Here is a 56121-nt window from a genome sequence, read left to right on the forward strand (position 1 = left end):
CCGAGCTCGAACTTGAGCGTCAGGACGCGGCGTACGGCCGCGTCGATCTCGGTCTCGTCCAGCGTGCCGTTGCCGACGGCTTCGAGGGCGCCCTCGAAGAACCCCTCGGTCGCCATCACCATGTCGTTGCCCGCGCGGACCGCCGCCGCGGCGGCCTGCGCGTAGTCGGCGTACACCTTCTGCTCCCACACCATGCGGCCGACGTTGTCCCAGTCGGTCACCAGCGTGCCGGTGTAGCCCCACTCCTCGCGCAGCACCTCGTTGAGCAGCCAGTCGTTCACCGTGATCGGCACGCCGTCCATGGACTGGTAGCCGAGCATGAACGTCCGGCAGCCCTCCCGGGCGACCCGCTCGAACGGCGGCAGGAACCAGGACCGCAGCTTGCGCCGCGAGATGTCCGCCTCGCTGGCGTCGCGGCCGCCCTGCGTCTCGGAGTACCCCGCGAAGTGCTTGGCCGAGGCCAGGATCGCGGTCGGGTCGGCCAGGCCGTCGCCCTGGTAGCCGCGCACCATCGCCGACGCCAGCTCCCCGATCAGGTGGGGGTCCTCGCCGAACGTCTCGCTGACCCTGCCCCACCGCAGGTCCCGGGTGATGCAGAGCACCGGGGAGAACGTCCAGTGCACGCCGGTCGCGGCCACCTCCACCGCCGTGGCCCGCGCGATCCGTTCCACCAGCCCGGCGTCCCAGGTGGCGGCCATGCCGAGCTGGGTGGGGTAGATCGTGGCGCCCTCCCAGAAGGAGTGGCCGTGGATGCAGTCCTCCGCGACCAGCAGGGGGATGCCCAGCCGTGACCGGTCGGTCAGCTCCGCGGCCTCCAGGACCCGCTCCGGCGAGGTGTGCAGGATCGACCCCACGTGCAGGTCCTCGACGAAGTGCCGCACCCCTTCCTTGGCGTTCAGCTGGAGCATCTGGCCGACCTTCTCGGGCAGCGTCATGCGCCCGAGCAGATCGGCGACCCGCTCAGCCACGGGGAGCGCGGGGTCGAGATAGGGCAGGGAGGGGGCCACGGGGGGTCCTTTCGCGACACGGTTCCCTCTCACCATAGAGTTAATACCGACCACCTGGTAAGTATCTCCGGCGGTCGAATCTCCGGGGGCCGATCCTCCGGAGGGCTCAACGGGAGACCGACGCACCGAAAGGGCCGGCCTGGGCGAGGCCGGCGGACCGGGAGAGTGGCGAGTGACGGCCGAAGCGCGGCGCGGCTACGCGAAGGGCCGTGCGAAGCGGCGCGAGATCCTCGACCAGGCCATGTCCCTGTTCGGTGAGGCGGGCTACCGGGGCGCGTCGCTACGGGTGATCGCAACCCGCTGCGGCATCTCCCACACCGGTCTGCTGCACCACTTCCCGACCAAGGAGGCGCTGCTGCTCGCCGTGCTGGAGCACCGCGACGACGTGGACGACGAATGGCTCTCGCTCGGCGGCACCACGGGCGTCGGACGGCTGCGGCGGTTCGCGGAGCTCGCGGAGCTCAACTCCTCGCGGCGCGGGATCGTCGAGCTGTTCTCGGTGGTCTCCGCCGAGGCGACGGCGGCCGACCACCCCGCCCACGCCTACTTCGTACGCCGCTACGAGAACTCCGTGGCGGGAGCGCAGCTCGCCTACGAACAGGCGCGCCTGGAAGGGGCGCTGCGGACCGGTGTGGCCCCCGCCGCCGCGGGCCGGCAGCTGATCGCCCTGATGGACGGGCTCCAGGTGCAGTGGCTGCTCAGCGACTGCGCCACGGACATGGCCGGCGTGCTGCGCGCCCATGTCGAGGCGCAGCTCACCGTGGAGTTCTGAGGCCGGGCGGAGGGGTCCGTGAACTCCGCCGTCTCAGATAGTAGGAAGTCCGAGTATCTGTAGAGACAGATGGCCCGAGCTGTCCTAGCTTTGTAGGAGCCGAACGAATCGCTGATCCAGCGACCGGCGTGCGTGAGTGTGCCCCGAGCAGGCAACCCCTGCGGCATCCGCTCCCCGCCCCTTCCGGCGCCTCGAAATCCCCCGATCTCGATATCCGTTGCGCGAAATCCCGATCTCGAAATCCACGCGATCTCAAGGAGTCGATCCCCCATGGCCGAGACCACCGTCCGTCGCGTCCGCCACACCTCCCGCTCCGAGTCGGAGCGCAAGAACGCCGCCGCGGCCCTGCAGCGGGCCCTCGACCGCCGGGACAACGGCGGTTCGACGGGCCACTGAGGCCGCGCTCCCGCCCCATGGCGCCCGCCCGCGTTGTCCGCATCGTGGACGTCGAATGTCATGGGGTGGGACGGAAGCTAGGGTGCCTGTATGTCTCGCAGCATCGATCTCGCAGTGATCCCCGGCGACGGTATCGGCCAGGAGGTCGTCACCCAGGGCCTCAAGGTTCTCAACGCTGTTCTCCCGCAGGATGTGAAGCTGGAGACCAAGGAGTACGACCTCGGCGCCCAGCGATGGCACCGCACCGGTGAGACCCTCCCCGACGCGGAGCTTGAGGCCCTCAAGGGCCACGACGCCATCCTGCTCGGCGCCATCGGCGACCCGTCCGTGCCGTCGGGCGTGCTGGAGCGGGGGCTGCTGCTGAAGCTGCGCTTCGCCTTCGACCACTTCATCAACCTGCGGCCGTCGAAGCTCTTCCCGAACACCGCGACGCCGCTGGCCGGCCGCCCCGAGATCGACTTCGTCGTCGTCCGCGAGGGCACCGAGGGCCCCTACACGGGCAACGGCGGTTCCCTGCGCACGGGCACCGAGCACGAGGTCGCCACCGAGGTCAGCGTCAACACCGCCTACGGCGTCGAGCGTGTCGTGCGGGACGCCTTCGCGCGTGCCGCCGCCCGCCCGCGCAAGAAGCTGACGCTGGTCCACAAGAACAACGTCCTCGTGCACGCCGGCCACCTGTGGAAGAACACCTTCGACAAGGTCGCGGCCGAGTTCCCCGAGGTCACCACCGACTACCTGCACGTCGACGCCGCGACGATCTTCTTCGTCACCCAGCCGGAGCGCTTCGACGTCATCGTCACCGACAACCTCTTCGGCGACATCCTCACCGACCTGGCCGCCGCCGTGACCGGCGGCATCGGCCTGGCCGCGTCCGGCAACATCAACCCGACGGGCGCCTTCCCGTCCATGTTCGAGCCGGTGCACGGCACCGCGCCCGACATCGCGGGCCAGGGCAAGGCCGACCCGACGGCCACGATCCTCTCCGTCGCCCTCCTGCTGCGCCACCTCGGCTACGAGGCCGAGGCCGCGCGCATCGAGGAGGCCGTCTCCGCCGACCTCGCGGAGCGCGACGGGCAGAGCGCACGTACCACCGACGAGATCGGCGACGCGCTCGCGGTACGCGTAGCGAGCTGACCCGACGTCTCCACTTCGAAGCCGCCGGGTCGCAACCGCACCCGGCGGCTTCATCTCGCGGTCCCCGGGTGCCACCATCGACCTCAGGACCGCGTTCGCGTGTCGCGTCAGCGTCCCCGTGAACGACACCGCAATCGCATCATTTCGTGCAGAGCCGCCCCCGGGAGATAATCGAACGCGGGACCGCGGCTCGCGGTAGAGCTCGGACGTCCTACAACCCGCCCGGACCCCGGGCGGGAGCGGGCGTGAGCGCGGTCCATCACACACAAGACCGGTGAAGGACACGCACTCATGACGACGCCCACGATCGAGCTCAAGCCCTCCTCGAACCCGCTGTCCGACGCGGAGCGCGAGGCGATCCTGGCCAGCCCCGGCTTCGGCCGCTACTTCACCGATCACATGGTGACCATCCGCTGGACCGAGGGCCGCGGCTGGCACGACGCCCAGCTCGTGCCGTACGGGCCGCTGTCCATGGACCCGGCCAACATGACGCTGCACTACGCGCAGGAGATCTTCGAGGGGCTCAAGGCCTACCGGCAGCCCGACGGCACGGTCGCCACCTTCCGCCCCGAGGCCAACGCCGCCCGCTTCCAGCGCTCCGCCGCCCGGCTCGCGATGCCGGAGCTGCCCGTCGAGACCTTCATCGAGGCCTGTGACGCCCTGGTCCAGCAGGACCAGGCCTGGGTCCCGGCGCACGGCGGCGAGGAGTCCCTCTACCTGCGCCCCTTCATGATCGCCGCCGAGGTGGGCCTCGGTGTCCGGCCGGCCAACGAGTACCTCTTCCTCGTCATCGCCTCGCCCGCCGGCGCCTACTTCCCCGGCGGTGTGAAGCCGGTCTCGATCTGGCTCTCCCAGGACCGGGTGCGCGCCGTCCCCGGCGGCATGGGCGACGCCAAGACCGGCGGCAACTACGCCGCCTCCCTCCTCGCCCAGGCCGAGGCCGCCGCCCGCGGCTGCGACCAGGTCGCCTACCTCGACGCCGTCGAGCACAAGTGGGTCGAGGAGCTCGGCGGGATGAACCTCTACTTCGTCTACGGGCAGGAGGACGGCAGCAGGAAGATCGTCACGCCGACCCTCACCGGCTCGCTGCTCGCCGGGGTCACCCGTGACTCCCTCCTCACCGTCGCCCGCGACCTCGGCTACGCCTCCGAGGAGGGCCGCGTCTCCATCGACCAGTGGCGCGCCGACACCGAGAACGGCACCCTCACCGAGGTCTTCGCCTGCGGCACCGCCGCCGTCATCACGCCCGTCGGCACCGTGAAGTCCGCGGCCGGCGAGTGGACCCAGGGCGACGGCACCCCGGGCGAGGTCACCCTCAAGCTGCGCGAGCGCCTGCTGGACATCCAGCGCGGCGTCGTCGAGGACACCCACGGCTGGATGCACGAGCTCGGCTAGCCACCCCGCCGTACCCACTGAGGCCGCGCCCCGACCAGGGGCGCGGCCTTCGTCGTCCCCGCGTCGCCGCCCCGTGTGTTTTGAGCGTCGCTCAAAACCTGGTTAGAGTGCTGCTCCAACGCTCAACGCTCCAAGGCTCCAGTGCTCCAGTGCTCCAAGGCTCCACCGCTCCGACCAGGAGGTCCGTGACGTGCGACTGACCCCGACCGAACGCGACCGGCTGCTGCTCTTCGGCGCGGCCGAGCTGGCCCGGGCCCGGCGCGCCCGTGGCCTGCGGCTCAACGTCCCCGAGGCGACCGCCCTGATCGCGGACACCGTCTGCGAGGCGGCCAGGGACGGACGCAGGCTGGCCGAGGCGATCGAGGCGGCCCGTGCCGTGCTGGGGCCGGACGACGTGCTGCCGGGCGTGGCCGACGTGGTCACCGAGGTCCAGGTGGAGGCCGTCTTCGACGACGGCTCCCGGCTCGCGGTCGTCAGCGGCCCCCTCGACGGCGGCGGCCTCGGCGACGACGCCCCCGGCGCGCTCCTCCCCGGACCCGCGACGCCGGAACCGGAACCCGCCGTGCGGCTCACCGTCCGTAACACCGCGACGGTCCCGGTCAGCGTGACCTCCCACTTCCACTTCTTCGAGGCCAACCCCCGGCTCGACTTCGACCGCGCGGCGGCGTACGGGATGCGGCTCGGCGTGCCGGCCGGCTCCTCGGTCCGCTTCGGCCCGGGGGAGACCGCCGAGGCGGCGCTCGTCCCCCTCGGCGGCGACCGGGTCGCGATCGGCTTCGCCGGGCTCGTCGACGGACCGCTGGACGCGCCGGGCGCGAAGGAGGAGGCGCTGCGCAGAGCGGCGGCCTGCGGCTACCTCGGAGCGGGGGAGGAGCGCTGATGGACCCGTACGAGTACGCCTCCGTGCACGGCCCGCGCGCCGGGGACCGGGTCAGGCTCGGTGACTCCGGGCTGACCGTCCGCGTGGAGTCCGACTCCCAGCGGCAGGGCGACGAATTCCTCGCCGGCTTCGGCAAGACGGCCCGCGACGGGCTGCACCTCAAGGCCGCCGCCGTCCGGGAGACCTGCGACGTCGTCATCAGCAACGTGCTGGTCATCGACGCGGTGCTGGGCATCCGGAAGGTCTCGATCGGCATCCGGGAGGGCCGGATCGCCGCGATCGGACGGGCCGGCAACCCGGACACCCTCGACGGGGTCGACGTGGTCGTCGGCACCGGCACCACCATCGTCTCCGGCGAGGGCATGATCGCGACGGCCGGAGCCGTCGACCCCCATGTCCACCTGCTCTCCCCGCGCATCATGGAGGCATCCCTGGCCTCCGGGGTCACCACGATCATCGGCCAGGAGTTCGGCCCGGTCTGGGGCGTCGGCGTCAACTCCCCGTGGGCCCTGCGCCACGCCTTCGGCGCCTTCGACGCCTGGCCCGTCAACATAGGCTTCCTGGCCCGCGGTTCGTCCTCCCACGAGGCACCGCTGGTGGAGGCCCTCGCCGAGGGCGGGGCCTGCGGCTTCAAGGTCCACGAGGACATGGGCGCCCACACCCGCGCCCTGGACACCGCCCTGCGGGTCGCCGAGGACCACGACGTCCAGGTGGCCCTGCACAGCGACGGACTGAACGAGTGCCTCTCCGTCGAGGACACCCTGAGCGTGCTCGAAGGCCGTACGATCCACGCCTTCCACATCGAGGGCTGCGGCGGCGGACACGTCCCCAACGTGCTGAAGATGGCCGGGGTCCCGAACGTCATCGGGTCCTCCACCAACCCGACGCTCCCCTTCGGCCGCGACGCGGTCGCCGAGCACTACGGGATGATCGTCTCCGTCCACGACCTCAAGACCGACCTCCCCGGCGACGCCGCCATGGCCCGCGACCGGATCAGGGCGGGCACCATGGGGGCCGAGGACGTCCTGCACGACCTGGGCGCCATCGGCATCACCTCGTCCGACGCGCAGGGCATGGGCCGCGCCGGGGAGACCGTACGCCGCACCTTCGCCATGGCCGCGAAGATGAAGGCCGAGCTCGGCCCCCTGGAGGGCGACGGGCCCGGCGACGACAACGCCCGGGTGCTGCGCTACATCGCCAAGCTCACGGTCAACCCCGCCATCGCCCACGGCATCGCGCACGAGGTCGGCTCCATCGGGCCGGGGAAGCTCGCCGACATCGTCCTGTGGCGCCCGGAGTTCTTCGGCGCGAAGCCCCAGCTGGTCCTGAAGTCCGGCTTCCCCGCGTACGGCGTCACCGGCGACCCCAACGCGGCCACGGACACCTGTGAACCCCTCGTCCTGGGGCCGCAGTTCGGCGCTTACGGTGCGACGGCCGCCGATCTCTCGGTCGCCTTCGTCGCGGAGGCCGCCACCCAGCTGGGCACCGACCTCATGCCCACCCGCCGCCGCCGGGTCGCGGTCCGGGGCACCCGCTCCATCGGACCGGCGGACCTGCTCCTCAACTCCCGTACGGGGACCGTCGGCGTCGACGGCGGGACCGGCCTCGTCACCCTCGACGGCGAGCCCCTGCGCTCCCCGGCCGCCGAGTCCGTTTCCCTCAACCGCCTCTACTTCCTCTAGGACCCGCCATGACCTTCCGCATGCCGCCCGAGTGGGCCCCCCACGAGCGCACCTGGATGGCCTGGCCGGGCCCCAACCCCACCTTCGCCACCCCGGCCGAACTCCACGAGGCACGCCGGGCCTGGGCCGCCGTCGCCCGCGCCGTACGCCGCTTCGAGCCCGTCACCGTGATCACCGGCCCCGGCCAGGAGGACAGCGCCCGGGAGCTCCTCGGACCGGACGTCGAGACCGCCGTACGCCCGCTCGACGACGCCTGGATGCGGGACATCGGCCCCACCTTCGTCACCGACGGCCGGCAACTCGCCGCAGTGGACTGGACGTTCAACGGCTGGGGCGCCCAGGGCTGGGCCCGCTGGGAGCACGACCGGCACATCGCGCGGGGCGTCGCCGAGCTGGCCGGGGTGCCCGTGCACAGCTCGCCCCTGGTCAACGAGGGCGGCGCGATCCATGTGGACGGCGAGGGCACCGTGCTGCTCACCGAGACCGTCCAGCTGGGCAAGGAGCGCAACCCGGGCTGGACCAGGGAGGCCGTCGAGGGCGAGATCCACGCCCGCCTCGGCACCGAGAAGGCGATCTGGCTGCCGCGCGGTCTGTCCGGCGACTACGGGACGTACGGCACCCTCGGCCACGTCGACATCGTCGCCGCGTTCGCCCGCCCCGGCGTCGTCGTCGCCCACGTCCAGCCCGACCCTGCCCACCCGGACCACGGGATCACCCGGGAGACCGTCCGGATCCTGCGCGCCGCCACCGACGCGCGGGGCCGCCCGCTGGAGGTCTTGGAGGTCCCGGCCCCCACCGTGCTCACCGACCCCGACGGCGCCTGGGCCGACTACTCCTACATCAACCACTACCTCTGCAACGACGGCGTGGTCCTCTGCGCCTTCGACGACCCCAGGGACGACGAGGCGGCGGCCGTGTTCCGCGACCTGTTCCCCGGCCGTACGGTGACACCCGTCGACGCCCGTACGATCTTTGCCGGTGGTGGAGGCATCCACTGCATCACGCAGCAACAGCCCAGGATCTGAACCGTGCCCAGTAGCCAGCGCCGTCGCAACATCGCCCCGCCCCGGGAGGACGTGCTCGCCGCCGTCATGGCCACCGTCGCCGAGCGCGGGCTCGACGGGCTGACCATGGCGGGGCTCGGCCGCGAGGTGCGGATGAGCAGCGGCCACCTCCTCTACTACTTCCGGACCAAGGACGAGCTGCTCCTCCAGGCCCTGGAGTGGAGCGAGGAGCGGCTCGGTGCCGAGCGCCGGGCCCTGCTCACCGGCCCCGGCACCGCCCGCGAGCGGCTCGACGCCTACATCGCCCTGTACGTCCCCGACGGCCACCGCGACCCGCACTGGACGCTCTGGCTGGAGGTCTGGAACCGCTCCCGGAGCGCCGACGACGACGCCCGCGCCCGGCAGGCCGCCATCGAGGACGCCTGGCACCGCGACCTCGTGGAGCTGCTGGCCGAAGGCGTCGCGCGCGGCGAGTTCCGCGCCGTCGACACCGGCCGGGCCGCGACCCGCCTGCGGGCCCTGATGGACGGCTTCAGCGTCCATGTCACCGTCGGCATCCCCGGCACCGGACGCGGGCAGGTCCTGGACCAGATGAGCGCGTACGCCGACGAGACGCTCACGCCCGGCGGGGGCACTCCTGCGACGGACATCACGCCCGCATCCTGAGACGGGCCGGGACCGGGGAGCGCCGCTGTGCCAGACTGCGGGCGTGTCCTCGTTCGCCATGATTATCGGCAGCAGGCGCGCCGGTCCGCAGTGACCGTCCCGTATCACCACGTACGGAGCGGACATCGTGCCCCAGACCCGCGCGCAGACCTCTCGCACCCGCGAGGGGTTTTTTCGTTTTCCGGCCCACACCACGGCCGGAACGAGGCACGCGAGATGATGGGGGCAAGTGGAGCCGATTCGTCCGGATCCGCTCACCCGACAGGAGTCAGATCAGCATGACCACCAAGGCCACCGCCCCCGACGACACCTTCCATGTCTTCGACACCACCCTGCGCGACGGTGCGCAGCGTGAAGGCATCAACCTGACGGTCGCGGACAAGCTGACCATTGCCCGGCATCTGGACGACTTCGGCGTGGGCTTCATCGAGGGCGGCTGGCCCGGCGCCAACCCCCGCGACACCGAGTTCTTCGCCCGCGCCAAGCAGGAGATCGACTTCGAGCACGCCCAGCTCGTCGCGTTCGGCGCCACCCGCAGGGCGAACGGCAGCGCCGCCGAGGACCCGCAGGTCCAGGCGCTCCTGGACTCGGGTGCCCCGGTGATCACCCTGGTCGCCAAGTCCCACGACCGCCATGTGGAACTGGCCCTGCGCACCACCCTGGACGAGAACCTGGAGATGGTCCGCGACACGGTCGCCCACCTCCGGGAGCAGGGCCGCCGGGTCTTCGTCGACTGCGAGCACTTCTTCGACGGCTACCGCGCGAATCCGGAGTACGCCAAGGCGGTCGTACGCACCGCCCATGAGGCCGGCGCCGACGTCGTCATCCTCTGCGACACCAACGGCGGGATGCTGCCCGCCCAGGTCCAGGCCGTGGTCTCCACCGTCCTCGCCGACACCGGCGCCCGGCTCGGCATCCACGCCCAGGACGACACGGGCTGCGCCGTCGCCAACACCCTGGCCGCCGTGGACGCGGGCGCCACCCACGTGCAGTGCACCGCCAACGGCTACGGCGAGCGGGTCGGCAACGCCAACCTCTTCCCCGTCGTCGCCGCGCTGGAACTCAAGTACGGCAAGACCGTCCTGCACGAGGGCGCGCTCGCCGAGATGACCCGCATCTCCCACGCCATCGCCGAGGTCGTCAACCTCACGCCCTCCACCCACCAGCCGTACGTCGGTGTCTCCGCCTTCGCGCACAAGGCCGGACTGCACGCCTCCGCGATCAAGGTGGACCCGGACCTCTACCAGCACATCGACCCGGAGCGGGTCGGCAACACCATGCGGATGCTGGTCTCCGACATGGCGGGCCGCGCCTCCATCGAGCTCAAGGGCAAGGAGCTCGGCATCGACCTGGGCGGAGACCGCGCCCTCGTCCAGCGTGTCGTCGAGCGGGTCAAGGAGCGCGAACTCAAGGGCTACACCTACGAGGCCGCCGACGCCTCCTTCGAACTGCTGCTCCGCGCCGAGGTCGACGGCCGCCCCCGCCGTTACTTCCGCGTCGAGTCCTGGCGGGCCATCGTCGAGGACCGCCCCGACGGCACCCACGCCAACGAGGCGACCGTGAAGCTCTGGGCCAAGGGCGAGCGGATCGTCGCCACCGCCGAGGGCAACGGCCCGGTCAACGCCCTGGACCGGGCGCTGCGGGTCGGCCTGGAACGCATCTACCCGCAGCTCGCCAAGCTGGAGCTGATCGACTACAAGGTCCGCATCCTGGAAGGCCGCACCGGCACCGAGTCCACCACCCGGGTGCTGATCACCACGGGCGACGGAACCGGTGACTGGGCGACGGTCGGCGTCGCCGAGAACGTCATCGCCGCGTCCTGGCAGGCCCTGGAGGACGCGTACACGTACGGCCTGCTGCGGGCGGGCATCGAGCCGACGGACTGAGCACCCCCACGGCCGACCCGTCCCCGCCGGGACGGGCCGGCCGTCGCACGGACGGGTCCGCTACTGGAGTCGCCACTTCTGGTTGGCGGCTCCGGTGCACGTCCAGATCTGGACGCGGGCGCCGTTCGCCGTGGACCGGTCCGTCACGTCCAGGCACTTGTCGGCCGCCGTGTTGACGAGGTCGCCCGTCGCGGCGTCGTACCTCCAGCGTTGTGCGCCCGACCCGTTGCAGGTGTACAGCTGGACCTTTGCTCCGTTCGCCGTGGAGCCCCCGGTGACGTCCAGGCAGGCGCCGAGCACCGTGATGCTCCCGTCGCCGCCGATCGTCCAGCGCTGGTTGGCCGCGCCGGTGCAGGACCAGATCTGTACGGGTGTGCCGTCGGCGCCGGTGTTGCCCGTGGCGTCCAGGCAGGTGCCTGCCGCGCCCGCGAGGGCGCCGCTGCTGCCCGTGGAGCCCGACTGGGTTCCCGACCAGGTGAACGTCGCCGAGGTGCGGCCGGGCAGGGAGTAGGTGAACTTCTGCCCGCCCCAGTTGACCGTGACCTGCTGGGCCGACGAGGAGCCGTTGTAGGCGATCAGGGCCTTCGAGCCGTCCGGGTTGCGCCAGGCCACGTTGGGCACGGTGGAGCTGGCCGTGGAGGCGACGCGGGAGGCTCCGGGCCGTACGTACTTCGTGAGGTGGCCCATCGTGTAGTACTCGACCGTGTAGTCGACCTGGCCGTGCCTGCCGTCCCCGTTGTGCACGGTGACCAGCCCGTCGCAGGTGCCGCAACCCCCGTTGTGCGGGCCCCGGTTCTGGTCGACGGCCAGCGACCACTTGGTCACCGACTTCGCCCAGTTGCGCGTGTAGCCGATGATGTCGAGCATGTCCTCGCGCTGCTGGTCGGCGATCCACGTGCCGCCCGAGTGCTCGGTCTGGAAGGCGTCCAGCCCGGGGTACTTGTCGTGCACGGTGGTCTGCTTCGCGATGTCACCGCCGTACCCGTGCCAGGCGATCCCGCCGAAGTTCGGGTGGCTGCGCACCGCCGCGTCGTCGACCGTCGGGGCGGCGTACGCGTCGTAGGTGTCCCAGTTCCAGTCGTGCGCCAGCACCTTGGTGGTGAGGCCGGCGCCCTGGAGCTTCGGCAGCAGCTCGTTCTTGGTGAAGTAGGCGAGGCCCGAGCCGTTCCAGCTCATCGACGGGTAGCCGGAGCAGCAGGTCGGCTCGTTCTGGGCGGTGACGTAGTCGACCGGGACGCCCTGGGCCTTCCACGCCTGGAGGTACTTCACGAAGTAGTTCGCGTAGGCGCCGTAGTTCTCGGCCTTCAGCCAGCCGCCGTTGAGCTGTCCGTTGTCCTTCATCCACGCCGGGGCCGTCCACGGGGAGGCGACCGTGGTGAGCGCCGGGTTGAGCTGCTCGGCCTGCCTGGTGAGCGGCAGCACGTCCTGCAGATCGTGTGCGATCGAGAAGTTGGCAAGATTCGGATCGGTCTGCCCGGCGGGCATGTCGTCGTAGGTGTAGCCGAACCGCGCGAGGTCGGACCCGCCCATCGGATTGCGTACGAACGACAGCCCGATGCCCTCGGTGGGGGAGAAGAGCTTCTTCATCGTCTCGTCGCGGGTCGCCTGGCTCAGCGCCCCGCTGCCCTTCAGCAGCCAGGCCGCCGTGTCCGTGAACGAGGCACCGCCGCCGGTGAAGGTCTGGTAGCGGGTGTTCTCGTCGACGGTGATGTTCGTGCCGGAGCCGCCGTTGCCGGCGCCGAAGGAGGTCGGTGTCTGCGTCTGGAGACCCCGGGTGACATGCCGGCCCCCGGAGTCGTCCGTGGTGGTCAGCACGATGTTCACGGTCTCGCCCGCGGCTTGGGCGGTGCCCGAGGAGAGCCCGGCCAGTCCCGCGGTCGCGAGGGCCGTCGCGACGAGGACTCTTGCCGTTCTGCTGGTCCGGATCATGGCTGCTGCCTTTCTCGGCAGGGTGTGGGGAAGTGCCGTCGAACGAGCCGTGAGTGAACTGCTCTTACGTGCTCACGTCAAGAGGTTCGGTCGTTCAAGAAATGAACGCAAGCCTCACGGGAACTGCTGCGAGCATCGGTACGGACCAATCTCGGTGTGAAGTATTGACGCCTCTGTTCCGGCGGGGTTAACTCCAGCCGCAACGCCGGTACCGGTTCCGGAACCGGTACCGAACCCCGACCCGACCCTCTGTCCCGCCTTGTCCCCGGAGGCCCCGTTGCGTGTCACCATCGCCGATGTCGCCCGCGAGGCCGGCGTCAGCAAGACGACCGTGTCCCGGGTCATCAACCTCAAGGGCGAAGTGGACGGTTCGACGGCGGCCCGCGTTCGTGAAGTGATTGCGGACCTCGGCTACGTACCCAGCTCCGGCGCCGTCGGTCTGGCACGCGGTCGCAGCCGTACGGTCGGGCTGCTGGTGCCCTCGTTCACCTGGCCGTGGATGGGTGAGGTGCTCCAGGGGATCGTCGACACGGTCGAGGCGGCCGACTACGGGCTGCTGCTCTTCACGTGCACCCGGGGAGCGGAGTCCGTCAAGCGCTTCACCACCCAGGTGTCGGCGCGCGCCTTCGACGGGCTCGTCGTCGTCGAACCGGAGAACACCCTCGACCAGCTCACCGAACTGCACCGCTCCGGGCTGCCGATCGTCCTGATCGACGACCGGGGCCACCACCCCGAATTCCCCTCCGTCGTGACCACCAATCACGAGGGAGGCGCGTCCGCCGCCCGCCATCTGCGAGCGGCGGGGCGCACGAGACCCCTGGTCGTCACCGGCCCGCAGCACTTCGGCTGCGTCCGGGACCGGCTCGCGGGCTTCCGTTCGGTCCTCCCCACCGAGCTGGTCGTGGACGGCGACTTCACCGAGCGCCGCGGCCGTCTCGTCGTGGAGGAACTCCTGGCGGCCGGGACGGAGTTCGACTCCGTCTTCGCTCTCAACGACATCAGCGCGGCCGGGGTCCTGCGGGCCCTGAGAGCCGCCGGCCGCCGCGTACCCGACGACATCGCGGTGGTCGGCTTCGACGACATCCCGATGGCCGAACACACCGAACCGCCACTGACCACCGTGCACCAGCCCACGCGTCAGATGGGCGAGGCGGCGGCCCGCCTGCTCCTCTCCCACCTCGGCGGCACCGACGTACCGGACGGACCGGTCGTGCTGCCCACCGAACTGGTCGTGCGCCACTCGGCGCCGTAACGGAACCGGCTCCGCCGGTCACCCGTCCGCATCCCCGAAACCGCCGCACCCGGCGCACGCACCACCCGCACGAACCCCCGCACCCCGGCGCGTCGAGCGCTGACCACACCACCGGATCTCCCAGACCCGAAGTCCTCCTGGAGTCGCCATGTCCGTACGCCGTCGTCACACGTTGAGAGCGCTCTCAGCCGCCACTGCCGTGGTCGCGCTCGCCGCCGGCTGCTCGTCCGCCAACTCGGGTGCCAACAAGGGAGGCGGAGCCGGCGCCTCCGGCGTACTGACCCTCGGCAAGCCCGACGGGCCGCAGACGAACAACAGCAACCCGTTCCTCGCGACCTCGGCGGCGGCCGTCCTCGGCTACCGCGTCATGGTCTACGAGCCGCTGGCGATGCCCAACCAGATCCGGCCCTCGGACAAGGCGGACCCCTGGCTGGCGACCGCCTGGGACTGGGAGGCGAACTTCACCAAGGTCACCTTCACGCTCGACAAGCGGGCGAAGTGGGCCGACGGCAAGCCGCTGACCGCCGAGGACGTGGCCTTCACCTTCGAACTCCTGAAGAAGCACCCGGCGCTCAACAAGGACGGCATCCCCTTCGACGGCATCGCGGTCGAGGGCGGCAAGGTCGTCCTGACCTTCAAGGACTCCCAGTTCGTCAACCAGAACAAGATCACCTCGATCTTCGTGGTGCCCAAGCACATCTGGGAGAAGGTCGAGAACCCCGAGACCTGGCCGAACCGGACCCCGGTCGGCTCCGGCCCGTACAAGCTGAAGACGTTCACCCCGCAGACCACCACCCTGACCGCCACGCCCAGCTACTGGAAGGGCGAGACCAAGGTCAAGGAGCTGCGCTACACCACGTACAACGACAACAGCGCCGCGACCACCGCCCTGGCCAACGGCAAGCTGGAGTGGTCGTTCGTCTTCATGCCGAACTACAAGCAGCTGTACGTCGCCAAGGACCCGAAGAACCACAAGCTCTGGTTCCCCTCCGGGCTCGGCATCCACGGCCTGTGGTTCAACACCGCCCGCAAGCCGTTCGACAACCCGGCCCTGCGCAAGGCGATGGCCATGGTCATCGACCGCAAGGCCATCCACGTGCAGGCGCAGGCGACCCTCTACCCGGAGATCACCAGCCCGACCGGCATCCCGCTGCCCGCCGGCGAGAAGTTCCTCGCCCCCGAGTACAAGAGCGCCACCACGGCTCCCGATGTGGACGGTGCCAAGGCGCTGCTCAAGGACGCCGGCTTCCAGCTCAGCGGCGGCGTCCTGAAGGACCCGAGCGGCAAGCCGGTGGAGCTGACCTTCACCGACCCGGCCGGCTGGAACGACTACATCACCGGGCTCTCGATCATCAAGGACAACATCAAGCAGCTCGGCATCGAGGCCAAGGTCAAGACCCAGACCGCCGAGGCCTGGGGCAACGACGTCGCCACCGGCAACTTCGACGCCACCCTGCACTGGACCAACAGCGGTGCCACGCCGTACGACATGTACCAGAACGTCATGGACGAGGCGATCTACCAGCCCATCGGCAAGTCCGCCCAGACGGGCAACTTCGGCCGGTTCAAGAACCCCGAGGCGACCGCCGCGCTGAGGGAGTACGCCAACGCCGCGGACGACGCCACGCGCACCAAGGCGATGAACACGCTGCAGAAGATCATGGTCGAGCAGGCGCCGCTCATCCCGACCGCCGCGGCCCCGATCGGTGCCGAGTACTCCACGAAGAACTGGGTGGGCTGGCCGACCGAGCAGGACCAGTACGCAGCCCCGCAGCACACCCAGCCGGACGCGCTGGAAGTCGTGCTGAACCTGAAGCCCGCCAAGTAGTTACGGGAAGAACCGGCCATGACCACCGAACAGTCCGCAGACGTGCGCACCGGGACCGATGTGGTTCTCGAAGCACGCGGAGTCACCAAGCACTTCCCCGTACGGCGCACCGCCGGCGACCTCGTCGCCCGCAGACGCCGCCGCGTCCACGCCGTCGACGACGTCTCGCTGAAGCTCCGGCGCGGCACCGTCACGGCCCTGGTGGGGGAGTCCGGCTCCGGAAAGTCCACCGTCGCACGGCTGCTCGCCCAGCTCTACCCGCTCACCGCGGGCGAGATCGACCTGGGCGGCACGGCGGTGAAGGCCGGGCGTGGCCGGTCCTTCCGCAGATACGTCAAGCAGGTCCAGCTGATCTTCCAGGACCCGTTCGCCTCGCTCAACCCGGTGCACACCGTGCGCTACCACCTGACCCGCGCCCTGAAGATCCACGGCCGGGCGGGGAGCGGGGAGACGGAACTGGAGACGAATCTGGCCGCTCTGCTCGAACGCGTCCAGCTGACTCCTCCTCATCAGTACCTGGACAAGTTCCCGCACGAGCTGTCCGGCGGGCAGCGCCAGCGCGTCGCGATAGCGCGCGCGCTCGGCGCCGACCCGCAGGTCCTGCTCGCCGACGAACCGGTCTCGATGCTCGACGTGTCGATCCGGCTCGGCGTGCTCAACCTGCTCCGCGACCTCAAGGAACGCCTGCACCTCGCGATCCTCTACATCACCCACGACATCGCGTCCGCCCGCTACTTCGCGGACACGACCCTGGTGATGTACGCGGGCCGGATCGTGGAGGGCGGGGACAGCGAGACCGTCACCCAGCACCCCGCGCACCCCTACACCCAGCTGCTGATCGCCTCCGCGCCCGACCCCGACCGGGTGGCGGACGAGGAGGCGCAGGAGGAGACCGGGAGCGGCGAGCCGCCCTCGCTGATCGCCCCGCCGGACGGCTGCCGCTTCCACCCCCGCTGCCCGAAGGCCATGGAGCGCTGCCGCACCGAACTGCCGCCGCGCTTCGACCTGGCGGACGGCCAGTGGGCCGCCTGCTGGCTGTACGACGGCACGACCGCCGAGGGAGCAGCCAAGTGAAGTACATCCTCCAGCGGATCGCCTTCTACGCGATCACCGCGTGGGCCGCCATCACCATCAACTTCCTGATCCCGCGCCTGATGCCGGGCGATCCCGTCGAGGCTCTGATAAGCCGCTACCAGGGGCAGCTCGACACCTCCGCCATCGCCTCGCTCCAGGCGCTGTTCGGGCTGGAGGAGAACGCGTCCATCTGGTCGCAGTACACCGACTACTGGTCGCACCTGCTCGACGGCGACCTCGGGCTGTCCTTCACCTTCTTCCCGACCCCGGTCGGCGAGGTGATCTCCCAGTCGCTGCCCTGGACACTCGCGCTGGTCGGCATCACCACCCTGATCAGCTTCCTGCTCGGCACCGGCATCGGCGTCTACAGCGGCTGGCGGCGCGGCTCCTGGCTGGACGGGCTGCTGCCCGTGACCACCTTCATCTCCGCCATCCCGTACTTCTGGCTCGGCCTCATCGCCATCGCGGTGTTCGCGGTGAAGTGGCAGATCTTCCCGGCCGCCGGAGGGTACGACAACTCCCTGGTCCCGGCCTTCGACTGGCCGTTCGTCTCCAGCGCGCTCTACCACGGGGTGCTGCCCGGCGTGACGATCGTGCTCAGCGCCATCGCCGGCTGGATCCTCGGCATGCGCAACATGATGGTGACCGTCTCCTCCGAGGACTACGTCATGGTCGCGCAGGCCAAGGGCCTGTCCGAGCGGCGCGTGATGTTCTCCTACGCCGCGCGCAACGCCGTCCTGCCCAACATCTCCGGCTTCGCCCTCTCCCTGGGCTTCATCGTCGGTGGGACCCTGCTGGTCGAGATGGTCTTCTCCTACCCGGGCATCGGCTACCAGCTCTTCCAGGCCGTCGGGGCCAAGGACTACCCGCTGATGCAGGGCGTCTTCCTGATCATCACGCTCTCGGTCCTCGCCGCGAACCTGCTGGCCGACATGGCCTACGCCCTCCTCGATCCCCGCACTCGCAAGGAGGCCTGACATGTCCGTCACCACCACCACCGACGTCGTCGTCGTCAGCGACGCCGCGCCCGCCGCCTCGCGGGCCAGGTTCCGCTTCCTGCGCGGCGGGAAGACCCGCACCGGGCTGCTCATCCTCGCGTTCTTCGTCGTCCTCGCCGTGGCGGGCCCCTGGCTCGCGCCGTACGACCCGGACGCGATGAGCGACCAGCTGCTGCAACCGCCGTCCGGCGACCACTGGTTCGGGACGACGCAGACCGGGCAGGACGTCCTCTCGCAGATCCTGGTCGGCACCCGCGGGGTGCTGTTCGTCGGATTCCTCGCCGGCATCCTCGCGACCGTGCTGTCCGTGCTCATCGGGGTCAGCGCCGGGTTCCTCGGCGGAGCCGCCGACGAGATCCTCTCCATGCTGTCCAACATCTTCCTCGTCATCCCCGGCCTGCCGCTGATCATCATCATCGCGAGCTTCGTCGAGGACACCGGGGACCTGCTGATCGCCGCCGTCATCGCGCTCACCTCCTGGGCCTGGGGGGCGCGCGTGCTGCGCGCCCAGACCCTGTCGCTCCGGCGCCGCGACTACGTGGAGGCCGCCCGGGCCACCGGCGAGTCCACCTGGCGGATCATCCTGTTCGAGGTCATGCCGAACCTCACCGCCGTCATCGCGTCCGGCTTCGTCGGCACCGTCATCTTCGCCGTCCTCTCGGAGATCACCCTCGCCTTCATCGGCGTCGCCGACATCTCCCACTGGAACTGGGGCACCGTGCTCTTCTGGGCCCAGTCCAACCAGGCCCTGGCCCAGGGCGCCTGGTGGTGGTTCGTGCCCGCCGGACTGTGCATCGCCCTGCTCGGCACCGCGCTCTCGCTGATCAACTTCGGCATCGACGAGTTCGTCAACCCGCGCCTGCGCACCTCGACGGGCGCCTCCCGGAAGGTCCGGATGCGGGTCGGATTCACCCCGGTCGCCCGTACGGGTACGCCCACGCCGCCCGCCTTCACCCCGGTGGCCCGCACCACCGCGCCCGAGGCGCCGGCCGCCCCCGAGTCGCCCGGAACGCCCAGCAAGGAGCACAGCGCATGACCGCCGAGCCGATCCTCACCATCAGCGGCCTGAACGTCGACTACGGCACCGGCGCGAGCGGTGTCCGTGCCCTGCGCGACATCGACCTCACCCTGCACCGCGGCGAGGTCCTGGGCCTGGCGGGCGAGTCCGGGTCCGGCAAGTCCACGCTCGCGTACGCCGTCACCCGGCTGCTCTCCCCGCCCGGGGTGATCACCGGCGGCGACGTCCACTACCACCGGCCGGGCGCCGAACCCGTCGACATCCTCTCGCTCACCCCGGAGGAGCTGCGCGCGTTCCGCTGGCAGGAGCTGTCGATCGTGTTCCAGGGGGCGATGAACTCCCTCAACCCGGTGCACACCGTCCACAGCCAGCTCACCGACGTGCTCAAGGCGCACCGCCCCGACATGCGGCAGGCCGAGCGCACCGCACGCGCCGAGGAGCTCCTCGGCCTGGTCGGCATCTCCGCCGACCGGCTCGCCGCCTACCCTCACCAGCTCTCCGGCGGCATGCGCCAGCGCGTGATGATCGCGATGGCGCTCGCGCTGGAACCCGAGATCGTCATCATGGACGAGCCCACCACCGCCCTCGACGTGGTGATGCAGCGGCAGATCCTGCGCAAGCTGGTCGAGCTGCGCGAACGCCTCTCGTTCTCCGTCGTGTTCATCACCCACGACATCTCGCTGCTCATCGAGTTCTCCGACCGGATCGCCATCATGTACGGCGGCCGGATCGTGGAGCAGGCGGGCGCCGCCGAGATCTACCGCGACCCCCGCCACCCCTACAGCGACGGCCTGCTGCACTCCTTCCCCGCGCTGCACGGACCCCGGCGCGAGCTCAGCGGTATCCCCGGCTCGCCCCCGCACCTGTCCGCGATGCCCGCCGGCTGCGCCTTCCACCCCCGCTGCGGCAAGGCCTTCGAGCCGTGCGCCCAGCGGGTCCCGGTCCTCGCCGCGCCGGAGCCCGGCCAGGACCGCGAGGTCGCCTGCTGGCTGCACCACTGACCATCCGCACCGACGTTCACCACCCCACAGCAGAACCGGAGTTACGGAGAACCATGAACCTCGTCACGCCCCGCAGCAGCCTGCAGCCCGCCGCCGTCCAGGGACTCCCTGCCGACTTCCGCTGGGGCGTGGCCACCTCCTCGTACCAGATCGAGGGTGCGGTCGCGGAGGACGGCCGCACCCCGTCGATCTGGGACACCTTCTGCCGCGTACCGGGCGCCGTGCACCACGCGGAGCACGGCGACGTGGCCTGCGACCACTACCACCGGATGCCCGAGGACGTCGAGCTGATCGCGGGCCTGGGCGTCGACACGTACCGCTTCTCGCTGGCCTGGCCGCGCATCCAGCCGGGCGGCCGGGGACCCGCCAACGCCAAGGGCCTCGACTTCTACAAGCGGCTCGTCGACGAGCTCCAGGGCCGGGGCGTCACCCCCTGGATCACCCTCTACCACTGGGACCTGCCGCAGGAGCTGGAGGACGCGGGCGGCTGGCCGGCCCGCGACACCGCCCTGCGGTTCGCCGAGTACGCCATGCTCGCGTACGAGGCGCTCGGTGACCGGGTCGAGCACTGGACGACCCTGAACGAGCCGTGGTGCTCGGCCATGCTCGGTTACGCCTACGGGGCGCACGCCCCCGGCCGCACCGACCTGGGCGACGCCATGGGCGCCGTCCACCACCTGCTGCTGGGCCACGGCCTCGCCGCCCGGCAGATGCGCGAGGCCGCGGGGAGCAACCCGCTGGAGCTCGGCATCACCCTCAACCTCGGCACCGCCACCCCGGAGACCGACAGCGACGCCGACCGGGAGGCCTGCCGCCGCGCCGACGGCATGGGCACCCGCCTCTACCTCGACCCGATCGTCCACGGCCGCTACCCGGCGGACGTCGTCGACGACCTCGCGGCCCAGGGCATCGAACTGCCCGTCCAGGACGGCGACCTGGCCGCCATCGCCACCCCCCTCGACGTCCTCGGCGTCAACTTCTACCGGGGCGCGCTGTTCTCCGGGGTGACCGAGGACGGCTCGCCGACCGACACCGACGGCCTGCCCGTCGTGCGCGGCGTGGAGCGCGACCTGCCCCGCACCGCCATGGACTGGGAGATCACCCCCGGCGAGCTCACCGAGCTGCTGCTGCGGCTCCAGCGCGACTACGCCCTGCCGACCGTCATCACGGAGAACGGGGCCGCGTTCGACGACACCGTCGCGGCCGACGGGACGGTCCCCGACACCCACCGCACCGCCTATCTCGCCGACCACATCGCAGCCGTGTCCGAGGCCCGCAGGCAGGGCGCCGACGTCCGGGGCTACTTCGCCTGGTCGCTGATGGACAACTTCGAGTGGGCCTACGGCTACGACAAGCGGTTCGGCATCGTCCGCGTCGACTACGACACGCAGGAGCGGACGCTCAAGGACAGCGCCAAGTGGTACCGCGACACGATCCGCCTCACCCGGAACACCCCCACCGACTGACCGGTGTGGGACCGACCCGTATAGGAGTGCCCCCATGCCTTCTCGTACGACGTTACTCGTGACCACCGCCGCCGCCCTGGCCGCCCTCACCGCCCCCACGGCCCTCGCGGCACCCGCCCCCGACCCCGCCGTCCGGGCCGCCGCCGCGGCCTGGGACACGGACCGGGCGGCGGCCGCCTACGCCGCGAACCCCGGCGCGGTCACCGCGTCCGGCAGCGAGAACGGCGCGTCGGGCCCCGGAGCCGTCGCCGACGGTGACGCCGCCACCCGCTGGTCCAGCGACTTCGCCGACGACGCCTGGATACGGATCGACCTCGGCTCCACCCTCCGCATCAACCAGGTGAAGCTGGAGTGGGAGGCCGCCTACGGCAAGCGGTACGTCCTGGAGGTGTCCCGGGACGGCACGAACTGGACGGACTTCTACACGGAGGACGCCGGCACCGGCGGCACCGTCACCGCCCACACCTACCCGCAGGAGGTCACCGGCCGCTACGTCCGGATGCGCGGTGTGGAGCGCGGCACCGCCTGGGGCTACTCCCTGTTCTCCTTCCAGGTGTACGGCGGTGAGCCGGCCCCCGCGTCGACGACCCGCGCCAACCTCGCCCTGAACCACCCCGCCTACGGCAACCTCTACCAGCACGCCGGGAACTCGCCCGCGTACATCACCGACGGCGGCTGGCCCGCGGACCTGAAGGCCGACCGGTCGCGCTGGTCCTCCGACTGGAACGCCGACCGCTGGGTCGGCGTCGACCTGGGCGCCACGTCCACGATCAGCAGCCTCGACCTCTACTGGGAGGCCGCCTACGCCGTCGACTACGAGATCCAGGTCTCCGACGACAACAGGACGTGGCGCACCGTCCACCGCCCGTCCGCCGCCGAGGTGGCGGCCAGACGCGCCGACGTGAAGTCCCCGGGCGACGCCGTGGGCCGCCACGACACGATCACCCTCTCCACCCCCGCCACCGGCCGCTACGTCCGGATGCTCGGCAGGGAACGCCGCTCCTTCTACAACCCGGCGCCCTCCACCGCGCAGTTCGGCTACTCGCTCTACGAGTTCCAGGTCTGGGGGGCCGGAGGCAGCGCGGACGCCGCCTACCCGGCGCTGCCCCGGGACACCGGCGGCGCGTACCGGACGACGTTCTTCGACGACTTCACCGGCTCCGGCCTCGACCGCTCCAAGTGGCGGGTGGTGCGCACCGGTACGGAGATGGGCCCGGTCAACGGCGAGTCACAGGCGTACGTCGACTCGCCGGACAACATCCGCACCGAGAACGGCGCCCTGGTCCTGGAGTCGAAGTACTGCAAGGGCTGCACACCCACGCCCAACGGCACCTTCGACTTCACCTCCGGGCGCGTCGACACGAACACCAAGTTCGACTTCACCTACGGCAAGGTCAGCGCGCGTATGAAGCTGCCCGTCGGTGACGGATTCTGGCCGGCCTTCTGGATGCTGGGCAGCGACGTCGACGACCCCGCGGTGTCCTGGCCCGGATCGGGCGAGACCGACATCATGGAGAACATCGGCTACGGCGACTGGACCAGCTCCGCCCTGCACGGCCCCGGGTACTCCGCCGACGGGAACATCGGCAAGCAGCAGACCTACCCGGACGGCGGCCGGGCAGACCAGTGGCACACCTACGGCGTCGAGTGGACGCCCGAGGGCATGACGTTCACCGTCGACGACCGCGTCGTCCAGCGGACCTCCCGTCAGAAGCTGGAGTCCACGCGCGGCAAGTGGGTCTTCGACCACAACCAGTACGTGATCCTCAACCTGGCCCTCGGCGGCGCCTATCCCGCCGGCTGGAACCAGGTGACCCAGCCCTACTGGGGCCTCCCGCAGTCCAGCGTCGACCGGGTCGCGCAGGGCGGCGTGAAGGCGGAGATCGACTGGGTCCGGGTCGAACAGAAGTAGCCGCACCTCCGACACACGGAAGAGAGCCGCACATGCCCCGTACACCGCTCACCCGGGCCCGCCACCGCGCGAGACCGGTCACGGCCGCGCTCGCCGCGGCCACCGTCCTCGCCTCCCTGCTCGCCGGGGCCGTCCCCAGCGCGGCGGCCGGTGCCGAGGACGATCCCGCACCCGTCCTCGTCGACCGCTTCGAGGGCGAGGTCCCGCTCGGCGGCCCGCCCGCCGACTCCCTCTTCACCTGGGGCGGCGACACCGACGACCACCCCGCCCTCACCTTCGAGGAACGCGCCGACGCCCCCGAGGGCGCCAAGGTCCTCTCGGGCACCTACGACATCAGCTCCTACGGCGGGCTCAGCCACGAGTTCGCCGTCGACCAGCCCCCGAAGGACTGGACGGCCCACAAGGGCATCCGCTTCTGGTGGTACGGCCAGAACACCGCACCCCTGCCGCCCGGTTCGGGCAGGCGGATCAACTTCGAGATCAAGGACGGCGGAGCCAACGGCGGCGCCTCCGAGCTCTGGACCACCTCCTTCACCGACGACTGGGAGGGCTGGCACCAGGTCGAGATCCCCTTCGCGGACTTCGTCTACCGCGCCGACTACCAGCCCGTCGGCGGCATCGACCAGATCCTCGGCCTGAACGAGATGTGGGGCTACGCCCTCACCCTCCCGACCGGCGCCCCCGGCTCCTTCGCCATGGACGCCGTCGAGTTGTACGGAAAGGCCGACCCGGCCCTGAAGTCGAGCGTCGTCGTCGACTCCGCGGTGCACCCGGTCAAGGAGGGCGGCACGGCGGACATCAGGATCTCCGTCGCCACCACCGGATCGGCACCGATCGAGGAGCCCGTCACCGTCGCGTACACGACGAAGGGCGGCAGCGCCGAGGCCGGCAAGGACTACCGGCCGGTCACCGGCACCCACACCTTCCCCGCGGGCACCCCCTCCGGCACCACGCACACCGTCTCCGTGGCCACCGTCAAGGACAAGGGCGCCGAGTCGGCGGAGACGATCCCGCTGGAGCTGACCGTCACCGGGGCCAAGGCGCCCAAGGAGAACCCCCAGGTCGTCATCGACGCCCACGGGCTGCCGTACCAGAACGCGAAGCTCCCGGTGAAGACGCGCGTGGCCGACCTGCTCTCCCGGATGTCCCCGGCCGAGAAGGCCGGCCAGATGACCCAGGCGGAGCGCAACGCGCTCAGGTCCCAGGGCGACATCGCCACGTACGACCTCGGCTCGCTGCTCTCCGGCGGCGGCTCCGTGCCCACCCCGAACACGCCCGAGGCCTGGGCGAAGATGACCGACGCCTACCAACTGCGCGCCCAGGCGACCCGCTTCCAGATCCCGCTGATCTACGGCGTGGACGCGGTGCACGGGCACAACAACGTCATCGGCTCGACGATCATGCCGCACAACATCGGCATCGGCGCCGGCCGCGACCCGAAGCTCGCGGAGCGGACCGGAGCCGTCACCGCGAAGGAGGTGCGCGCCACCGGCATCCCGTGGGACTTCGCGCCCTGCGTCTGCGTCACCCGTGACGAGCGCTGGGGCCGTTCCTACGAGGCGTACGGCGAGGACCCGGCCCTGGTCGAGGCCATGGAGACGGTCATCACCGGCATGCAGGGCAGCCCGTCGGGCAAGGACCTCGGCCGCAACGACAAGGTGCTGGCCAGCGCCAAGCACTTCGTCGGCGACGGCGGCACCGAGTTCGGCTCGTCCACCACCGGCTCGTACACCATCGACCAGGGCGTCACGAAGGTCACGCGCAAGGAGCTCGAAGCCGTCCACCTCGCGCCGTTCGCCGAATCCGTGAAGCGGGGCGTCGGCACGGTCATGCCGTCGTACTCCTCGCTGGACGTCCTCGGCGACGACGTGGGCCCGGTGAAGATGCACGCCAACGCCGAGATGATCAACGGTGTGCTGAAGGACCGGATGGGCTTCGAGGGCTTCGTCATCAGCGACTGGCAGGCCATCGACCAGATCCCCGGCGACTACGCGAGCGACGTCAGGACCTCGGTCAACGCCGGACTCGACATGATCATGGTCCCGACCGCGTACCAGGACTTCACGAAGACGCTCCAGGACGAGGTCACCGCCGGCCGGATCGAGCAGGCCAGGATCGACGACGCGGTGTCGCGGATCCTCACCCAGAAGTTCCGCCTCGGCCTCTTCGAGAAGCCGTACGCCGACACCACCCACCTGGACGAGGTCGGCTCGGCCCGGCACCGCGCGGTCGCCCGTGAGGCGGCCGCCAAGTCCCAGGTGCTGCTGAAGAACGACGGCGCGGTCCTCCCGCTCAAGCCCTCGCAGAAGGTCTACGTCGCCGGGTCCAACGCCGACGACCTCGGCAACCAGGCCGGCGGCTGGACCATCAGCTGGCAGGGTGCCTCCGGCGCCACCACCACGGGCACGACCATCCTGGAGGGCATCGAGAAGAACACCTCATCGGCGACCTGGTCCCAGGACGCCTCCGCACCGACCGCCGGGTACGACGCCGGCGTGGTGGTCGTCGGCGAGAAGCCGTACGCCGAGGGCATCGGGGACGTCGGCAACGGCCATGACCTGGAGCTCACCGACGCCGACAAGAAGGCGATCGACACGGTCTGCGCCGCCATGAAGTGCGCGGTCCTCGTCGTCTCCGGCCGCCCCCAGCTCATCGGCGACCGGCTCGGCGACATCGACGCCCTGGTCGCCTCCTGGCTGCCGGGCACCGAGGGCGACGGGGTCGCGGACGTGCTCTACGGGAAGCGGGCCTTCACCGGGCAGCTCCCGGTGACCTGGCCGAAGTCCGAGTCGCAGCTGCCGGTCAACGTCGGCGACGCGACGTACGACCCGCAGTTCCCCTACGGCTGGGGGCTGACCACCCTGCGCAAGCCCCCGGCGGGCGGCGAAGCCACCCTCACCGGCCTCGCCGTCGCCGCCCAGCTCGCCGAGCGGGCGGGCCTCGGGAGGACCGCGGCCGGCAAGGAGATCGTGGACCGGGCCAGGCTCCTGGTCCAGCAGAGGACCGGCGGGAAGCTGACCGCGGCGGTGTCCAAGCCGTTCGCCGAGGCCGACCACCTGCTGCTCACCGGTGACCTCACCGGGGCGGTGGCGAAGCTGCGCGCGGCCTACCGCGCCGTGTAGCCGCTCAGCCGCGTAACCGCGTAACCGCGTAACCGCATGGAAGGGACCCGGGCGGGCGACGCATTCGTCGCCCGTTCGGGTTACTTTCGGAGTATGCGGAAGAGGCTGTTCGCTCCCCTGTGGGCCTGCCTGCTGCTGATCGTCTCGGCGGCCGTGCTGGCCATGATCCCCGCTGCCCAGGCCGCCGCCCCCTCGACCGTCGACGACGTGGCCACCGCCCTGCGCGAGGACCCCGTCTACGTCGACCCGGCGGCGTCCGGCCGGCTCTCGGCGGCCCAGGAGGCCGCCCTGGAGAAGAAGATCGTGGACGCCGACAAGCCGGTCTTCGTGGCCGTGCTGCCCGCGACGTCCGAGTACCCGCCCGACAACCTCCTGCAGAACCTGCGCACCGACACCGGGATCACCGGTGTCTACGCGGTGCGCCTCGGCGACGGCTTCGACGCGGGCGCCGACCCGCAGGTGATGCCCACCCGGGCCGTCGAGAACCTCACCACCGCCGTGAAGGCACCCGGCGCGGACACCTCCGCCGCCACCCAGCTCAACGCCTTCGTCGACCGTGCCGTGGACGAGGCCCAGGGCAGCGCCCCGGCCTCCTGGTCCGGCGGCTCCGCGGACGACGGCGGCCGCAGCGGCCTTCCCGTCGCCGGTCTCATCGTCCTCGGAGGCGTGGTCCTGCTCGGCGGAGGCACCGCGCTCGCGGTCTCCCGCCGCAACAGGAAGCGCAAGGAGGAGGAGGAACAGGCCTCCCTGGAGAAGCTCCGGGTCGTCGTGGACGAGGACATCACCGCGTACGGCGAGACCCTGGACCGGCTGGACTTCCATCCCGCCGAGAAGGGCGCGGACGACGCGATGCGCATCGACTACGAACGCGCCCTCGACTCCTACGAGGACGCCAAGTCCCGCATGGGCAACGCCCGCCACCCCTCCGACGTGCGCGGGGTGACCCAGGCCCTGGAGGACGGCCGCTTCTCCCTCGCCGTCCTGGAGGCCCGCCGCAAGGGCCGCCCGCTCCCGGCCCGCCGCCCGCCCTGCTTCTTCGACCCCCGCCATGGACCGGCGGTCGCGGACGTCCTGTGGACGCCGTCCGGCGGCTCGGCCCGCGAGGTCCCGGTCTGCGGCGCCGACGAGGTCAGGCTGCGCGAGGGCGAGGCCCCCCTGAGCCGCACCGTAGACATCGGCGACGGCCGCCGGCGCCCCTACTGGGAGGCGGGCCCGGCCTACGGCCCCTGGGCCGGCGGCTACTTCGGCGGCGGCCTCCTCCCGGGCCTGCTGGTCGGCACCATGCTCGGCTCGATGCTCTCCACCCCGGCGTACGCCGCGGAGTACGGCGGCGGTGACTTCGGCGGGGGCGGCGACTGGGGCGGCGGCGACTTCTCCGGCTCCGACTTCGACTCCTCCGGCTTCGGAGGCGGCGGCTTCGGCGACGGCGGTGGTTTCGGTGGAGGCGGCGGCTTCGACGGCGGCGGGTTCTAGGGCGTGTTTTGAAAGTCCCGCCTGCCCGGCGACGCCTGGCACGCACGCTCGCGGCGTTGCAGAAATGCCCTAGTAGCTCCGCTACGAGAACATTTCCGCGCCTTGCGATCGCACGCACCAGACGCCGCCGGGCCCGCCCTCCGGGCGGACGGCGCTACTTTCAAAACACGCCCTAGCCGCCCGCGATCCCTCCGGCGGCGGCTCAGGCCTTCCCGGCCGCGCCCTCCCACGTCTCCGGCGCCCACACGCCCGAGCGCTTCAGCGACGCCGGGCAGTGCAGATAGATCTCGTCGATCTCCACGACCAGCGCCAGGTCGGGGCGCCGGCCCTTCACCGCCATCGCGTCGAAGAAGGGGGCGTCCGTGAGGATGCGCGCGCGCCCGTTGATCCGCAGGACGGTCATCACGCCCGGTATCAGGTAGAGCAGGCCGACGTGCGGGTTGGACAGGATGTTGTGGAAGCTGTCACCGCGCCGGTTGCCCGGCAGATCGGGCAGGGCGAGCGTCCGCGCGTCCAGCACCCGGGTGAAGCCCGGCAGGCCACCGCGCGGCGAGGTGTCGCAGTTGCCCTCGGCGTCCGAGGTCGACACGGCGCAGAACGGCGCACGGGCCAGGAGGTCCAGGTCGGCGTCGGTGAGCTCGTCGTGGACCTTGTCGATGACCACCGGCCACGGCGTCCCGAGGATCTCGCGCAGCTGCTCCGCCGACCGCAGGGGCACCGCCCCGGCCAGGGGGTCTCCACCGGGGGAGGGCGCCTCGGCGGTGACGGTCACGGGCGCGGCGTTCGACAAGGGTATCTCCGTACCTTGTGGGGGGCGCGGCAGCGGATCGCTGACCTGGCACTGTTAGGCTCACCTTACTTATGCCTGCCGGTGCGCCCCGTCCCGGGGGCGACCAGCAAGGGTGAGGAACAGTGCACAACCGCATACCGCCGCTCCGGGTGCACCGGCTGTGAGCGGCCCGGCTCCCCAGGCGGCACCGGCGGCGAAGGAACACAGGACCGCGACGCCGGAGCCACGGCGTGCGCGCAGCCGCCCCGTCCTGGCCCTCGGACTGCTGGCCGCCGTGGCCGTTCTCCTGCTGACCGTGCTGGCGAGCCTCGCGGTCGGCTCGGGGGACGTGGCCCTCGGCGACGTACTGGACGGGGTGTTCCACCCGGACCTCGGGGTCAAGGGCCAGCTCATCGTCCAGGAGGTCCGCATACCCCGCACCGTGGCCGGGCTGCTGGCCGGTGCGGCGCTCGGCCTCGCGGGCACGGTCATGCAGGGGGTGGCCCGCAACCCGCTCGCCGACCCCCAGCTCCTCGGCATCAACGCGGGCGCCTCGGTCGCCGTGGTGTGCTCGATCAGCTTCCTCGGACTGACGGTCGCCACCCAGTACATCTGGTTCGGCTTCCTCGGCGCCCTGCTCGCCGCCCTCCTCGTGTACGGCGTCGGCTCGCTCGGCCGTGAGGGCGCCACCCCGGTCAAGCTGGCCCTGGCCGGCGCGGCGACCAGCGCGGTGCTCACCTCCGTGACCAGCGTGGTCCTGCTCCAGGACAGCGACAGCTACGAGCGTTTCCGCTTCTGGCAGCTGGGCGCGCTCACCGCCCGCGACGCGGACGTGCTGTGGCAGGTGTCCCCGTTCATCGCGGCCGGAACGGTCCTCGCGCTGCTGCTCGGCCCGCAGCTCAACGCCCTCTCCCTCGGGGACGACCTGGCCCGCGGCCTCGGCCAGCGGGTGGGCCTCGCCCGGCTGACCTCCGCGCTCGCCGTGGTGGTGCTGTGCGGCGCGGCGACCGTCGTGGCCGGCCCGATCGGCTTCGTCGGCCTCGCCGTGCCGCACGCCGCCCGGCTCATCACCGGCCCCGACTACCGCTGGGTGCTCCCGTACAGCATGGTGCTCGCCCCGGTCATGCTGCTCGTCGCCGACATCACCGGCCGGGTCATCGCCCCGCCCGGCGAGGTGCAGGTGGGCGTGGTCACCGCGGCGATCGGCTGTGTCCCCTTCATCTGGCTGGTCCGCCGCAGGAAGCAGGTGGAGCTGTGACCGGCACCCGCATCCAGGAGGCGCCCGACGACGCCGCCCGCCTCGCCGCCGCCGTACGCACCGTCGCGGGGGTACGCGGCCGGGGGCGCCGGCGCTCCGTGCTGGTGATGGCCGCTCTGCTGGCGGCCGTGGTCGCGGTCTTCGCCCTCTCGCTCAGCGTCGGCGACATGGTGATGCCGCTCGGCAAGGTCGTGGAGACCCTGCTCGGCGGCGGGGACGGCGGCTCCCGGTTCGTCGTGCTGGAACTGCGCCTGCCCCGCGCCCTGCTCGCGATCCTCGTCGGCATCGGCTTCGGGCTCTCCGGAGGCGTCTTCCAGTCCCTGCTGCGCAACCCGCTGGCCAGCCCGGACGTCATCGGCATCAGCGCCGGGGCGAGCGCGGTCGCCGTCACCGCCTCGCTGCTCTTCCAGGTCAGCGGCCTCGCCCTGTCCGGGAGCGCCCTGTTCGGCTCGGTGGCCGCCGGCGCCGCCATCTATCTGCTCGCCTGGCGCCAGGGCGTCGCCGGCCAGCGCCTGGTGCTGATCGGCGTGGGCTTCGGCACCGGGCTGAGCAGCGTCGTCTGGTACGTGATGGCCCGCTCCGACACCACCGACGCGCAGGAGGCGTACCTCTGGCTGACCGGCACCCTCAACGGCCGTTCCTGGGGCCAGGTGTGGCCGCTGCTGAGCGCCCTCGCCGTCCTCCTGCCGCTCACCGCCCTCGCCGCCCGCGCCCTGGGCCCCCTCCAGCTCGGCGACGACGCGGCGGCCGGGCTCGGCGCCCGCGTCGAGCCGGGCAGGCTGGCCCTGCTCGGCTGCGCGACCGCCCTCGCCGGGGTCGCCACCGCGGCGGCCGGGCCGGTCGGCTTCGTGGCCTTCGTCTCCGGGCCGATCGCCCGCCGCCTGGTCCCGGGCCGGGGCGCCGCCCTGCCGCACGCGGCGCTGACCGGGGCGCTGATCGTCCTGGTCGCCGACTTCGGCGCCCAGCACCTGCTGCCGTCGGTCCAGGTGCCGGTGGGCGCGGTGACCAGCCTCATCGGCGCCCCCTATCTGCTGCTGCTCCTGGCCCGCGCCAACCGAGGAGGCGTCGGTGGCTGACACACAGTCGTACGAGACCAAGGAAAGGCCAGGCCGCGCCGTGGCTGAGCACACCCTCCGAGCCGAGGACGTCCGCCTCGGCTACGGCGACCGCGAGATCGTCTCCGGCCTCACGGTGAGCGTCCCCCCGGGGCGGATCACCGTCATCGTCGGCCCCAACGCCTGCGGCAAGTCGACCCTGCTGCGGGCGATGGCCCGGCTGCTCGCCCCTTCGCGGGGCGCGGTGCTGCTGGACGGCCGGAGCATCCAGGAGATGCCGACGAAGGAGGTCGCCGCCGTGCTCGGGATCCTCCCGCAGAGCCCGTCCGCGCCCGAGGGGATCACCGTCTCCGACCTCGTGGGGCGCGGCCGTTACCCGCACCAGGGGTGGTTCCGGCGCTGGAGCGCCGAGGACGACGAGGCGGTCGCGCGGGCGCTGCTCTCCACCGGCACCCTGGACCTCGCCGACCGCCCGGTGGACGAGCTCTCCGGCGGGCAGCGCCAGCGCGTGTGGATCGCCATGGCGCTCTCGCAGCGTACGGACATCCTGCTGCTGGACGAGCCGACGACCTTCCTGGACGCCAGCCACCAGCTGGACGTCCTGGACCTGCTGACCGACCTGAACCACGAGCAGGGGGCCACGATGGTGGCGGTGCTGCACGACCTGAACCTGGCCTGCCGCTACGCCGACCACATGATCGCCATGAAGGACGGGCGGATCGTCGCCGAGGGCCGGCCCTCGGACATCGTGACGGAACCCCTGGTCGGCGAGGTGTTCGGCATGCGCTGCTCGGTGATGGAGGACCCGGCGTCGGGCACGCCGATGGTGGTGCCGCTGGGACGCCACCATGTGCGGGGCGCGGCGGGCCACCCCATGTCGTGATCACTCTTTAGGTGAGGCTAACCTAATCGGCATGAACGATTCCGCTCCCCGCTCCCGTCGCGCACGGCGCACTCCCGTCCTGATGGCCGGCGCCGTCGCCGCCCTCCTCGTCGGCCTGGCCGCCTGCGGCTCCTCCGACGACACCGGCTCCGACTCCGCCGCCTCCTCGGACGGAGCGGCCCAGGGCGCCTTCCCCGCCAAGGTCGCGACGAAGTTCGGCCAGATCACCGTCGACAAGGCGCCCCGGCGCATCGTCGCGCTGGGCTGGGGCGACGCCGAGACGGTCCTCGCGCTCGGCGGGCAGCCCGTCGGCGCGAGCGACTGGCTGGCCTTCGGCGGCGAGGGCGTCGGACCGTGGGCGAAGGGCATGTACGACAAGAGCCCGCAGATCATCGGCACGCTGGAGCCGGAGTACGAGAAGATCGCGGCCCTCCAGCCGGACCTGATCCTGGACACCAAGTCCAGCGGGGATCAGACGCGTTACGACACCCTGAGCAAGATCGCCCCGACCGTGGGCGTGCCGAAGGGCGGCGACCAGTACAAGCAGACCTGGGAGAAGCAGACCCAGATGGTCGCCGCCGCCATGGGCGTCCCGGAGAAGGGCGAGAAGCTCATCGCGGACACCGAGGCGAAGTTCGCCGCGGCCGCGAAGGCGCACCCCGAGTTCAAGGACAGCACGATCACCCTCGGCTCCCGCACCTCCGAGGGGTACGGCGCCTACGTCTCCGGCACCGGCCGGGTCGACTTCGTCGAGCGTCTGGGCTTCAAGAACAACCCGGCCGTCGAGGCCGAGGCCGGCGAGGGCTTCTCGATCTCCGTCTCCAAGGAGAAGCTCGACCTCCTCGACGCCGATCTGACGGTCATGGCCCCCATCGGCATCCCGGCCACCGACATCAGCGGCGACCCGCTGTACAAGGCGGTTCCGTCGGTGAAGGCCGGGCACTCCCTCGTCTTCGACGACCAGGGCATCAGCCAGGCCTTCGCCACCGACTCGGTGCTGTCGACCTCCTACGCGCTGGAGAAGGTCGTCCCGCTCTTCGCGGCGAAGATGAAGTAGCGAGCCGCAAGCCCCGCGCCCCTGTTGGCGCGGGGCGCCTGCGGGTGCCAGGCTTGGCCTGGTGGACCGTGACCGGATGGAGAAGCAGCTGCTGGACGGCCTGACCGTCGACACCAGCAGGCCGGAGCAGCCGATCCTGCTCGACGAGTCGGGCCTGCCGATCAGGACCTGGCGGGAGAACTACCCGTACGACCGCAAGATCCGCCGCAAGGAGTACGAGCGGGCGAAGCGCGTCCTCCAGATCGAGATGCTCAAGCTCCAGCGGTGGACCAAGGACACCGGCGCCCGGATCGTCGTGGTCTGCGAGGGGCGGGACGCGGCCGGCAAGGGCGGCACCATCCAGCGCTTCACCGAGCGCCTCAACCCGCGTGGCGCCCGCATCGTGGCCCTGGACAAGCCCACCGACCGCGAGCGCGGCCAGTGGTACTTCCAGCGTTACGTCGCCCACCTGCCGGCCCCCGGCGAGCTCGTCTTCTTCGACCGCTCCTGGTACAACCGGGCCGGCGTCGAACGCGTCATGGGCTTCTGCACCCCGCCGGAGTACGCGCTCTTCCTCCGGCAGTGCCCGGCCTTCGAGGAGATGCTCGTCGACGACGGCATCATCATGGTCAAGTTCTGGTTCTCGGTCTCCCGCGCCGAGCAGCGCACCCGCTTCGCGATCCGGCAGGTCGACCCCGTCCGCCAGTGGAAGCTCTCGCCGACCGACATCGACTCCCTCGACCGCTGGGACGACTACACCACGGCCAAGGTCGACATGTTCCGCGCCACCGACACCGCGCACGCGCCGTGGACCGTCGTGAAGAGCAACGACAAGCGCCGGGCCCGCCTGGAGGCGATGCGCAGCCTGCTCGCCCGCATCGACTACACGGCGAAGAGCGACGAGGCCGTCGGCCGGCCCGACCCCCTCGTCGTGGGCCCGGCCGCCACCCTGCTCGAAGCCGGCGAGGAGGACAGCGCCCTCTCGCCCACCCGGCTCGCCCCGCACGCCGAAGGGCCGGGCGAGCACCCCTGAGAGGCGGCTCAGTCGCGTGCGGCCGTGACATCGCCGTTGACGGTCGACAGCGTCATCTCGTGCCCGGTCCCGTCCGTGGCGTCAGGGACGGTGACCGAGGTCCGGCCGTTCCGCGCGGTGCCGGTGGTGCGGTAGGCGGGCGCGTCATGCGGCAGCGACACCCGCACCGAACCGTTGGTCGTCACGGCGGTGAGACGGGCCGGTGAGGAGGAACTCCCCAGCGTCACATCCCCGTTGACCGTCTCCGCGTGCAGCTGCGCCGACTTCAGCGTCCCGCCGCGCACGGAGCCGTTGCGGGTGGCGAGCCGGACGGTGGCGTCGTCCGAGCCGGATCGGGCGGCCGTCACGTCCCCGTTGACGGTGGTCAGGTCCAGTGCCGCCGCGACGCCCGCCACGTCGATGCCCGCGTTCCGGGCGGTGACCGTGACGGAGACACCGGCGGGGACGCCGACCGTCGGCATGCGCGTGCACGGCACGCCGTCGCCGTCCCCCTCGTTCCCCTCCTGGCCCGGGCAGGTCAGATCGAGGACCCAGGTGCCGTCGCGGTGGGACCACCCGCTGTCGACCCGCCCTCCGGCGACCACCCGGTCGTCGTCGGAGGGACGCAGACGCACCCCGTTTTCGGTGGTGATCACCAGATGCGAACCGTGCCCCAGCTCGGGCGGCCCTCCGCCCGGCCGCCCGCCGGGGTCGTGGCCGCACGCCGCGAGAAGGGGGACGACCGCCAGCAGTGAGGCCCAGCGCCGTCGGTGCGTGAAAGCCGTGATGTCCATGCCGACACGTCTTCCCCGGGGCGGTCCCTCCATGGCACACGCCCGAGGCCCCAACCCCGCCCGCGCCCCCGGCCGGGGCGAGTTCGTCTGCGAAGCTTCATGGTGGACAGCGGACTCGCGGGGGAGAAGGACCCGGCGGGAGGGGAGCGGGGATGGGTGTGGTCCAGCGGCTCTGGGCGAGCGGAGAGCTGCCCTTTCACGACGGGCTGTACCGGGCGGACGACACCGGCCTCGAGCTGTACGTGGACGGGCCCGGGGCCTACCACCCGGAAGCCGGACAGCCCATCCCCTTCCGGCTCGGAGGGCCGCTCGGCGTGGCCGAGGCCATCAAGGAGGACGGCACCACCGAGGCGTTCCCCTGCTTCGAGAGCCCGCTGCCCGACGGGTCGGGCTGGATGGCCGGGGGCGGCAGCGGGATGGGCAACATCGGCTACCTCGCCCGCCTGGACGCCGACCACTCCCTGCGCTGGGTCGCCGCGATGTGGGCCTCCAACCCGTTCGTCAGCGTGCGCTACGCGGGGACGACCGCCGTCCTCACCAATGACTGGCGCAACCATCTGACCCTGGACCTCACCGACCCGGCCCTCTCCTGACTCCGCGACCGCATCGGCGTCCGACGGGCCAGGTGCCTGGAGGGGTGTGCGCCGGGGCACCGGGGCGGGCGGTTCCCCCGGTGCCCCGACGGGCCGTCAGCAGTCCAGGGGCGCGGTCCCGACCGTCACGTCGTCGAACCACAGGGTGTCGTCGCCCGTCCCGTAGCTCTCCCAGCCCAGCCGCAGCGCGGTGGGCCTCGGCGGGGTGGTGCGGGCGAGCCACTGCTGGTCGATGTCCTGGGTCGGGTCACCGTCGGCGTGCAGACCCGGGACCAGTTCGTCGCCCAGCCAGGTGTCGAGACCGGGCGCCGTCGTGTCGACCGAGAAGCGCAGGCACTGCCAGCTGTCCGTCGGCAGCGGCCTGCTCAGCGCCACACCGGCCGGGCTCTGGGCCGGCAGGGTGGCGTCGTCGACCTCCCGGTTCCACTGCAGGGCGCCGTTCTGGCCGCCGACGCGCAGGCTCCGCCCGCCCTGGGAGGCGTCGGGCAGGGAGACGAACGTGACGTGCGCGGTGGGCAGCGCGGTGGTGTGCCGCACCCACATGCGTACGTGCACCACCGGACCGGCCGAGGAGAGGTCGGCGGTGGACGCCACGAAGGCGTGGTTGCAGTAGCCCGTACCGCCGTCGACCCGCAGTGACCTGCCGCCGCTGTGCGCCACGTCGGTGTCGACGGCTGCCGTGCCGGTGCCCTGGCAGTCGGGGGCGGTGAACTGCCAGTCGCCGGACGGCACGGACCCGGTCTGGTCCTCGAAGTCCGAACAGATCAGGGCGCCTTCGGGACAGCCCGCCTCCGCGCCGCTCGCGGCATGCGCCGAGAAGCCGGTCGTCAGCAGGGCGACCGCCGTGAGGGCCGCCGCCCATCGTGCTCGTGAGGGAAGGATGCGCACGTGTACCTCCGAGTTGGGGGTGAGGTTCCGCGCGGCGGGGCTCCTCGCCGGAGCCCCGCCGGGGGCGTCAGCTGGTGGGGAAGCTGTCGGGCGTGCTGATCCGGTTCTTGAGCAGCGTCCCGGACTCGGTCAGGACACCGCCGCTGCTGTAGTCGCCGCCCTCGCAGGTGCCCGGCCGGAAGGCCGCGCTGCTCTCGTCGGCGTCGGAGTACGTCCAGTTCGCGTAGCTGATCTTCAGCTGGTCGAGCAGGTCCAGCCAGGCCGTGGTGCTCGCCTGGTCCATCGCACCGCCACCGGTCGCGCTCACCGTGCCGAACTCGGTGACGAACAGCGGGAGTCGCGAGGCCGCCCGGCTCACCGTGGCACGGTAGGAGTCCTTGTGGCTCGCGGCGTAGAAGTGGAACGCGTACATCAGGTTCGTGGCGTCGACCGGGTTGTTGACGACCTCGTTCTCGTCGGACCCGTCCGAGACGCCCAACGAGGACCAGCCGCGGGTGCCGACGATGACGACGGCGTCCGGGTCGGCGGCCCGGATCACCGGGATGACCTGCTCGGCGTAGCTCTTGATCGCCGACCAGCTCACGCCGTTGGGCTCATTGGCGATCTCGTAGATCACGTTCTTCTTGCCGGCGTTACGGGCGGCGACGGACGCGAAGAAGGTCTTCGCCCGGTCGAGGTTGAAGTTCGGATCGCCCGGCGTCAGGGTGTGGAAGTCGATCAGCGCGTACATGCCCCGCGCCTCGGCCTCGTCCACGAGGCCGTTCACCCGGCTGGTGAAGCCCGCCGGATCGGTCTCGTAACCGTCCTCCTGTACGTACATGGCGATGCGCAGCAGGTCCGACTTCCAGTCGTTCGCCAGGGCGTCCAGCGACGCCGCGTTGTAGCACTGGCTGAACCACTGGATGCCGTGCGTGCTCATGCCCCGCAGCTGGACCGGGCGGTCGTACTGGTTGCAGAGGTTCACACCGCAGACGTGGAGCTGTCCGTTGACGTCCACGGGAGTGCCGGCGTCGGGGTCGGGCACGGGCTCTTCGAGGGCGCCCGTGCAGGCGACGCCGTTGAGCGTGAACGCCGTCGGCTTCGGGTTGGCGCCGGTGAAGGAGCCCGCGAACCCCAGGTCGACCGACCCGCCGGTGGCCAGCGTGCGGTTCCAGTCGAGGCCGGTGGCGGTGACCTCGGAGCCGGACTGCGACCAGGTGGCGTTCCAGCCCTGGGTGACCTTCTGCCCGGCGTCCGGCAGGGCGAATGCGAGCGTCCACCCGGAGGCGGGAGCGCCCAGATTGGTGACCTTCACCCCGGCTTGGAAGCCGCCCTGCCACTGACTGGCGACGGTGTACTCGACGGTGCAGCCGGCGGCGGCCGCTGCCGCCGGCCGGGGGCTGACTGCCGCGGTGAGGCCCAGGACGGTGGCGCAGGTCGCCAGTAAGGCGAGCAGGCGTTTCATGACGTTCCTCCTCGTACGAAGCGGTGGGGGGTGGGAGCGCTCCCAAGGTCCATCGGGCCGAGACCGTACACGGTGCGCCGATGCGCGTACAGACATCCGGCAGGCTTCGGTGAGGAAATCAGTTCCAGGACGAGGTGCCGTGGATGGTGTCCGTCGACTCGACGGGGCAGCCCATGAGTTCCACGGCCGCCAGCACGGCACGGCGGGCCTCCGCGCTGTCCGCGGGCGGGAACGCGACCCGGAGCTGATGGCCGTAGGCCGACTCGTACGTCATGAGCCAGCCGGCCCCGTCCACGGCGAAGTGGTCCTGCCGCTGACCGTTGCACGCGTATTCGCCCCGGTCCGACGTGGGGCCGAGTGCCTCGCGCAGGATCCGCAGGCGCTCGGCGTACGGGCGGGGGCCCTCGCCCAGCCGTACGTACACGTGGTCGAGCGGGATCCCGGGGTCGAACCAGGGGTCGAGCTCCGGTTCGTGGTGGAGGAGCTCCGAGGTGATGCGGCGGCTCGTCAGGCCGTCGAGGAACGCGCCGGCCCCGCAGTCGAACCGCTCGTAGTCGTCGTCCCGCGACCAGATCACCACGGGCCAGGACTCGGGACGCCCTTCGGTCAGCCAGCAGACCTGCGCCGCGCTCTCCGTCACCGCCCAGGCGAGCAGCCCGCCGGGCTCGGGGAAGAGCGGGTAGGGGTAGCCCTCGGGATGGTCGTCCCGCAGGGGGCCGTAGTCGTCCAGGAGATCCGCCGTGAGCGGGACCGGGTTGTCGTCACCGAACGGGGTGCACAGGCAGAGCGCTCCCCAGAAGTCCCCGCGCCCGTACGTCGCGACCAGCTGCTTGAAGTCCTCCGGCAGCGGGGTCCCCAGCCGGCGCTCGGCTTCCGCCCAGTCGCCCCGGCCGTCGACCGCCACGGCGGGCGGTCGCACGCGCGCGGCGATCCGGGCGAGGGGGTCACCGGTCATGCGGCGCCCCTTCAGACGGCGGAGGCGACGAACGCGGCCCAGGCGGCCGGGGGCACGGTCAGGACCGGGCCGTCGGTGACCTTGGAGTCGCGGATGTGTACGGCGGCGGGGTGGGCGGCGACCTCTACGCAGGCGCCGCCCTCGCTGGCGCTGTAGCTGGAGGTGTGCCAGTCGTAGGCCATTTCGAGGCAGGCGCCGCCCTGGTCGCTGCTGTAGCTCGACTTGCGCCAGTCGTAGGCCACTTCGAGGCAGTTGCCGCCCTGGTCGCTGCTGTAGCTGGACTTGAACCACGAGAGATCCGTGCCGTGTGCTGCGCGAGTCATGACTCTCCAAGCAAGTCGTCCAGTAGGCGCGCGCTGTTCTCCACGGAAAGCGCCTGCGAACGCAGCATCCCATATTTCTGCTGGAGGACGCTGACGTCATCCGGATCATCATGGAGCACGCTGGTCAGCTGGGCTTCCACGTAGGCCAGATGGTCGTGATCGGGGGTTTCCAGCAGGACCATCGGCCCCGCCAGACCTGCGTGCTTCGGGAGCCGCATCGGCATGATCTGCAACCCAAGGAAGGGGAGCTCCATGCACTGCCGCAGGCGCTGGATCTGCTCCCGGCGCACGGTGGAGTCCCCGATCTCGCTGCGCAGGATGCTCTCCTCCAGAATGAAGTGAAGCATCGGCCGTGGCCTGCGTTCGAGGAGCCGCTGCCGGTCGACTCGGGCTGCCACCCACTCCTCCCGCTGCTCCTCTTCGAGGGGCGGGAAGAGGCAGGAGAACACGAAGCGTGCGTACTCCTCGGTCTGGAGAAGCCCCGGCACCACCTGGTTTTCGTACGACAGCAGCGTCACCGCCTCCTGCTCGTACTCCACGAAGTCCTGCACGAACGCCGGGAACCGCTCCTTCTGCGGCACCTTCGCCACCGCGACCCCCAACGCCCCCTTCGTGTCCAGCAGTTCATCCAGCTGCGCCGCGAAGTCCGCCTGGAGTGCGCGGCGGCCCTGCTCGATCGAGGCGATCGTGTCCTCGCCCACGCAGAACCGGTCGGCCAGTGATGTCTGCGTGTGCCCCGCCGCGCGGCGGAACGCGGCGAGCTGCGCGCCGATGACATGCCAGGACGTGACCCGCTTGTTCCTCTTCACCGAGTGCATGACGTGCCTCTCCCCGTACGCGAACCCCGCCGGACCCGTCAGCGCTCGTACAAACGCGGTGTACGACCTGACACGGTGACCCAGAGTAGTGACGAGCTGTGACAGTCGTCCTGTGAATGAATCAACGCAACTCCCTTCCTTCCGTGAGGCGTTCTACCGCCTTGAGCGCAGGTCCGTACCCCTCGTGCGCCAGTTCGTCCGGGAGGCGCTGCTCGACTGGGCGTGCGAGGCGGACCTCGACGACGTACTGCTCTGCGTGAGCGAACTCGCGACCAACGCGCTGGTGCACGGCGTCCCGCCCGGCCGGGGTTTCCGGGTCCGGCTCACCTGCGGGAGCGTGCTCCGGATCGAGGTGCACGACAGCGGCGGGGGTCAGGTCGGGCAGCCGGAAGACCCCGGGCCCCTCGCCGAGTACGGGCGCGGCCTCGCGCTCGTCGGGGCGCTCGCCGACGCCTGGGGGGTGGGGGAGCGGGATCCGGGGAAGATCGTCTGGTGCGAGTTTGCCGGTTCGGCAAGCAGGTTTGTCGAATCGGGCCCGCGCGCGCACCATCTCCCGTAACAGGAGGTGTTCCGCATGAGCGAGAAGGACCAGCGGTACGACGTGGTGGTGATCGGGGGTGGGGCCGCCGGGCTGAGCGGGGCGCTCGCCCTGGCCCGGGCGCGGCGTTCCGTGCTCGTGATCGACGCGGGGAGCCCGCGTAACGCACCGGCTTCCCATGTGCACAACTACCTCGGCCGGGAAGGCACCCCGCCCTCGGAGCTGCTGGCGGCCGGCCGGGTCGAGGCGGCGGATTACGGCGCCGAGATCGTCCGGGGCCGGGTCGTCTCGGCCGAGAGGCTGACCGACGGCTTCCGGGTCGTGCGGGAGGACGGGAGCACCGTCCACGCCCGCAGGCTGCTCGTGACGACCGGGATCGTCGACGAGCTGCCGCAGGTCGAAGGCCTGGCCGAGCGCTGGGGCCGCGAGGTGCTGCACTGCCCGTACTGCCACGGCTGGGAGGTGCGGGACATGACGGTCGGCATCCTGGCGAGCAGCCCCATGGCCGTGCACCACGCGCTGCTCTGGCGGCAGTGGACCGACGACGTGGTGCTGTTCCGGCACGGGCAGCCCGACTTCGGTGACGAGGAGTACGAGCGGTTCGCCGCGCGGGGCATCTCCGTGGTGGACGGCGAGGTGGCCGCGCTGGAGGTGACCGGCGACCGGATGAGCGGGGTGCTGCTGGCCGGGGGCGCGGTGATCCCGTGCGAGGCGCTCGTCGTGCAGCCGCGCTTCACCGCGCGGTCGGCCGTCCTGGAGAGCCTCGGCCTGGTGCCCGCCGAGCTGACGGTGGGCGACCAGGTCATCGGCACCTACATCGCGGCCGACCCCGCCGGGGCGACCGACGTGCCCGGGGTATGGGTGGCCGGTAACGTCGCCAACCTCATGGAGCAGGTCGTCGGTGCGGCGGCGGCCGGGCTGAAGGCGGCCTCGATGATCAACATGGACCTCGTCACCGAGGACACCGGCCGCGCGGTCGACGCCCGCCGCGCACCCTTCTCGGCCGAGGCCGAGCGCCAGGTCACCGAGCGTGTGCTCGGGGACCGCCGTCACGGACTTCAGGAGATGAAATGACCACCGACAGCACCCGTACCGACGCCGAGATGTGGGACGACCGCTACCGCGAGAGCGACCGGATCTGGAGCGGGAACCCCAACGTCGTGCTCGTCCGTGAGGTGGAGGACCTGAAGCCCGGGCGCGCCCTCGACCTCGGCTGCGGCGAGGGGGCCGACGCGGTCTGGCTCGCCCGGACGGGCTGGCAGGTGACCGCCACCGACATCTCGCGGGTCGCCCTGGAGCGGGCGGCGGTGCACGCGGCCGAGGCCGGTGTCGCCGACCGGGTCGACTGGCAGTGGCACGACCTGGGGGCCTCGTTCCCCGAGGGGGAGTACGACCTGGTCTCCGCCCAGTTCCTGCACTCCATGGGCGACCTGCCCCGCGAGGAGATCCTGCGCAGGGCCGCCGGGGCCGTCGCACCCGGTGGCGTACTCCTGATCGTCGGGCACGCGGGCTTCCCCTCCTGGGAGCACGACCACCCGGACATGGAGCTGCCCACGACGGACGAGGTCCTCGCCGCCCTCGAACTGCCGGACGGTGCGTGGGAGGTGCTGCTCAGCGAGGAGCACGAACGCATCCAGAACGATCCCGACGGCAACCCCACCACCCGTACGGACAACGCGCTGAAGGTCCGCCGCACGCCGTCCGGCCGCTGACACGCCGAGCGCCCGCCGGCCTCCCCTACGAGGGTGAGGCGGCGGGCGCGCTCGGTGCGGGGGTGTCAGGCCTGCGGGGCGGCCTTGATCGCGGAGATGTCGAAGTTCAGCTTGACCTTGTCGCCGACCAGCACGCCGCCGGTCTCCAGCGCGGCGTTGTAGGTCAGGCCCCAGTCGGAGCGCAGGATCTCGGCGCCGCCCTCGAAGCCCACGCGCTGGTTGCCGTAGGGGTCGGTGGCGGAGCCGTTGAACTCCAGGTCGATGGAGAGCGGGCGGGTGACGCCCTTGATCGTGAGATCACCGGTGATCCGGTACGCGTCGCCGCCGAGCTGCTCGGCCTTCGTGGAACGGAACGTCATCAGGGGGAACGTCTCGGCGTCGAAGAAGTCGCCGCTGACCAGGTGGCCGTCGCGGTCGGCGATCCCGGTGTCGACGCTCGCGATCTTCACGTCGATGGACGCGGTGGAGGCGGAGGGGGCCGTGCCGTCCAGCGTGAGGGTGCCCTCGTGCTCACCGAAGGAGCCCCGCACATTGGTGACCATGGCGTGGCGCACGGTGAAGCCGATGCTGCTGTGGGCCGGGTCGATCGTGTACGTCCCGGTCAGGGCGGCCAGCGCCGGGTCCACCGGGAGGGTCGCGGTGGTGGACGGGGCGTCGTTGTTCTTGCGGTTGAACAGAGCCATGGCTCCTCCTCGGGGGACGGTTCAGACGAGTGGCCGTCGAAAGTGTTTGTTTAACCTTCAACGACATTGACTGTAGACCCATCTTGTTCAAAGTTCAACATCAAGGGTCCAGGCCGGTCCGAAAGTCGCGGGCGGGGCCCCCTTCACCCCCTGCCGCCCCCTGGCGGACGCGCGTAGAGCTGGGGCAGTATCTCCCTGCCCCCAAATTGTCATGAGCAGGAGGACTTCCCCCATGCAGACCCGTCCCCGACTCCGCTCGGCCCTCACCGCTCTGGCCCTCGTCCTCGGCGCGCTCTTCGCGCCCGGCGTGGGCATCCTCGGCGGCGGCGCCACCGAGGCGCACGCCGCCACCAAGCTGACCCACTCGCAGGCGACCTCCCGCTTCAGCTCGTCCGGGATCACCTGGTCGTCCTCGGGCGGCTGTTCCAACCGGAACGTCTCCACCTGCACGTCCTTCGACCAGCTCAACCTGACCAGCGCGCAGGGCGCCCAGACCCTGAAGAGCGCCACCGGCTGCGCGCTCAACATCACCGGGGGCACCGAGACCGGGCACGCCAGTGGCACCTACTCGCACTGGAACGGCTACAAGCTCGACTTCGGCAAGACGACCTGCCTGACGAACTACGTGAAGGGCACGTTCGCCTACATCGGGGTGCGCGGCGACGGAGCCCCGCAGTACCAGTCCGGCTCCGGCAACGTCTACGCGGACGAGGGCAACCACTGGGACGTGACCTACTACAACTGCGGCGGCTGCTGAGCCCCGTACGCACGACAGGTGCCCCCGTCCGGCCCGGACGGGGGCACCTCGCGTGTTGTGCCGCCCCGGTCAGACCTGGGGCTTCAGCGCCGGCCCGAGCGAGGCGAACTTCTCCTTGCTGATCACCCGGCGCGGCGGCCAGGTGATGTTCTCCGGCGGCCAGCTCTGGCCGGTCCTCTTCAGGAACCAGGCGGGCGGCTCGTACATCGGCGGCTCGTAGCCCTCCGGGAGGGCGGTCTTCCAGGTCAGGCCCTCGGTCCGCTTCTCGAACTCCTCCCTGATGCCCCGCAGCAGCTCCGGCTGGAGCAGGAGGTCCACGGCCGTCGCCGCCAGATACGCCGCGGCGGCCTTGATCGCCGCGTGACCGGGCGCCGATCCCGCACAGGAGGCGGTCGACCAGGTGTGCATCTTCGAACCGATCGGAGCCACGGCCGCCCCCATGGAGACGGTCGGCACCTGCCAGCTGATATCGGCCACATCCGTGGAGCCGCCGCCCAGGAAGACCGGGTCGGGCGGCTTCAGCTCACCGATCGTGTCGTGCAGACCGCTCTCCGGCAGCCCCAGCGAACCCTGGAGCTCCTTGGCCAGCCGCTGGGCGCCCTCGGAGAAGACCGGAGGCCCGATCTGCCGCATGTTGTCGTACATGAGCTCGGCGAACGCCTTCGAGGGGAGCTGGTTCCAGCACGCCGAGGTGATCCGGTGCCGCACCGACGTGCGGCTGGCGGTCGCGGCCGCCTCCGAGACGGCGATGACCTTGTCCAGCAGCGAGGCGACGCGCTCCACGCTGCCCTCGCGGACGTAGTACGAGATCTCCGCGATCTCCGGCGTCACGTTGGGGATGTCCCCGCCGTTGTTGATCACCCAGTGCAGCCGCGCCGAAGGGGCCATGCTCTCCTCGCGGAGGAACTCCGACATGGTCGCCATCATCACGGCCGCGTCCAGCGCGCTCTTGTTCCCCAGCGGGGTGCCACCGTGGCCCGCGACACCGAGGAAGGTGAAGGTGACGGCCGTCATCGCGTTCGACGTGCCCCAGCCGGTCGCGTTGCCCGTCGAGGGATGCCAGTCGAGGAAGGCGTCGAGCCCGTCGTAGACGCCCTTGCTGACGGCGTACGTCTTGCCGATCAGCTGCTCCTCGGCGGTCGAGCCGAAGAACTTCACCGTCACGTCGAGCTTGTGGCGCCGGGACGCCTCCGCGACGGCGGCCGCCGCCGCCGCGGCCGCGGTCCCCAGGGCGCAGTGCCCGCAGCCGTGGCCGGGCCCGTAGCCCGGGGCGAACGGGTCGTGGACGTACTCCTTGGGGTCGTGCTCGCCCACCCCCTTGTTCTGCGAGAGGCCGGGGAGCGCGTCGTACTCCCCGCTGAAACCGATGACCGGACCGCCCTTGCCCCGGGTGTAGGTGGCGGTGAAGGCGGTCGGGAAGCCGGCCGTGCCGAACTCCACGTCGAAACCGGCCTTGCGCAGGAAGTCGGCCTCGGCGAGGGAGGAGTTCCACTCCCGCAGGCTCAGCTCCGCGTGTTCCCAGATCTCGTCGTTCAGCCCGGTGATCCGGGACGCGTTCCGCTCGATCCAGCCGAGCGCGGTGCGCTTCGCCGGCGAGTCCTTGGCGAGGCCCTCCGGCGGGGTGTACGCGGCGGGGTCCACCGCGGCCCCGGCGGCCTCGTCCGAGGCCGCCGCCATCGCCGGATCCGCCGTCATGCCCATCGCCGTGGTGGCGATGCCCGCGGCCCCGAGCAGCTGCATGATCCGGCGGCGGCTGGGCCCGTCGCCTGTGTGTACCGCATGGTCGTGGTCGCTGGGGTCGTGCAAGTCGCACACGGGCGCCTCCGGTCCGATGGCATGTACAAGTACAGTGCCCGGCACTCTCCATTCCGCTTGTTGCGAAGTCAAGAGGCGTGCGTATCGGCGGAGTTACACGTTCCACCAGCGGTACGGGCGGAGCTCCCCGGTTCAGGGACGGAGCGGGGGCAGGAAGCCGTCGCCGAGGACACCGGCGCGGTCGACGGCGATTCGGCCCTCCTTCACCACGGCCAGGATGTGGGCCGGATCGCCCAGGGACGCGATGTCGGACAGGGGGTCGATGTCCGTGACCACCAGATCGGCCGCCTTGCCCGCCTCCAGGGTCCCGGTGACCTCGTCGACACCGCACAGCCGCGCGGCGTCACCCGTCGCGGCCACGATCGCCGCCATGGGCGACAGGCCCGCGATGTCCACGAGCAGCCCGAGCTCCTGGAGGTTGCGCCCGTGCCCGACGGCCAGGCCGCTGTCGGTCCCCATCGCGATCCTGACCCCCGCCGAGGCCGACCGGGCCACCGACTCCTGGGCGATCCGGTGCCAGCGCACCCCCTTCTCGTACGCCGACGGGGACGTGCGCGCCGGGTCCAGGTCCTGCGTCGTCTCCAGCAGCGTGGGCACCAGGAACTGGCCCCGGTCCACCATCTCCGCCCGCAGCTCGTCGTCCAGGGCGTAGCCGTGCTCGATGCTGGTCACGCCCGCCCGGACGGCGGCCTCGATCCCGGGCCGCCCGATGGCGTGCGCGGCGACCGGCAGACCGCCGTAGGCCCGGGCCTCCTCGACGGCGGCCCGGATCATCTCGGGGCGCAGCCCCAGCCACTCCGGCCGGTCGTGCGGGGAGGTGACACCGCCGCTGGTGGCGAGCTTCACGCAGTCGGCGCCCGCCGCGACCAGGTCGCGCACCCGGGCCCGCATGTCGTCGACGGAGCCGACCAGGCCGCGCGGACTCTCGGGAAAGGTGACGGCCAGGGCCAGCCCGTCGATCCCTCCGGCGAGGGTGAAGTCGGCGTGGCCCGCGCGCTGGCTGAGCATGGTGACCGAGACCAGCAGCCGGGGCCCCGGAATGCGCCGCTCCGCCACCGCCTGCCGGAAGCCGGCGTCCAGCCCCATCAGGTCCCGGGCGGTCGTCACCCCGTTCTCCAGGGTCACGCGCAGCCGGTCCAGGACCTTGAAGGCACGGTAGGTCGGCAGTTCGCCGAGCCCCTGGAGCGGGTTGCCCGCCGGGCCCGGCAGGGCGAAGTGCACATGGGTGTCGATGAAGCCGGGACACACCGTCCGGCCCCCGAGATCCAGCCGCCTCGCCGGTCCGAGCGCGGCGGGGAGCCCGGCCTCGGGGCCGGCCCAGCGGACCACCGTCCCCTCGACCAGCAGCGCCGCGTCCGGTACCGGGGAGCGGCCGGTGCCGTCGATCAGCCGGAGGCCATGGAGGAGGACCCGCTCAGCGGGGTCACCGACGGGTTGCTCACGGAGGGAGGACATCTGCCAACGATCCACCCCGGGGGCCGCCCGCGCAGGGTGCGCTGGGCCGCACGGGTGCCGGACGCGGTCGTGCCCGCCCGCCGCGGACGGGCGGCGGACGGGCACGGTGTCACGGGTGCGTCAGGAGCCGACGCTCACCGTGAAGCGACGCGGGTTGCCGTCGTGCGCGGCCCCCGACACGTCCGGCTCGCCGTCCGGACGTACGTCGTCGTAGGGGAACGCGTAGCCGATCGGGGAGTTCGCGTGGACGACGCGCGACCAGTGGTTGGTCACCGCGCCCTTGTAGTAGTCGGACACCGACGTGCCGTTCGGCTGGCTGGGGTGGCTGAGCATGATCGAGCGGTTGAAGCCCGCCGCGATCCTGGCCAGCAGCGCCTTCTTGTCGTCGGAGTCCGCCGGGTCGTTCGTGAAGGGCCCGTGGTTGCAGGTGAAGATGTCCTTCGACGTCGGCTTGACGAAGGTGTGACCGCCCTCGAACGTCAGGGTGTCACCGCTGACCCGGCCGGCGAGCGTGCCCCGGCCGCCCTGGAGGTCGATCTTCAGGTCGGTGGAGCGGTACTTCTCCCAGACCTCGTCGATCTGCGCGGTGAACAGGTCGCGGAAGGGCATCTCGTCCGGGCGGTCGAAGTACGGCGCCATCAGGTTCTGCGGCGAGACGACCCGCAGGACCTGCCCGTCCGAGCCGCGGGTGACCAGCTTGTCCCAGGGCTGCCCGTCGGAGGCGGCCTGGGCCGTGAGGTCGTCGGCGATGCGCTGGACCGCGCCGTCCGGGAGCGGGGCCACGGTGTGCGTCTCGTCGCCCTCCAGGGTCAGCCCGATCGGCAGCGCCGTCACCAGGTCGACGTAGCTGATGTTCGCGTACAGCTGCTGCGGGTTGAAGGTGAACTCGCAGAACGACCAGGTGCGGCCGTAGTTCGGGTCGGTGGGCGTCGCGAAGGCCGGCTCGACCAGGGACGGCCCCGGGTTGAGGTAGAAGTCCAGCTTGTCGTCGCGTACGAAGTAGACCCGCGCCCCGTACATCTGAGGCAGCGTCAGGACCACGGGCGCGCCGCCCGCGGAGTTCAGCGGGATGGCGCAGTCCACCGGCAGCGGGGTCTGCGGGGCGCCGGGGGAGTCGGGGCGGTAGACGCTGCCGTCGGGGCGCAGCAGCACCCAGCGGTCCGTGCCCTGCTCGTGCCCGGTGACGTAGGCGTGCACCGTGCCGGGCAACGACTTGTTCTGCAGGGCCAGTTCGCAGGTGGCGGCGGCCGCCGACGTGCGCGGGCTCAGGGCGCTGCCCCAGAGGGGGTAGGTGAGCGCGGTCGCGGAGGCGGCGGCGCCCGTCAGGAACATTCTGCGCGAAATCACGGAGGAACTCCCGAGGTGTGGGGGTCGCAGACAGGGATGTGGTGTGGTGCGGGGGAGGCGGAGCGGTGGGGCCGTCTGCGGTGCGCACCACTCTCGCGATGCCTCCGGTGAGCGTCAAGAGTTATGACTGAGAGCGCTCTCAAGAAGTCTCCGTTCTTCACAACTCGACGCTCCTGGCCGGGTTTTGGCCACGCGTGGTCGATCACCGCCTGCGCGGAGTGAACAGGAACTGAAGGCGGTGGCCGCCCGGGCCCGGTGTGTCTCCGGCCGACGGACGCGTACTGTCTCTTCCGTCCCCGGCGCGGCCCCGGCGCGTCCCGGGCGCGATCGCAGGAGTGGCCGCGGCGCCGTCCCGGCGTGGTCCGGGCATCGGGTGCGGGGTCACCGCCATACGGCGTGCGCAGTCGCCCGCCCCGGTGGATCCGCGGCGTGGCGCGCGGGCCGGCGTGTGGCCGGCGCCACACGCCCCTCTTTGTGGAAGCCCTACAACGCGGCAGCCCTGTGAGCTGGCAGATGGGTTACATGGTGCACGGCTTCTGTCAGGTGCCACCAGGAAACCGGGCAGGAGACTGTCCAAAGTGAACGGCAGGGTTTACGCGGTCGGGTTCGTAGGGTCGACGTATGACCGTTGTGGACGAAATCCCGGGCGAGCCCAGCGACACCCGTGGCCGGGTGGCCGAACTGCTGGCGCTGCGTGAGCAGGCCCGGCGTGGACCGAGCGACCGGGCGACCGAGGCGCAGCACGCCAAGGGCAAGCTGACCGCGCGGGAGCGCATCGCGCTGCTGCTGGACGAGGGATCGTTCAAGGAGGTCGAGCAGCTGCGCCGGCACCGGGCGACCGGCTTCGGCCTGGAGGCCAAGAAGCCCTACACCGACGGTGTCATCACCGGCTGGGGCACGGTCGAGGGCCGCACGGTCTTCGTCTACGCGCACGACTTCCGGATCTTCGGCGGGGCGCTGGGCGAGGCCCACGCCACCAAGATCCACAAGATCATGGACATGGCCATCTCGGCCGGTGCCCCGCTGGTCTCGCTGAACGACGGCGCCGGCGCCCGTATCCAGGAGGGCGTCTCGGCGCTCGCCGGGTACGGCGGGATCTTCCAGCGCAACACCCGCGCCTCCGGTGTCATCCCGCAGATCAGCGTGATGCTCGGCCCGTGCGCCGGCGGCGCGGCCTACAGCCCCGCCCTCACCGACTTCGTCTTCATGGTCCGTGAGACCTCGCAGATGTTCATCACCGGACCGGACGTCGTCAAGGCGGTCACCGGCGAGGAGATCACCCAGAACGGCCTCGGCGGCGCCGACGTGCACGCCGAGACCTCGGGCGTCGCGCACTTCGCGTACGACGACGAGGAGACCTGCATCGCCGAGGTCCGCTACCTGATCGGCATGCTCCCGTCCAACAACCGGGAGAACCCGCCGGTCGTCCCCAGCGACGACCCGGCCGACCGGCGCGGCGACGTCCTCCTGGACCTGGTTCCGGCCGACGGCAACCGCCCGTACGACATGCACAAGGTCATCGAGGAGCTCGTCGACGACGGCGACTTCCTGGAGGTCCACGAGCGCTGGGCCCGCAACATCGTCTGCGCCCTGGCCCGCCTCGACGGCCAGGTCGTCGGCATCGTGGCCAACCAGCCGCAGGCGCTGGCGGGCGTCCTGGACATCGAGGCGTCCGAGAAGGCCGCGCGGTTCGTCCAGATGTGTGATGCCTTCAACATCCCCATCGTCACTCTGTTGGACGTACCCGGCTTCCTGCCCGGCGTCGATCAGGAGCACGGTGGGATCATTCGGCACGGCGCGAAGCTGCTCTACGCGTACTGCAACGCCACCGTGCCGAGGATCTCGCTGATCCTGCGGAAGGCCTACGGAGGCGCGTACATCGTCATGGACAGCCAGTCCATCGGCGCCGACCTCACCTACGCCTGGCCGACCAACGAGATCGCCGTGATGGGCGCCGAGGGCGCAGCCAACGTCATCTTCCGCCGTCAGATCGCCGACGCCGAGGACCCCGAAGCCATGCGGGCCCGCATGGTCAAGGAGTACAAGGCCGAGCTGATGCACCCCTACTACGCGGCCGAGCGCGGCCTGGTCGACGACGTCATCGACCCCGCCGAGACGCGCGAGGTGCTGATCGCCTCGCTCGCGATGCTCCGCAACAAGCACGCCGACCTGCCGTCCCGCAAGCACGGCAACCCCCCGCAGTAGTCACGGCCGCACGCCGCCACCCCGGCTCCATCCGCGACCCACTGCCCAGAAGACGGAGACATCCATGAGCGTCACTCCCGCCGATTCGGTCCTGCGCGTCGAGAAGGGCCAGGCCGGCCCCGAGGAGCTCGCCGCCATCACCGCGGTCCTCCTCGCCCGCGCCGCCGCCCAGCCCGACGCCCCCGCCCACCGGGGCCGCAGCACCGCCGGATGGCGCCGCCTGGAACGCACCCCCGGCTTCCGGGCCCCGCACAGCTGGCAGGGCTGACAACGGCCGCCCAGGGCCCTCCGGGGCCCAGCGGGCCCGCCGCACGGCGAAGGCCCCGTACTCCTTCCGAGGAGTACGGGGCCTTCGCCGTGCGGCGGCGGGATCAGCGCAGGCGGGCCATGAGCGCGTGCTCGACCAGGGTGATCAGCGCGCTCTTGGCGTCCGCCCGGTGCCGGGCGTCCGTGGTGAGGATCGGGGTGTCCGGACCGATCTGGAGTGCTTCGCGTACTTCGTCGGGGGTGTAGGGCTGGTGTCCGTCGAAGCCGTTGAGGGCGATGACGAAGGGGAGGCCGCTGTTCTCGAAGTAGTCGACTGCGGGGAAGCAGTCGGCGAGGCGGCGGGTGTCGACGAGGACGACGGCGCCGATGGCGCCGCGGACCAGGTCGTCCCACATGAACCAGAAGCGGTCCTGTCCGGGGGTGCCGAACAGGTAGAGGATCAGGTCCTGGTCCAGGGTGATGCGTCCGAAGTCCATGGCCACCGTGGTGGTGGTCTTGTCCCCGGTGTGGGTCAGGTCGTCGATGCCCGCGGACGCGGACGTCATCACGGCTTCGGTGCGCAGCGGATTGATCTCCGAGACGGCACCGACAAACGTGGTCTTACCCACGCCGAAGCCCCCTGCCACCACGATCTTCGCCGAGGTAGTGGAGCGGGCCGCTCCGCCGCTAGAGCTTGCGAAGTCCACTGAGCACCCTTTCGAGCAGTGTCACATCTGGTTGGCCGCCGGCGGCCTCGTCGCCGCCGGGCTGATGGATAGCGACGAGTCCGGCCTCGGCCAGGTCGGCGACGAGGATCCGGGCAACGCCGAGGGGGATCGAGAGCAGGGCGGAGACCTCGGCCACCGACTTGATCTCGATGCAGAGCCGGCAGATCCGCTGGTGCTCGGGCAACTGCCCTTGCAGCCGGGCGGGATCGGCCGTGGTGCTGACCAGCGCCTCGATGGCGAGCTGGTACCGCGGCCGGGTCCGGCCGCCGGTCATGGCGTACGGACGGACCAGCGGGTTGTGCGCTGCGGGCTTCGCCGGCTGGGGGGCCTGCCGCTGCACCGGCTGGATGCGCGACGGCGGCGCCTCGTACCGCTGCGGAGGCTGCTGCTCGTGCTGCGGCTGCTGCTGAGGCCACCCGGAGCCGGGCTGCTGCTGCCACCCGGGACCAGGCTGCTGCGGCTGCTGCTGCCAGCCGCCCTGCTGGGGCTGCTGGTAGGGCTGATACGGCTGGTAAGGGTCTTGCGAACCCTGTCTGCCGGGCATGGAGGGGTTCTCGAAACGGTTGTCACCCTGTTCACCCGGGACCCGCTGACCGCCCTCGTACGGGTGTCCGCCTGTGGGTGCTGCCACGTTTCCTCCTCCGACTGCCGTTCGCCATCCCAGTGGTGCCGCGCCACCGCACCTTATGGCGCGGTGACGAGAAACGCACTGTCTGTCTATTAGTTAAGAAGACTTCCCTGGAGTTCGGCGCGGAGATCCGGGGTAAGGACACTTCCTGCACGGTCTACGAGAAGTGCCATTTCGTACCCAACCAGGCCGATATCGGCGTCCGGGTGGGCGAGGACGGCGAGTGAAGATCCGTCAGAGATGGACATGATGAAGAGGAATCCTCGCTCCATCTCCACAACGGTCTGATTCACGGCACCGCCTTCGAAGATCCGTGAGGCACCCGCCGTGAGCGACGTCAGACCGGAGGCGACGGCCGCCAGCTGATCGGCGCGGTCGCGTGGGAAACCTTCGGACATCGCCAGCAGGAGTCCGTCGGCGGAGACCACCACCGTGTGGGACACCCCAGGGGTGTTGTCCACGAAGTTGGTGATCAACCAGTTCAGATTCTGCGCCGCCTGGCTCATCGGGCTCACACTAACGCTCCTGGTTGTAGGTATTACTTGTGTCCGACCCCGCACGTCCCCGCAGGACACCACGTCGCAGGTTGCTCAACCTGCCCCGCACGTCCTCAGGGGCGCGGGAGACCTGTGGGCCGCCCTGCTGGGTCTGCTCCGCCGTGCCCTCGACCAGATTGGCCTTGGGCACGCGCCGGGGGAGTCCGGAAGGAGTGATCCCGCCCGCCTTCGGATCCCGGAGCTTCTCGGCCCGCTCCCAGCGCTCGTCGTTCGCCGAGCGCCAGTCGTCGGTGCCTTCGCCGTCGGCGTGCTCCGTCTGCTGCGCAGGCGCCTGCGGCTGCTCCGGCTGAGGCCGCTGCCGCTGCTCGGGCGGGGCAGGCTGATCGTTTCCGCGGCCGGTGGGCTGCCAGTGCTGCTGGCCCGCGCCGCGGCGCGGAAGACCCGCTTCGGTCAGTTCGCCACCGGGGTTCGGGGTGGGCCCCGGGCGGTCGAAGCCTACGTGCTCCTGTGTCTCCGCGGGAGCCGTCCGCACAGCTTCCGGTTCGGGCTGGGCCAGGGGCTCGAACGCCCCCTGGTACGCGCCCTGATCAGGCCAGTCACCCTGGTGGGGAAGGCCGTCCTGCGAGGCGAACGGGTCGGCGTACTGCTCCTGCCGGCCGTCCTGAGCGGTGTACGAGGCTTCCGCATAGGTGTTCTGCTGCGGATCCTGGTAGCCGTTCCCGTCGGTGTACGCGTCGTAGCCGCCCTCGTAACCGGGCTGCGCGTACTCCTGCTGCTGCTGTTCCTGGACGTACGGCTCGGGGGCGTACTGCTCCTGGCTGTACTGCTCCTGCGCGTACTGCCCCCGGGCGTAGTCCTGGTGCTGTCCCGCGCCGTCGTCCTGGAACGCCGGACGCTCACCGCCGGCCTGTGCCTCCAGGGCCGCCCGCCGCTCCTCGCGCATGAGGGAACGGTTCACCGGATCCAGCTGCGGGGAGTCCGCCGCCGGGGTCTCGTACCGCGAGTCGTCGAAGCCGAGCTCCGCCGCCGTACGCATCGGAGCCTGCTGCGGCACCGGGTCGAACGCCTGCTGCTGCTCGGGCATGATCGAGGAGACGGTGAAGTCGTCCTGCGGGGTCCCCTCGCCACCACCACCGTGGGTGATCGCGTCGGGCAGCATGACCAGCGACGTCGTCCCCGCCTGCTCGCCCGAAGGCCGCAGCTGGACACGGATGCCGTGCCGGTCGGCCAGCCGGCCGACCACGAACAGGCCCATCCGCTGGGACACCGCGGCGTCCACGGTCGGCGGGTTGGCCAGCTTGTGGTTGATGTCCGCGAAGTCCTCGGCGGTGAGGCCGATGCCCTTGTCGTGGATCTCGACCATCACGCGGCCGTCCGGCAGCCGGGTCGCGGTGACCCGGACCTTGGTCTGCGGCGAGGAGAAGGTGGTCGCGTTCTCCAGCAGCTCGGCCAGCAGGTGCACGAGGTCGGTCACGGCCTGGCCGTGGATCTCGCTCTCCGGCACACCGGTCAGCTCGATGCGCTCGTAGGACTCCACCTCGGAGGAGGCGGCCCGCAGCACGTCGACGAGCGGCACCGGCTGGTTCCAGCGGCGGCCCGGCTCCTCGCCCGCGAGGACGAGGAGGTTCTCGCCGTTACGGCGCATACGGGTGGCCAGGTGGTCCAGCTTGAAGAGGCTCTCCAGCTGGTCCGGGTCGGCCTCGTTGTTCTCCAGGTCGGTGATGAGGGTCAGCTGGCCCTCGATGAGCGACTGGTTGCGGCGCGACAGGTTGGTGAAGATCGCGTTGACGTTGCCCCGCAGCATGGCCTGCTCGGCGGCGAGCCGGACGGCCTCGCGGTGCACCTGGTCGAAGGCGCGGGCGACCTCGCCGATCTCGTCCTGGCTGTTGATCGGGATCGGCTGCACCCGGGTGTCCACCCGGCCCGGCTCGGTCCGCGACAGCTGGTCGACCAGCATCGGCAGCCGCTGCTCGGCGATGCCGAAGGCGGCCGTACGCAGCTGGCGCATCGAGCGGCTCATCTGGCGGGCCATGAGCCCGGCGATGACGAAGGCGGCCAGCAGGGCGATGATCACGATCGCGGCGTTGACGATGGCGTCGTTCCGGGCGTCGGTGGAGATCTCCGCCGCCTCGGTCACCGCCTTGTCGACGAGCTCGTTCTCGACCGTGGTGTAGCCGTCGAACTTCGCGGTGGCCGCGGCCATCCACGTCTCGGGCGTGATGCCCTTGGCCTTCAGCTCCGCCGGGGACTTGCCCTGGCCGATCTGCTGGGCCATGCCGTCGAAGACGGAACCGTCGACGCTCGGCGGCGCCACGAAGGGCTTGCCCGCGGCCTTGGCCTGCGCCTGGGCGGCCTTCAGCTGCTCGGCCCCCTCGGCGGCCTTGGCGGCCATGACTTCCTTGAGCCGCGCCGCGTCGGCCTCCGTACCACCGGAGACGAACTCACCGAGGGCGATCTGCTCCAGATAGTTGTAGGAGCTGAACGCCGTGACCTGGCCGTTGAACTTGCGCTCCTCCTGGCTCGGACGCACGAGGAGGTGCATGCCGATCGAGCGCTGCAGCGATTCGGCGGCCTTGGACAGCTCGATCGCGTACACGGTCCGGCCGTAGCTGGTGATGTTGCCGGTGCCCAGGCCGAGCTCGTTGGAGAACTCCATCAACGAGTGCTGGACCTTGGTGTAGCCCTCTTCCGTCTTCACCGGGTCCATCGCCTCGGCGTAGGCGGCCTTGCGCAGCTCGGGGAGGAGCGGCTCCTCCGCCTTGAACAGCTTCAGGCGGCGGTCGAGACCCGCCTTCTCCGGCATGTTCTGCACGGCGGCGTCGAACTTCTGCGCCGCGCTGTCCGTGGTCGCGCGGACCTTCTCCACCTCGGGAGCGGTGCGCTTGTTGGACAGCAGGGGCTGAGCGGTGAGGTCACGCTCGTTCAGCAGGGCCTGTCCGTACTCCGCGGCCGCGCGGACGACCAGAGCCGTCTTCTCCGCGTCCTGCGCCTCGTTCCAGGTGTCGACCGACCCCTTCACCTGGAAGCCGCCCATGACCAGGCCGACGAGCGCCGGGATCAGGAGAATCGCGTTCAGCCGGGTGGGCACCCGCCAGTTCCGCGGGGACAGCCGGCTGGTGCTGCCGGCCGCCGGTTCCGCCTCGGACGACGTGTCCGCAGGCGGGGACAGCGCGGTGCGCGGCGGTGGCGTGAAGTTGCCCCGCTCCGGCTGCGCCGCGGAGCCCTCGTTGCTTCGCCTCACTCGACCAACAACCTCTCGGCGTCGGCACCTACGTTGTGCCGGATTATCGTTCAGGGGCTGTACTACTGGGTAGTTCGAGGCATTGCAGCACGCGGACCGGTCGCGTTCCAAACAGTCGGAATGTGTGATTCCGGCTGTGACCCCCCGACGATAAAACGGGCATAAAGAGCGAGCCCCGTCAAAAGGCGAGGCTCGTATGAGCACAGCGGTACCGATCGTGCGCGTCGGGTATCGATGGGCCTGCAATTCTCTGTCGAAATGTTATGAACGCGGGGGCGGAGCGTGTCAAAGGACACAGGCCGCCCCCGCGCGTGACTACAGCAACTTCCGTAGATCGCTACCGACTTACGGCTACTTCAGCCGGGCCATCAATGCGTGCTCGACCAGCGTGATCAGGCCGCTCTTGGCGTCCGCCCGGTGCCGGGCGTCCGTCGTGATGATCGGGGCGTCGGGACCGATCTGGAGTGCTTCGCGTACTTCGTCGGGGGTGTAGGGCTGGTGTCCGTCGAAGCCGTTGAGGGCGATGACGAAGGGGAGGCCGCTGTT

At 71.1% G+C, this 56121-nt stretch carries 47 protein-coding genes and 2 pseudogenes (1 of these 49 only partly in view); 31 read left to right on the forward strand and 18 right to left on the reverse strand.

Annotated elements, in window-relative coordinates:
- On the reverse strand, window positions 1-1043 hold the 5' portion of the coding sequence (locus tag ACZ607_RS16635) for an exo-beta-d-1,3/1,6-glucosidase (RefSeq protein ID WP_469735403.1). 1279 nt of this gene lie to the left of the window's left edge; only the first 1043 of its 2322 coding nucleotides appear in the window; the start codon lies at window positions 1041-1043; the stop codon falls past the left edge of the window.
- Window positions 1044-1179: 136 nt separating this feature from the next.
- On the opposite strand from ACZ607_RS16635, the gene ACZ607_RS16640 reads away from it, so the two are divergent.
- The 9 genes from ACZ607_RS16640 (at window position 1180) to cimA (ending at window position 10822) form a co-directional block, all read left to right on the forward strand.
- Window positions 1180-1779, forward strand: a complete 600-nt coding sequence (locus ACZ607_RS16640) for a TetR/AcrR family transcriptional regulator (RefSeq protein ID WP_469735404.1) — start codon at window positions 1180-1182, stop codon at window positions 1777-1779.
- 270 nt (window positions 1780-2049) lie between these two features.
- Complete coding sequence (locus ACZ607_RS16645; protein WP_099174318.1) at window positions 2050-2175, forward strand: hypothetical protein; 126 nt, start codon at window positions 2050-2052, stop codon at window positions 2173-2175.
- 90 nt (window positions 2176-2265) lie between these two features.
- Window positions 2266-3309, forward strand: a complete 1044-nt coding sequence (locus ACZ607_RS16650) for a 3-isopropylmalate dehydrogenase (protein WP_469735405.1) — start codon at window positions 2266-2268, stop codon at window positions 3307-3309.
- A gap of 291 nt (window positions 3310-3600) precedes the next feature.
- Window positions 3601-4704, forward strand: coding sequence for a branched-chain amino acid aminotransferase (locus tag ACZ607_RS16655; RefSeq protein ID WP_469735406.1), 1104 nt, complete (start codon window positions 3601-3603; stop codon window positions 4702-4704).
- Window positions 4705-4894: 190 nt separating this feature from the next.
- Window positions 4895-5584, forward strand: a complete 690-nt coding sequence (gene ureA / locus ACZ607_RS16660) for an urease subunit gamma (protein ID WP_469735407.1) — start codon at window positions 4895-4897, stop codon at window positions 5582-5584.
- Entirely contained in the window at window positions 5584-7266 is a 1683-nt protein-coding gene (locus ACZ607_RS16665) for an urease subunit alpha (protein WP_469735408.1), read from the forward strand. The genes ureA and ACZ607_RS16665 overlap by 1 nt, the downstream gene beginning before the upstream one ends.
- 8 nt (window positions 7267-7274) lie before the next feature.
- Window positions 7275-8291, forward strand: coding sequence for an agmatine deiminase family protein (locus tag ACZ607_RS16670; RefSeq protein ID WP_469735409.1), 1017 nt, complete (start codon window positions 7275-7277; stop codon window positions 8289-8291).
- A gap of 3 nt (window positions 8292-8294) precedes the next feature.
- Window positions 8295-8936 carry a TetR/AcrR family transcriptional regulator gene (locus ACZ607_RS16675; RefSeq protein ID WP_469735410.1) on the forward strand — a complete coding sequence of 214 codons (642 nt, stop codon included), beginning with the start codon at window positions 8295-8297 and terminating at the stop codon, window positions 8934-8936.
- A gap of 278 nt (window positions 8937-9214) precedes the next feature.
- The gene (gene cimA, locus ACZ607_RS16680; RefSeq protein ID WP_469735411.1) at window positions 9215-10822 is read left to right on the forward strand and encodes a citramalate synthase; all 1608 of its coding nucleotides are present in this window, start codon (window positions 9215-9217) and stop codon (window positions 10820-10822) included.
- 60 nt (window positions 10823-10882) lie between these two features.
- Here the strand turns inward: cimA and ACZ607_RS16685 are convergent, their stop codons facing one another.
- On the reverse strand, window positions 10883-12751 hold the full coding sequence (locus tag ACZ607_RS16685; protein ID WP_469735412.1) for a ricin-type beta-trefoil lectin domain protein: 1869 nt from the start codon (window positions 12749-12751) through the stop codon (window positions 10883-10885).
- A 277-nt stretch (window positions 12752-13028) separates the two neighbouring features.
- On the opposite strand from ACZ607_RS16685, the gene ACZ607_RS16690 reads away from it, so the two are divergent.
- The 10 genes from ACZ607_RS16690 to ACZ607_RS16735 all read left to right on the forward strand — a co-directional run bounded on the left by ACZ607_RS16690 (window position 13029) and on the right by ACZ607_RS16735 (window position 27895).
- On the forward strand, window positions 13029-14003 hold the full coding sequence (locus tag ACZ607_RS16690; protein ID WP_469735413.1) for a LacI family DNA-binding transcriptional regulator: 975 nt from the start codon (window positions 13029-13031) through the stop codon (window positions 14001-14003).
- Between the two features lie 148 nt (window positions 14004-14151).
- On the forward strand, window positions 14152-15831 hold the full coding sequence (locus ACZ607_RS16695; RefSeq protein WP_469735414.1) for an ABC transporter substrate-binding protein: 1680 nt from the start codon (window positions 14152-14154) through the stop codon (window positions 15829-15831).
- Window positions 15832-15849: 18 nt separating this feature from the next.
- On the forward strand, window positions 15850-16905 hold the full coding sequence (locus tag ACZ607_RS16700; RefSeq protein ID WP_469735415.1) for an ABC transporter ATP-binding protein: 1056 nt from the start codon (window positions 15850-15852) through the stop codon (window positions 16903-16905).
- The gene (locus ACZ607_RS16705) at window positions 16902-17882 is read left to right on the forward strand and encodes an ABC transporter permease (protein WP_129265617.1); all 981 of its coding nucleotides are present in this window, start codon (window positions 16902-16904) and stop codon (window positions 17880-17882) included. Before ACZ607_RS16700 ends, ACZ607_RS16705 begins: the two co-directional genes overlap by 4 nt.
- Window position 17883: 1 nt before the next feature.
- A complete protein-coding gene (locus ACZ607_RS16710) occupies window positions 17884-18939 on the forward strand; it encodes an ABC transporter permease (RefSeq protein ID WP_469735416.1) in 1056 nt (351 codons plus the stop codon).
- On the forward strand, window positions 18936-19922 hold the full coding sequence (locus ACZ607_RS16715) for an ABC transporter ATP-binding protein (RefSeq protein ID WP_469735417.1): 987 nt from the start codon (window positions 18936-18938) through the stop codon (window positions 19920-19922). Before ACZ607_RS16710 ends, ACZ607_RS16715 begins: the two co-directional genes overlap by 4 nt.
- A gap of 53 nt (window positions 19923-19975) precedes the next feature.
- Window positions 19976-21388: a GH1 family beta-glucosidase gene (locus tag ACZ607_RS16720; protein WP_469735418.1), complete on the forward strand. Its 1413-nt coding sequence runs from the start codon at window positions 19976-19978 to the stop codon at window positions 21386-21388.
- 34 nt (window positions 21389-21422) lie between these two features.
- Window positions 21423-23300 (forward strand): discoidin domain-containing protein, encoded by a 1878-nt coding sequence (locus ACZ607_RS16725; protein WP_469735419.1) that lies wholly within the window; start codon window positions 21423-21425, stop codon window positions 23298-23300.
- Between the two features lie 32 nt (window positions 23301-23332).
- Entirely contained in the window at window positions 23333-26422 is a 3090-nt protein-coding gene (locus ACZ607_RS16730) for a glycoside hydrolase family 3 N-terminal domain-containing protein (protein WP_469735420.1), read from the forward strand.
- 93 nt (window positions 26423-26515) lie between these two features.
- Entirely contained in the window at window positions 26516-27895 is a 1380-nt protein-coding gene (locus ACZ607_RS16735) for a hypothetical protein (RefSeq protein WP_469735421.1), read from the forward strand.
- Between the two features lie 202 nt (window positions 27896-28097).
- On the opposite strand, the gene ACZ607_RS16740 is transcribed toward ACZ607_RS16735, so the two are convergent.
- A complete protein-coding gene (locus ACZ607_RS16740; protein WP_469735422.1) occupies window positions 28098-28685 on the reverse strand; it encodes an MSMEG_1061 family FMN-dependent PPOX-type flavoprotein in 588 nt (195 codons plus the stop codon).
- Window positions 28686-28935: 250 nt separating this feature from the next.
- On the opposite strand from ACZ607_RS16740, the gene ACZ607_RS16745 reads away from it, so the two are divergent.
- The 5 genes from ACZ607_RS16745 to ppk2 all read left to right on the forward strand — a co-directional run bounded on the left by ACZ607_RS16745 (window position 28936) and on the right by ppk2 (window position 33929).
- The gene (locus ACZ607_RS16745; protein WP_469735592.1) at window positions 28936-29922 is read left to right on the forward strand and encodes a FecCD family ABC transporter permease; all 987 of its coding nucleotides are present in this window, start codon (window positions 28936-28938) and stop codon (window positions 29920-29922) included.
- Window positions 29919-30998 (forward strand): FecCD family ABC transporter permease, encoded by a 1080-nt coding sequence (locus ACZ607_RS16750; protein WP_469735423.1) that lies wholly within the window; start codon window positions 29919-29921, stop codon window positions 30996-30998. The genes ACZ607_RS16745 and ACZ607_RS16750 overlap by 4 nt, the downstream gene beginning before the upstream one ends.
- Window positions 30999-31038: 40 nt before the next feature.
- The gene (locus ACZ607_RS16755) at window positions 31039-31860 is read left to right on the forward strand and encodes an ABC transporter ATP-binding protein (RefSeq protein WP_469735593.1); all 822 of its coding nucleotides are present in this window, start codon (window positions 31039-31041) and stop codon (window positions 31858-31860) included.
- A gap of 31 nt (window positions 31861-31891) precedes the next feature.
- On the forward strand, window positions 31892-32917 hold the full coding sequence (locus ACZ607_RS16760; RefSeq protein ID WP_469735424.1) for an iron-siderophore ABC transporter substrate-binding protein: 1026 nt from the start codon (window positions 31892-31894) through the stop codon (window positions 32915-32917).
- 76 nt (window positions 32918-32993) lie between these two features.
- On the forward strand, window positions 32994-33929 hold the full coding sequence (gene ppk2 / locus ACZ607_RS16765; protein ID WP_469735425.1) for a polyphosphate kinase 2: 936 nt from the start codon (window positions 32994-32996) through the stop codon (window positions 33927-33929).
- Window positions 33930-33937: 8 nt separating this feature from the next.
- Here ppk2 and ACZ607_RS16770 read toward each other — a convergent pair whose 3' ends face one another.
- The gene (locus ACZ607_RS16770) at window positions 33938-34702 is read right to left on the reverse strand and encodes a DUF4097 family beta strand repeat-containing protein (protein WP_469735426.1); all 765 of its coding nucleotides are present in this window, start codon (window positions 34700-34702) and stop codon (window positions 33938-33940) included.
- A gap of 152 nt (window positions 34703-34854) precedes the next feature.
- Here ACZ607_RS16770 and ACZ607_RS16775 point away from each other — a divergent pair, with 152 nt between their 5' ends.
- The gene (locus ACZ607_RS16775) at window positions 34855-35295 is read left to right on the forward strand and encodes a hypothetical protein (protein ID WP_469735427.1); all 441 of its coding nucleotides are present in this window, start codon (window positions 34855-34857) and stop codon (window positions 35293-35295) included.
- 96 nt (window positions 35296-35391) lie between these two features.
- On the opposite strand, the pseudogene ACZ607_RS16780 reads toward ACZ607_RS16775, so the two are convergent.
- From ACZ607_RS16780 to ACZ607_RS16800, 5 genes and pseudogenes are all read right to left on the reverse strand, one after another.
- Window positions 35392-36066, reverse strand: a pseudogene (locus ACZ607_RS16780) (cellulose-binding protein); the annotation flags it as partial.
- Between the two features lie 184 nt (window positions 36067-36250).
- Window positions 36251-37627 carry a cellulase family glycosylhydrolase gene (locus ACZ607_RS16785; RefSeq protein WP_469735428.1) on the reverse strand — a complete coding sequence of 459 codons (1377 nt, stop codon included), beginning with the start codon at window positions 37625-37627 and terminating at the stop codon, window positions 36251-36253.
- A gap of 118 nt (window positions 37628-37745) precedes the next feature.
- On the reverse strand, window positions 37746-38582 hold the full coding sequence (locus ACZ607_RS16790) for an SMI1/KNR4 family protein (RefSeq protein WP_469735429.1): 837 nt from the start codon (window positions 38580-38582) through the stop codon (window positions 37746-37748).
- Between the two features lie 11 nt (window positions 38583-38593).
- On the reverse strand, window positions 38594-38905 hold the full coding sequence (locus tag ACZ607_RS16795) for a DUF397 domain-containing protein (RefSeq protein WP_469735430.1): 312 nt from the start codon (window positions 38903-38905) through the stop codon (window positions 38594-38596).
- Window positions 38902-39723: a helix-turn-helix domain-containing protein gene (locus ACZ607_RS16800; protein WP_469735431.1), complete on the reverse strand. Its 822-nt coding sequence runs from the start codon at window positions 39721-39723 to the stop codon at window positions 38902-38904. Before ACZ607_RS16800 ends, ACZ607_RS16795 begins: the two co-directional genes overlap by 4 nt.
- A 112-nt stretch (window positions 39724-39835) precedes the next feature.
- Between ACZ607_RS16800 and ACZ607_RS16805 the strand changes: the two genes are divergently transcribed.
- From ACZ607_RS16805 to ACZ607_RS16815, 3 genes are read left to right on the forward strand one after another with little or no spacing between them, the layout of a single operon-like run.
- The gene (locus ACZ607_RS16805; protein ID WP_469735432.1) at window positions 39836-40282 is read left to right on the forward strand and encodes an ATP-binding protein; all 447 of its coding nucleotides are present in this window, start codon (window positions 39836-39838) and stop codon (window positions 40280-40282) included.
- Window positions 40283-40297: 15 nt separating this feature from the next.
- Complete coding sequence (locus tag ACZ607_RS16810; protein WP_469735433.1) at window positions 40298-41335, forward strand: NAD(P)/FAD-dependent oxidoreductase; 1038 nt, start codon at window positions 40298-40300, stop codon at window positions 41333-41335.
- Window positions 41332-41973 (forward strand): SAM-dependent methyltransferase, encoded by a 642-nt coding sequence (locus tag ACZ607_RS16815; RefSeq protein ID WP_469735434.1) that lies wholly within the window; start codon window positions 41332-41334, stop codon window positions 41971-41973. Before ACZ607_RS16810 ends, ACZ607_RS16815 begins: the two co-directional genes overlap by 4 nt.
- A gap of 65 nt (window positions 41974-42038) precedes the next feature.
- On the opposite strand, the gene ACZ607_RS16820 is transcribed toward ACZ607_RS16815, so the two are convergent.
- Window positions 42039-42656, reverse strand: coding sequence for a YceI family protein (locus ACZ607_RS16820; RefSeq protein WP_469735435.1), 618 nt, complete (start codon window positions 42654-42656; stop codon window positions 42039-42041).
- Window positions 42657-42888: 232 nt separating this feature from the next.
- Here ACZ607_RS16820 and ACZ607_RS16825 point away from each other — a divergent pair, with 232 nt between their 5' ends.
- Entirely contained in the window at window positions 42889-43413 is a 525-nt protein-coding gene (locus tag ACZ607_RS16825; protein WP_469735436.1) for a hypothetical protein, read from the forward strand.
- A 69-nt stretch (window positions 43414-43482) separates the two neighbouring features.
- On the opposite strand, the gene ACZ607_RS16830 is transcribed toward ACZ607_RS16825, so the two are convergent.
- The 3 genes from ACZ607_RS16830 to ACZ607_RS16840 all read right to left on the reverse strand — a co-directional run bounded on the left by ACZ607_RS16830 (window position 43483) and on the right by ACZ607_RS16840 (window position 48015).
- A complete protein-coding gene (locus ACZ607_RS16830) occupies window positions 43483-45228 on the reverse strand; it encodes an amidohydrolase (protein ID WP_469735437.1) in 1746 nt (581 codons plus the stop codon).
- 132 nt (window positions 45229-45360) lie between these two features.
- Window positions 45361-46683 carry an amidohydrolase family protein gene (locus tag ACZ607_RS16835; RefSeq protein WP_469735438.1) on the reverse strand — a complete coding sequence of 441 codons (1323 nt, stop codon included), beginning with the start codon at window positions 46681-46683 and terminating at the stop codon, window positions 45361-45363.
- A 120-nt stretch (window positions 46684-46803) separates the two neighbouring features.
- The gene (locus ACZ607_RS16840; RefSeq protein ID WP_469735594.1) at window positions 46804-48015 is read right to left on the reverse strand and encodes a glycoside hydrolase family 64 protein; all 1212 of its coding nucleotides are present in this window, start codon (window positions 48013-48015) and stop codon (window positions 46804-46806) included.
- Between the two features lie 636 nt (window positions 48016-48651).
- On the opposite strand from ACZ607_RS16840, the gene ACZ607_RS16845 reads away from it, so the two are divergent.
- Together ACZ607_RS16845 and ACZ607_RS16850 are read left to right on the forward strand one after the other, a co-directional pair.
- Window positions 48652-50235 (forward strand): acyl-CoA carboxylase subunit beta, encoded by a 1584-nt coding sequence (locus tag ACZ607_RS16845; RefSeq protein WP_469735439.1) that lies wholly within the window; start codon window positions 48652-48654, stop codon window positions 50233-50235.
- Window positions 50236-50299: 64 nt separating this feature from the next.
- Window positions 50300-50503: an acyl-CoA carboxylase subunit epsilon gene (locus ACZ607_RS16850; protein WP_014153860.1), complete on the forward strand. Its 204-nt coding sequence runs from the start codon at window positions 50300-50302 to the stop codon at window positions 50501-50503.
- 103 nt (window positions 50504-50606) lie between these two features.
- Here ACZ607_RS16850 and ACZ607_RS16855 read toward each other — a convergent pair whose 3' ends face one another.
- From ACZ607_RS16855 to ACZ607_RS16875, 5 genes and pseudogenes are all read right to left on the reverse strand, one after another.
- A complete protein-coding gene (locus tag ACZ607_RS16855) occupies window positions 50607-51188 on the reverse strand; it encodes a GTP-binding protein (RefSeq protein WP_014048542.1) in 582 nt (193 codons plus the stop codon).
- Window positions 51169-51840: a DUF742 domain-containing protein gene (locus ACZ607_RS16860; protein ID WP_469735440.1), complete on the reverse strand. Its 672-nt coding sequence runs from the start codon at window positions 51838-51840 to the stop codon at window positions 51169-51171. Before ACZ607_RS16860 ends, ACZ607_RS16855 begins: the two co-directional genes overlap by 20 nt.
- An 89-nt stretch (window positions 51841-51929) precedes the next feature.
- The gene (locus ACZ607_RS16865) at window positions 51930-52343 is read right to left on the reverse strand and encodes a roadblock/LC7 domain-containing protein (RefSeq protein ID WP_006127847.1); all 414 of its coding nucleotides are present in this window, start codon (window positions 52341-52343) and stop codon (window positions 51930-51932) included.
- 10 nt (window positions 52344-52353) lie between these two features.
- On the reverse strand, window positions 52354-55575 hold the full coding sequence (locus tag ACZ607_RS16870) for a sensor histidine kinase (protein ID WP_469735441.1): 3222 nt from the start codon (window positions 55573-55575) through the stop codon (window positions 52354-52356).
- 351 nt (window positions 55576-55926) lie between these two features.
- Window positions 55927-56121: pseudogene (locus tag ACZ607_RS16875) on the reverse strand (ATP-binding protein); the annotation flags it as partial.

It is taken from the genome of Streptomyces sp. NPDC104381 (assembly GCF_055583745.1).

Bases quoted from the DNA above. Each gene is read 5' to 3' on its own strand.
- ACZ607_RS16645 (WP_099174318.1), top strand. From the start codon at position 2,050: ATGGCCGAGACCACCGTCCGTCGCGTCCGCCACACCTCCCGCTCCGAG.
- ACZ607_RS16650 (WP_469735405.1), top strand. From the start codon at position 2,266: ATGTCTCGCAGCATCGATCTCGCAGTGATCCCCGGCGACGGTATCGGC.
- ACZ607_RS16655 (WP_469735406.1), top strand. From the start codon at position 3,601: ATGACGACGCCCACGATCGAGCTCAAGCCCTCCTCGAACCCGCTGTCC.
- ACZ607_RS16665 (WP_469735408.1), top strand. From the start codon at position 5,584: ATGGACCCGTACGAGTACGCCTCCGTGCACGGCCCGCGCGCCGGGGAC.
- ACZ607_RS16670 (WP_469735409.1), top strand. From the start codon at position 7,275: ATGACCTTCCGCATGCCGCCCGAGTGGGCCCCCCACGAGCGCACCTGG.
- cimA (WP_469735411.1), top strand. From the start codon at position 9,215: ATGACCACCAAGGCCACCGCCCCCGACGACACCTTCCATGTCTTCGAC.
- ACZ607_RS16685 (WP_469735412.1), bottom strand. From the start codon at position 12,751: ATGATCCGGACCAGCAGAACGGCAAGAGTCCTCGTCGCGACGGCCCTC.
- ACZ607_RS16695 (WP_469735414.1), top strand. From the start codon at position 14,152: ATGTCCGTACGCCGTCGTCACACGTTGAGAGCGCTCTCAGCCGCCACT.
- ACZ607_RS16700 (WP_469735415.1), top strand. From the start codon at position 15,850: ATGACCACCGAACAGTCCGCAGACGTGCGCACCGGGACCGATGTGGTT.
- ACZ607_RS16710 (WP_469735416.1), top strand. From the start codon at position 17,884: ATGTCCGTCACCACCACCACCGACGTCGTCGTCGTCAGCGACGCCGCG.
- ACZ607_RS16715 (WP_469735417.1), top strand. From the start codon at position 18,936: ATGACCGCCGAGCCGATCCTCACCATCAGCGGCCTGAACGTCGACTAC.
- ACZ607_RS16720 (WP_469735418.1), top strand. From the start codon at position 19,976: ATGAACCTCGTCACGCCCCGCAGCAGCCTGCAGCCCGCCGCCGTCCAG.
- ACZ607_RS16725 (WP_469735419.1), top strand. From the start codon at position 21,423: ATGCCTTCTCGTACGACGTTACTCGTGACCACCGCCGCCGCCCTGGCC.
- ACZ607_RS16730 (WP_469735420.1), top strand. From the start codon at position 23,333: ATGCCCCGTACACCGCTCACCCGGGCCCGCCACCGCGCGAGACCGGTC.
- ACZ607_RS16735 (WP_469735421.1), top strand. From the start codon at position 26,516: ATGCGGAAGAGGCTGTTCGCTCCCCTGTGGGCCTGCCTGCTGCTGATC.
- ACZ607_RS16760 (WP_469735424.1), top strand. From the start codon at position 31,892: ATGAACGATTCCGCTCCCCGCTCCCGTCGCGCACGGCGCACTCCCGTC.
- ppk2 (WP_469735425.1), top strand. From the start codon at position 32,994: ATGGAGAAGCAGCTGCTGGACGGCCTGACCGTCGACACCAGCAGGCCG.
- ACZ607_RS16770 (WP_469735426.1), bottom strand. From the start codon at position 34,702: ATGGACATCACGGCTTTCACGCACCGACGGCGCTGGGCCTCACTGCTG.
- ACZ607_RS16775 (WP_469735427.1), top strand. From the start codon at position 34,855: ATGGGTGTGGTCCAGCGGCTCTGGGCGAGCGGAGAGCTGCCCTTTCAC.
- ACZ607_RS16785 (WP_469735428.1), bottom strand. From the start codon at position 37,627: ATGAAACGCCTGCTCGCCTTACTGGCGACCTGCGCCACCGTCCTGGGC.
- ACZ607_RS16790 (WP_469735429.1), bottom strand. From the start codon at position 38,582: ATGACCGGTGACCCCCTCGCCCGGATCGCCGCGCGCGTGCGACCGCCC.
- ACZ607_RS16795 (WP_469735430.1), bottom strand. From the start codon at position 38,905: ATGACTCGCGCAGCACACGGCACGGATCTCTCGTGGTTCAAGTCCAGC.
- ACZ607_RS16800 (WP_469735431.1), bottom strand. From the start codon at position 39,723: ATGCACTCGGTGAAGAGGAACAAGCGGGTCACGTCCTGGCATGTCATC.
- ACZ607_RS16810 (WP_469735433.1), top strand. From the start codon at position 40,298: ATGAGCGAGAAGGACCAGCGGTACGACGTGGTGGTGATCGGGGGTGGG.
- ACZ607_RS16815 (WP_469735434.1), top strand. From the start codon at position 41,332: ATGACCACCGACAGCACCCGTACCGACGCCGAGATGTGGGACGACCGC.
- ACZ607_RS16820 (WP_469735435.1), bottom strand. From the start codon at position 42,656: ATGGCTCTGTTCAACCGCAAGAACAACGACGCCCCGTCCACCACCGCG.
- ACZ607_RS16825 (WP_469735436.1), top strand. From the start codon at position 42,889: ATGCAGACCCGTCCCCGACTCCGCTCGGCCCTCACCGCTCTGGCCCTC.
- ACZ607_RS16835 (WP_469735438.1), bottom strand. From the start codon at position 46,683: ATGTCCTCCCTCCGTGAGCAACCCGTCGGTGACCCCGCTGAGCGGGTC.
- ACZ607_RS16840 (WP_469735594.1), bottom strand. From the start codon at position 48,015: ATGTTCCTGACGGGCGCCGCCGCCTCCGCGACCGCGCTCACCTACCCC.
- ACZ607_RS16845 (WP_469735439.1), top strand. From the start codon at position 48,652: ATGACCGTTGTGGACGAAATCCCGGGCGAGCCCAGCGACACCCGTGGC.
- ACZ607_RS16850 (WP_014153860.1), top strand. From the start codon at position 50,300: ATGAGCGTCACTCCCGCCGATTCGGTCCTGCGCGTCGAGAAGGGCCAG.
- ACZ607_RS16865 (WP_006127847.1), bottom strand. From the start codon at position 52,343: ATGAGCCAGGCGGCGCAGAATCTGAACTGGTTGATCACCAACTTCGTG.